This window comes from Streptomyces sp. NPDC006610 (assembly GCF_040611575.1).
GTDB lineage: Bacteria > Actinomycetota > Actinomycetes > Streptomycetales > Streptomycetaceae > Streptomyces.
This window is the reverse complement of sequence record NZ_JBEXOP010000052.1, coordinates 1-42,609: the sequence shown is the minus strand read 5'-3', so window position 1 is coordinate 42,609 and position 42,609 is coordinate 1. Positions and strand designations below refer to the sequence as shown.

Below are 42,609 nucleotides of genomic sequence, written 5' to 3'. Positions count from 1 at the left end.
CTCGCCAAGCGGCTCGAGAAGCGCGCGGTGATCCGGATGGCCCCGCCGCGGGACCCCGCCTACGCCGTCGGCACCGAGGCGACGGTCTACGGGCCGGGCCGCGCACCCGCGTGAGGAACCCACGGGACAACCGCCGCCGTCCGCTGCCGTCCGCCGATCGAGCCGCCGGACGCCCGCCCGGTGCACCGAGGGGGCCAGTGGGTCGAGTCCGTGGGCGAGGCCCCGCCGGACGGGCGGAACCCGGCTGCGGAGGAACCGGCGGGCGGCCCGGCTCCCCGGGTCGCCCGCCACCGTGCCTACCCCTCGGCCGTCCCGCCGCACGCGTACCGCGCGCGGGCGATCAGCAGGGCCACGTCGTCGTGGTTGTCCGGGTGGTGGAGCGTGCGCACCAGCAGGTCGCAGGTCTCGTCCAGGGGGCGGGCCGGGTCGTCGAGGAGAGCCAGCAGGGCCGCCAGGCGTTCGTCCAGGGAGTGGCGCCGGGTCTCCACCAGCCCGTCGGTGTACAGGACCAGCTCGTCGCCCGGCGCCAGGTCGAACACGGCGGTCGAGAAGGCCACGCCGCCCACGCCCAGCGGCGCCCCGCTCGGCAGGTCCAGCAGCTCGGAGCCCCGCCCCGGGCGCACGAGGACGGGCGGCAGATGGCCCGCGTTGGCGATCCGGATCTGCCGCAGCGCGGGGTCGTGGACGGCGTACAGACAGGTCGCGATGAAGTGGTCCAGGCCCTCGGTGATCCGGTCCAGATGGGTGAGGAGCAACGCCGGATCGAGGTCGAGCGAGGCGAGGGTGTTGGTCGCGGTGCGCAGCCGGCCCATCGTCGCCGCGGCGGTGATGCCGCTGCCCATGACGTCGCCGACGACCAGCGCGGTCTTGCCGCCGCCCAGCGGGATCACGTCGAACCAGTCGCCGCCGACCTCGGTGGCGGCGCCGGCGGGCTGGTAGCGGGAGGCGACCTCGAGGCCGCCGGTGACGGGCGGGTGGCTGGGCAGCAGGCTGCGCTGCAGGGTGAGGGCGGTGTCGCGGGCGTGCCGGTACCAGCGGGCGTTGTCGATCTGCACGGCCGCGCGGGACGCCAGTTCCCGGGCGAGCAGGACGTCGTCCTCGTCGAAGGGCAGCGGGTTGCCGGTGCGGGCCAGGTCCAGCGCGCCCAGCACCTCGCCGCGGGCGATGAGCGGGACGGCGAGATAGGAGTGGACGCCCGCGCGGGCGAGTTGCTCGGCGGCCTCGGGGGAGCGGGCGATGCGGGCCAGGTCCGCCGGCTCCACCCGCGCCACCAGGACCGGCCGGCCGGTGCGCACGCACTCGGTGACGAGCCGGTCGGGACCGTAGCGGGCCACCTGCCCCGGCGGGTCGGCCGCCTGCGCGGCGTTCGGCGCCCCGGGCGCCCGGACCGCCAGGGCGCGGATCACCGCGGGCTCCGTGGGGCCCAGGCTGCTGCGCCGGCCCGCCAGCACGGCGTCCAGCACGTCCACGGCGGCCATGTCGGCCAGTTCGGGCACGGCGACGTCGGCGAGTTCGCTCGCGGTGCGCTCCAGGTCCAGGGTGGTGCCGATGCGGGCCGAGGCGTCCGCGATCAGCGACAGCCGTCTGCGCGCGGTCTCCGCCTCGATGGCGGCCCGGTAGGGCCCGGTGACGTCCAGGATCGAGGCGGCCACCCCGAGCACCCTCCCGTGGGCGTCCTCCAGCCGGTACAGGGAGACCGACCAGGCGTGGTCGGCGCGCGGGTCGGCGGCGGTGCGTCCGACGACGGACAGGTCGAGCACCGGCTCCCCGGTCTCCAGCACCTCGCGGGCCCGCGCCTCCAGCGCCCCGGCCTCCACCATCGGCACCACCTCGCGCACCGAGCGCCCGATGTGCTCCTCGGCCGGGCGGCCGTTGATCCGCTCCAGCGCCGGGTTGACCGACACGTACCGCAGTTGCGTGTCCAGCACGGCCAGCCCCATCGGCGACTGCGCGATCATCCGGGTCGACAGCGCGACGTCCTGCTCCAGCCGGCGCACGGTCGACAGGTCGGCGGCGAGGCCCAGCGCGTAGACGTTGCCGCGGTCGTCCAGCAGCCGCATGTTGCGGAACTCCACCAGCCGCGTACTGCCGTCCTTGCGACGCACCGGGAACGCCCCGGCCCACTGCCGACCGGTGGCCATGACGTCGGCGAACAGCTCCCTGACGAGGCCGAGGTGCTCCTCGTGCACCATCACCCGGGCGGCGTAACGGCCCAGCGCCTCGTCCGCCGGGTAGCCGAACAGGTCCTCCGCCTGGGGGCTCCACAGCACGATGCGGCCCTTGGCGTCGAGCATCACCGAGGCCACGCCGAGCACGTCGAGCAGGCTGCTCGGCCGCACCGGCGCACGGCCCGGCCGGTCCTCGCCGGCCGGGGAAGGCCCCGCCTCGCCCATCGCACGCACCGCCTTCGCGCCCTCGCCGGTCCTCACGGCACGCCCGTCCCGTGCCCGCTCCCCGGCCGTACGGCGCTCCGCCTGCCGGCCGGCGCGCCGCAGCCGTCCACCTCCACCATCCCTCACCACGGCCGGACCCGTCGGCCGGAGCGGTCCCGGAAGCCCTCCGCGGGACGACGAGGGCGACGGAAGGGCGGCGGCAGAGCGAGTGCGAGGGTCCGTGCCTGCCGCGGCGACCGTGACGGCGCGGCGGCGACGCCGGGTCACCAGGCCGACAGCCCCCGTTCCTCTATTGGTCTGTACATGACTACGCGCTCGGGCCAGACTGTTCCGCCGAGCGCGTCACCTCACCCCCCACCGAGGAGCAGACACCCATGCCTCTGCGCACCCGGCCGCGTCCCCACACCCTGCTGACCGGCCTCGCCGCCTTCGCCCTCGCCGTCGCCGGCGTCCTGTCCGCCGCGCCCTCCGCCGCCGCGGCCGACGTCTGGACCGAGGTCGGCTCCGACCGCGCCGACCCGCTGACCGAGAGCCAGGGCCTGACGTCCGTGGAGGTCCCGGCCGGCAGCCCCAACCGCTACACCGGCATCGGCACCATCCCCTTCGGGGTGAGCACCCGCGGCTGGAACCACGTCGGCGACCCGGACGCCGCCCATTCGGGCCACTACATCGAGCCGTACCAGCGCGACTCGGGCACCACCAAGATGTTCCGGGTGCAGGCGCCGGGCGGCGCCTGGTCGGAGTACGTCCACTCGCTCGGCCCCGGCGAGGCGCTGAACAACTCCTGGGTCGCCATCACGCCCGGCGGCCAGTGGATGCTCGCCGGCGAGTACGGCACCATGAACCGGCTCCTGGTCTTCCCGACCCCCGGCGTCAACCCGGCGACCTCGCCCTCGGCGAACCTGCCGCAGGTCTCCACGGTCCGCCTCGACCACGACGTCCGCGACGTGCAGGGCTGCGACTTCACCTCGCCCACCCGGCTGCTGTGCTCCTCCGACGACCCGGCGGGCACGCTGTTCGGGATGACCAAGCCGCTGCTCCAGATCGACCTGTCCGCCGAGCCGAGCGGCGCCGGCGACGTCACCGGCCACGTCACCGCCCTGCGCCGGCTCCCGCTGCGCAGTGGCTGCTCCGGCGCCTTCGAGTCGGAGGGCGTCGACTACGACCGCCGTACCGGCACCCTGCGCGTGATCGTCCTGTCGCCGGGCTTCTGTCTCCTCACGGACAGCAAGACCTACCGGTTCACCCGCGGCTGACCCGCTGGGCGGCGTACCGCTCCTCTCGGGTCCGCTCGGTGCTGTACATCCCGGAATGTGGTGGTTTTCTGGGAGGTGCGGCGCGGTGTCCCGGGGGAACCCGCCGGGGTACCGCAAGCGCGGCATGAGAGGAGCGGCCAACGATGGACAGCGAGCGCACGCACGAGGGATCCGTCTCCGTGGAGCTGAGCGGATGCAGCAAGGAGGACGCCCGGATCGTCTTCGACGCCCTGTGCCGGCACTTCGACTCCGACCGGTGCTCCGACGACGTACCGCAGGAGTGGCACGACACCCGGCCGACGGTCTGGCTCGGCACCTTCGACGTCTCCGACGTCTCCGACGCCGGCGGGAGCGGCGGCTCACCCGCCCGGCTGAACGCCTCGGTCGAGGCCGAGGTGCAGGGCGGCTACTGGGCGATCGACCGGTTCCGCACCACGCTGGACTCCCTGTTCAGGGTGGAGGACCTCAGCACGGCCTCCGGCGACCAGGAGCGTGAACTGCACGTACGGCTGGAGAGCCGCTGACGCCGGCGCCGGGCGGCCCCTTGTGCAACTAGTTGCATAAACCGTGCGCGGTCCTCTACAACTACGGGACGACACCGCGCACGGAGGGGCCATGAGCCGTTACCCGCATTTGCTGAGCCCGCTCGACCTGGGCTTCACCACCCTGCCCAACCGCGTCCTGATGGGCTCCATGCACGTCGGCCTGGAGGAGGCCGACGGCGGCTTCGCGCGCATGGCCGCGTTCTACTCCGCCCGCGCGCGCGGGGGAGTGGGCCTGATCGTCACCGGCGGCATCGCCCCCAACGACGAGGGACGCCCCTACGAGGGCGGCGCCAGGCTCACCACCGAGGCGGAGGCCGAGCGGCACCGCGGCGTCACCGAGGCCGTGCACCGCGAGGGCGGCCGGATCGCGATGCAGATCCTGCACTTCGGGCGCTACGCCTACCACCGCGACCTGGTCGCCCCCAGCCCCCTCCAGGCGCCGATCAGCCCCCATGTGCCGCGCGAGCTGACCGACGCCGAGGTCGAGCGGACCGTCGACGACTACGTCCGCGCCGCCCGCCTGGCCCGCTCCGCTGGCTATGACGGCGTCGAGATCATGGGCTCCGAGGGCTACCTGATCAACGAGTTCGTCGCCGCGCGGACCAACCACCGCACCGACCGTTGGGGCGGCTCCTACGAGAACCGCACGCGCTTCCCGGTCGAGATCGTCCGGCGGGTGCGCGAGGCGGTCGGCGAGGACTTCATCCTCATCTACCGGCTGTCCATGCTGGACCTCGTCCCGGGCGGCTCGACCCTGCCCGAGGTGATCGCCCTCGCCAAGGCCGTCGAGGCCGCCGGGGCGACCATCATCAACACCGGCATCGGCTGGCACGAGGCCCGTATCCCGACCATCGCCACCTCCGTCCCGCGCGGCGCCTACACCTGGGTCACCAAGCGGCTGATGGGCGAGGTCTCGGTGCCGCTGGTGGCCACCAACCGCATCAACACCCCCGACCTCGCGGAGGAACTGCTCGCCGCCGGGCACGCGGACATGGTCTCCATGGCCCGCCCGATGCTCGCCGATCCCGACTTCGTCGCCAAGGCCGCGGCCGGGCGCCCCGAGGCCATCAACACCTGCATCGGCTGCAACCAGGCCTGCCTCGACCACACCTTCAGCGGGCAGATCACCTCCTGCCTGGTCAACCCGCGCGCCTGCCACGAGACCGAGCTGGTGCTGTCCCCGACCCGGCGGCGCAGGCACGTCGCGGTCGTCGGCGCGGGCCCCGCCGGCCTCGCGTGCGCCGTCTCCGCCGCCGAGCGCGGCCACGCGGTGACCCTGTTCGACGCGGCCGACGAGATCGGCGGCCAGCTCAACGTCGCCCGCAAGGTTCCCGGCAAGCAGGAGTTCGACGAGACCCTGCGCTACTTCCGCCACCGGCTCGACGCGCACGGCGTCGACGTACGCCTCGGCACGCGCGTCACCGCGGCGGACGTGACCGGCTTCGACGAGGTCGTCGTCGCCACCGGCGTCACCCCCCGCACTCCCGACATCCCCGGCGTCGACCATCCGAGCGTGCTGGGCTACCTCGACGTCCTGCGCGACGGCGCGCCCGTCGGCGACCGCGTCGCGATCCTCGGCGCCGGCGGCATCGGATTCGACGTCGCCGAGTACCTCACCGACGGCGGCGACCGGGCGCACCTCGACCCGGCGACGTACTTCCGCCAGTGGGGCGTCGACATGGACTACCGTGCGCCCGGCGGCCTCACCGCCCCCGAGCGGCCCGCGCCGCCGCGCACCGTCCACCTGCTCCAGCGCAAGGCCACCAAGGTCGGCGCGGGCCTCGGCAGGACCACCGGCTGGATCCACCGCGCCGAGCTGAAGCACCGCGGCGTCGCCATGGTCCCGGGCGTGCGCTACGACCGCATCGACGACGCCGGGCTCCATGTCACCGTCGACGGCGAGAGCACGGTCCTGGAGGTCGACACCGTCGTGCTGTGCACCGGCCAGGAGCCGCGCCGGGACCTGTACGACGAGCTGCTCGCCGCCGGGCGCAGCGTGCACCTGATCGGCGGCGCCGACGTGGCCGCCGAGCTGGACGCCAAGCGGGCGATCAAGCAGGGCACGGAACTGGCGGCGGCCCTGTAGGGGGCCGCGGCGCGTCCCTAGGATGGCCGCATGTCACTCCCGCACGCGATCCTCACCGCCCTGCTCGAGAAGCCGTCGTCGGGGCTGGAGCTGACCCGCCGCTTCGACAAGTCGATCGGCTACTTCTGGTCGGCGACGCATCAGCAGATCTATCGCGAGCTGGGAAGACTGGAGGCCGACGGCCTGATCCGCGCCCTGCCCGCGGCGCAGCCGGCCCGCGGGCAGAAGAAGAGCTACGAGGTCCTGCCCGCGGGCCGCGCCGAACTGGCCCGCTGGACCGCCGAGTCCCAGGACCCCAGGCCTCAGCGCGACCCCCTGCTGCTGCGGCTGCGGGCCGCGGCGGTCGTCGGCACCGACGGCCTGGAGGCCGACCTGCGCCGCCATCTCGACCTGCACCGGCGTCAGCTGACGACCTACCAGGAGATCGAGCGGCGCGACTTCCCGCCCGGCAAGGACGGCCCCGAGGACCGGCTGCGTCACCTCGTCCTGCGGGCGGGCATCGACCTGGAGACCTTCTGGACGCGGTGGCTCACCCACGCGGTGCAGGAATTCGCCGACCTGCCCGGGCCGAAACCGGCCGACGGGGCCGGACCGAAGCCGGGCGACCACGCCGGCGAAGCCGCGGGGCCCGCCGCACGGTCGTAGGGCTCACAGGCGGTACGGCTTCGCGCGGCGGCGCAGGAACCAGGCCGCCGCGAGGATGCCGGAGCCGGCCAGCACGCCGCCCGCCACCAGCGTGACGGTGCCGTAGTCCTCGGTGGCGCCGCCGACGCCGCCCATCACCCCGCGGGAGGGCGAGGCCGTGGCGGTCGGGGTCCGGGTGGCGGGCGCGGAGGAGACGATGACGGACTGGGTGCCCGCCGTGGTGTTGTCGGAGCACTGGACGATGACCGTGTAGGTGCCGGGGCCGACGCTCGACCAGGCGGCCGACTGGAGGCCGCTCGTGCCCGACAGCGCCACCTGACGGCCCTGTGCGAAGCTCGACTGGCCGCTGCTCAGCAGCGAGGCGGTGCCCCAGCTGCCCCCGATCTGCGTGCAGGCGCTGGTCGTCACCGACACCGTGGAGCCGCTGGTGCTCACCGAGATCCCGGAGACCGCGGAGGCCGGCGGGGAGGCCAGGACGAACGGCAGCGCGGCGGCGGCTGCGACGGGCAGCCCGGCGCGGCGGAATGACTGAAAATCAGGCATGGGACTGTCCTCCGGCGGCACGGTTGGCGGTACATCCCTTGCGCCGCCGAGGGTCGGGGAACGCCCGTGCTGCCTTCAGGGGCAGCCAATGTCCCCCCGTCCCGTCCCGCACCCGGACCGCAGCCGTGCGGGTGACGGATTGCCCCCTTCGGGGGAAGCGCCCGCCCGGCTACGGTCGTTCGCCGGCACCCGTCGTCACGGTGCGCTCCGGAGTGAAGCCGCCCCAGGTCCCGTCCGGCAGCTTGGCCCGGACACGCACCCGGTGGCGCACCCCGTCCTCGCGTCCCACGTAGAAGCTGTGCTCCGCCCGCCCGCGCGGCGGCGTCCCGCCCCATACCAGCGAGGTGGCCGCAGCCCCGTCGAGCTGGATCTGGTACTCGGTGATCACCCCGTCCGTGCGGGGCGGCGTCCAGGACAGTTCGAGGTAGTACGCCCCGTCGGCGCGGCGGACCCCCGCGCGGAACCCCGTCGGAGCGGTGTCCCGCCCGTCCCCCGCGCCCGGCGGGGTGGTCAGCCGGACGGCCGTGCTGGCCGGTGACACGTTGTCCGCGGCGTCCCGCGCGCGGACGGTGAACGCGTAGCGCGTGCCCGGCCGCAGCCCTGTGACGACCGCCGCGGTCTGCCCGCCGCCCACGCTGTGCACCTTCGTCGCGCCCTGGTAGACGTCGTACGACGCCACGCCCCGGTCGTCCGTCGAGGCGGTCCAGGACAGCTGTGCGGCACGGCTGCCGGCCGCCCGCCCCCGCGCTCCGCCCGGCCGGGAGGGCGGCGAGACGTCCGCCGCGACCGCCGCCGGCGTCGTGGCGCGCACCGCGCGGCTGCTCGGCCCGAGCCGGCCGTCGGCGTCGCGGGCGCGGACCGTGAAGACGTACGCGGTGGCGGGCTTCAGCCGGGTCACGTCGACCATGTGCTCGTCGCCGGGCACCTCCTTCACCTTCTCGCGGCCCCGGTACACCTCGTAGCGGTCGACCTCCGGGCCGAGCGCGTTCCACATGACGTGGACCGTGGTGGCGCTGCCCGCCTGGGCGGTGACCCCCGTGGGCGCACCCGGCGGCGCGGGCTCGGCGCCGTCGGCCCGCCCGCCCCAGCCGCAGGACGTGAGCAGCACGAGCGCACCGCAGACGAGGGCGGCGGTGGCGGGCGGCGGGAGAGGGACGGGGGCGCGTCGCACGGCTCGGCCTCCACGGGGACGGGCGGACACGGACGGGGGGCGGAAGGAGCGGAAGGGGCGGCCTCCGCATTGGTCCGGACCAATATGGCCACACTGTCACGCTCACATCAAGAGGGCGGATGTGCGGAACCTGCCGCACCGTTACGTATGCTGAAGACCTCACGGCCGAACTCACCGTCGGATACGGGGAGTTCGTGCCGATGGCGCGGACCGCTGTCGTCGCTGATCCCGCGCCGGCCCGGGTGGCCGGGAGGACGGAGCCGCCGCAGGCCCGTCTCCCGGTCACTGGCGGACGCCCGCGAACATGCACCATCCGGCCCTGCCCCGCCGCCGCGATGATCGGCACATCATCGGTTTGACTGGGTTCCCGTCCGTGACGCCCAGGAGAGAGTGCCTCATCGTGCGTGTCCCCTCCCTCACGCTGGCCGCGGCGAGCGCCGCCTTGCTCGCCCCGGCGACGCCGCCTCCCGCCCCCGTCCCGGCCGCCCCGCCCGAGGCGGCCGCCCGTGCCGCCGGGCACGAACGGCCGCATCTCCCCCGTGAACACCTCGTCCGCGCCGCCGACGTCGGGCGCGGTGATCGCTCGGGGCGGGACGGCGAACCTCCGAAGAAACGTTCCGTCACCGCTGCGGACCTCCTCGCCCGGGTCCGTGACTGCGACCCCGTCTCGAACGGCCTCTATCGCACCGACGCCGGCCGGCCCGCCACCGTTCCCGTCTGCGGGACCCCGGAGGCCGTCCACTGGAAGGCCGACATGGACATCGACTGCGACGGCAGGCCCGGTCCCCGCTGCAACAGCCGCACGGACCCGTACTTCTCCGCCGGCACGTCCTCCGCGCAGTCCGACGGCCGCCCGCTCGACGCCGAGACCCTGCCCTTCGTCGTCGTGCCCGCGCCGAGCGGCGTCTGGAACCACCGCGACGACGCCGTGCGCGGCGGCTCGGTCGCCGCGCTCGTCTACCGCGACCGGGTGCGCTACGCCGTCGTCGGCGACACCGGCCCGGCCGACGTCATCGGCGAGGCCTCCTACGCCGCCGCCGAGGCACTCGGCATCCCCGCCGACCCGCACGCCGGCGGCACGGATTCCGGCGTCACCTACATCGTCTTCAAGGACTCCGAGGCCGAGCCGATCGAGAGCCGGGAGGCCGCGGAGACGCAGGGGGAGCGGCTGGCGCGCGCGTTCGTCGACGGCGGCCGTCCCGCTCCCCCCGAGACTCAGACCTTCCGGTAGGCGTACGCCTCCCCGGCCGCCGCCGCCACCGCGTCCAGGTCGGCGCCCGCCGCGGCCGTGACCACCGCGGCGACGGCGCCCTCCACGAAGGGGGCGTCCACCAGCCGGGTCCCCGCCGGGAGTTCGTCGCCCTCCGCGAGCAGCGCCTTCACCGTCAGGACGGCGCTGCCGAGGTCGGTGAGGACGGCGACGCCCGCGCCGCGGTCGACGGACGCGGCCGCCGCGGAGATCAGCTCCGCGCTCGTGCCGAGCCCTCCGTCCCCGGTGCCGCCCGCCGCGGCCACGGGCACCGCCGCGCCGCCGCCCGCGAGCGCCTTCGCCAGGTCGGCGACCGACGCGGCGACCTGCGCGCTGTGCGACACCAGCACGATCCCGACCATCGTCCCGTCACTCATCGTCCGCCTCCTCGTCACCGGCGCTCCCGCCCGCAGCCTCGGCGCCCGTGCTCCCAGCCGCAGCCTCGGCGCCCGTGCTCCCGCCCGCAGCCTCGGCGAGCCCCGCGATCAGCAGGGCCGCCGACGTCGCGCCGGGGTCCTGGTGGCCCATGCTGCGTTCCCCGAGATAGCTCGCCCGTCCCTTGCGGGCCTGCAACGGCGTCGTCGCCAGCGCGCCCCGCTCGGCCGCCGTCCGCGCCGCGTCGAACGACTCACCGAGCGCGTCCACCGCCGGCGCCAGCGCGTCGATCATCGTCTTGTCGCCCGGCGCCGCCCCGCCGAGCTGCATCACCGCGTCCACGCCCGCCCGCAGCGCCTCGGCGAACTGCTCCGCCCCGACCTCGGGGGCGTCCCCGAGGGCCTTGCCGGTCCGGCGCAGCAGCGTCCCGTACAGCGGGCCCGACGCGCCGCCCACGGTCGAGATCAGCAGCCGCCCGGCCAGCGTCAGCACCGCACCGGGCGTGCCGGGCGGCTCCTTCTCCAGGGCGGCGCGCACCGCGGCGAACCCGCGCCGCAGATTGCTGCCGTGGTCGGCGTCGCCGATGGGCGAGTCGAGGGCGGTGAGCCGCTCCGCCTCACGCTCCACGGACGCGGCGGTCGCCGTCATCCAGCGGCGGAAGAAGTCGGCGTCGAGCACAGGAACTCCTCGCGTGGTAGGTACTCGTGAACCCATGACCGGGGCGACCTCACATGCCCCGGCGCAGGGCCGGCGTGCGCACCGGCGCGTCCCACAGCCGCAGCAGCTCCTCGTCGACCTGGCACAGGGTGACCGAGGCGCCCGACATGTCGAGGGAGGTGACGTAGTTGCCGACGAGGGTGCGGGCGACGGCGACCCGGCGCTCGGCCAGCACCCGCTGCACCTCGGCGTTGAAGCCGTACAGCTCCAGCAGGGGCGTCGCACCCATGCCGTTGACCAGGACCAGGACGGGGCTGCGGGGATTGAGGTCCTCCAGGACCGCGTCCACCGCGAAGTCGGCGATCTCCCGCGAGGTCATCATCGCCCGCCGCTCCCGGCCCGGCTCGCCGTGGATGCCGACGCCCAACTCCAGCTCGCCCGGCGGCAGATCGAAGGTCGGGCTGCCCTTGGCGGGCGTGGAGCAGGCGTCCAGCGCCACGCCGAAGCTGCGCGCATTGGCGTTCACCTGGCGGGCGACGGCCTCCACCCTTTCCAGCGGCTGCCCCTCCTCGGCCGCCGCCCCCGCGATCTTCTCCACGAACAGGGTCGCCCCCGTGCCGCGCCGGCCCGCCGTGTAGAGACTGTCGTCCACCGCGACGTCGTCGTCCACCAGGACCTTGGCGACCCGGATGCCCTCGTCCTCGGCGAGTTCGGCCGCCATGTCGAAGTTGAGGACGTCGCCGGTGTAGTTCTTCACCACGAAGAGCACCCCGGCCCCGCTGTCCACGGCCGCCGCGGCACGCACCATCTGGTCGGGCACGGGCGAGGTGAACACCTCACCCGGACAGGCCGCCGACAGCATCCCGGGGCCCACGAACCCGCCGTGCAACGGCTCGTGTCCCGAGCCCCCACCGGAAACCAGCGCCACCTTCCCGGCGACGGGCGCGTCCCGCCGTACGATCACCCGGTTCTCCACGTCCACGGTCAGCTCGGGATGGGCGGCCGCCATCCCCCGCAGCGCGTCGGCGACCACGGTCTCCGGGACGTTGATCAGCATCTTCACTGGTTTCTCCTAGAGGACTCGGCAGGCAAGCGGTCCACCTGCGCGTCATAACGGCTCAGAGTGACTGTGGGCAGTTTTTCATCTCGGGAGCCCGCAACTGCGGCTGACGACGATGCGCAGCCGAACGCGGACTCGAGGTCGCCGTGATCTTCGCGTCCATGCTCGCCCACTGCGGGGAACCGCGCGCCGTGCCCGTCGTCGACGCCGAGGTGCCCGCGCCGCCGGCGCCGATCCCCGCGCCGGCCCGAGAACCCGGCGCCGCGGGGGGTGCCGACCCACTGCGGGCGGCCCTTCGGTCAAGTGCGGTCCGACGGCGGGGCGGTGCCGACGAGCGCCGTGGCCGCCGGGCAGCCGTACCCCGCGGTCTGATGTCCGGGCTTGACCTCAACCGCGGTCGAGGTCCGACGGTGGTGTCTGAACCGAACGATCACGATCGACGGAGGACGCATGACCCGACGTACCGACACCCATCCCGACCTCGGCCGGCCGGACGTCCGGGCGCCCTTCTTCAGTACCTGGCGTGTCGCCGGTCCCTCGCGGCAGCGGCAGGCCGTCGAGGCCATCGCCCGGGCCTGGGAGCGCCGCCCCTGGCCCGCCCGCGACCTGCGGGGCTACCACATCTACACCGGCCACGACGGCAGCACCCTGCTGCACCACTCGCAGTGGGCGAGCGAGGAGGCGTACGAGGCGTTCGCGAAGACCCAACGGCAGGAGCGCGTCGACGAGATCGACACGGCCGTGCCCGGCATCGAACGGCTGCGCCTGGGGCGGTACCGCCACTACCGCAGCACCCCCCGGCGGGACACCGCCCCGCCGGTCCCGGGGTGCGTCGTCGTCGTGGACGTCGAGTTCGACGGACCCGACCCCGAGCGGCAGCGGGCCTGGGTGGACGCGGTCTTCGAAGCCCTGGCGAGCGAGCCCGAGCCCGCCCCCGGGGGCATCTCCGCCCACTTCCACCTCGGCACCGACGGCACGCGCGTCCTCAACTACGCCGAGTGGGAGAGCGCCCAGACCCACATCGACGCCCTCGCCGCACCGGGGGACGGCATCGGCTCGGCCACGGCGCAGTGGGCGCGGGTGCGAAACTGGCCCGGTCTGATGAGCAGTTCGGTGGCCCGCTACGACCACGCGCTCGGCCTCGTGCCCGACTGATCCCCGGGCCGGCGCGGACGCGTGCGCGGCGCGGACACGCCCGCCCGCCTCAACGCGGCCCCGCCGACCGGCGTACGCGCGGCGGGGCCGCCGCCAAGTCGCCGAACCGTCCCGGTCGCATCCTCATGGCGATATCCGGACACGCGGCGGAGCACGAGGATGTGCCCGGCGGGACAGGGGCGGTTGCCGCCGGGGCCGGATGCCGGCCGGGCCGGGGTGCGTACGCCGCCGCCTACCGCGCGGCGCCGGCCGGCCCGGCGGACGTCACTTCTGAGCCATCAGCAGGTACTCGTGCGACCGGTTGGTGCGCATCGGGTCGTCGTCGTCCTTGACGGGCCAGTCGTAGAGGTGGACCCGCTCGTCGCCCAGGGTCAGATGACGGCCCAGCACCCGTGCCGCGTCCCAGGCCAGCGGCACGAACCGGTCCGCGATCCGCCGGTTCTGCACGGCGACGACCGCGTAGGCTCCCGGCCGCATCACCCCGGCGATGGCCGCGAAGCACTCGTCGAGCGCCTCCAGATAGACGTCGTAGTCGCGCAGCGCGTACATCTGGCCCGGGTCGGGCGACGCGAGGTCCAGGTTCGTGCCGAAGTACGGCAGATCGCACAGGACCAGGTCCACCGTGCCCGGGTCGAGCGGCGGCCTGCGGGCGTCGCCGCAGAGCATGCGCTGCTCCGGATACCGGGCGACGCGCTGCCGCGCCTCCTCCGCCCGGGCGGGGTTGATCTCGATGCCGACGCCGCGCCGGCCCTCGGCCGCGCAGGCCACCAGCGTGGTGCCCCAGCCCGCGAACGGGTCGAAGACCAGGTCGCCGGGCTTCGTCAGCTCCGTGATCAGCGGCCGCAACTGGCTGACGAGACCGCTCTGTCCCGCGGCCCCCTCCTGGGCGAACTCCGGGTCCTCGTCGCCGAGCACCCGCCAACTGGACATCCCCATCAGGGTCACGCAACCTTTCTGGTGGAACTGGTGGTGGAGCCGGCCGGCCCGGCGTCGGGCAGCACGGTGTGCACGGCGGCCGGCGGCAGGCTCTTCTCCAGCCGCAGCACACCCAGCGCGGAGCCCGCCGTGGCCGCCGCGAGCAGCAGCCACATCCCGGTCGCCGACAACGACAGCAGGGCTGTGAGCACGGTGGGCGCGAGCGCGATCGGCACCGCCCACGACAGCTGGTAGACCGCCAGGTGACGGCCGCGGGTCTCCTCCGGCGCGGCCTGCGCGACCAGCGCGGAGGCCGTCGCGCCGTGCAGCAGCTCGCCCGCGGTGAAGGCGGCGGTCGCCGCGAACACGCCCGCGATCAGCGCCGCCCCGGTCGACAGCCCGCTCAGCACGGCGAAGACGACGAACGACAGCGCGAAGACGACCGCCCCGAGCGCCACCGCGCGCGTCCTGCGGTACCCGACCAGCATCCGGGTCACCGGGATCTGCAGCAGCGCGATGCCGACCGTGTTCACCGCGTACAGGACGCCCACCAGCGAGACGGGCGCGTCCAGTTCGCGGGTCAGGTACACCGGCAGGGCCACGGACAGCACCATGTAGGCGAACGCCGTCGGGATGTTCAGCAGCGTCAGGCCGAGGAACGGGCGGTTGCGCGCCACCATCCGGTAGCCGCCCCTGCGGGAGACCCGGGGGCCGGCCGTCCCCGCCGACGCCCCGGCGGGAATGGTGCCCAGCAGCGCGGCCGACAGCAGATAGCCGGCGGCGGCCCCGAGCACCACGAAGTAGAAGCCGGACTCGTCCAGCGCCAGCGCGGCGCCCGCGAGGAGACCGCCCACGCCCATGCCGGCGTTGCGCAGACTGCGCTGCAGGGCGAGCAGCTTGTCCCGGTCGGTCCCCTGGACGATGTCCGCCACGAACGACTGGATCGCCGGCGGATACGAGGTGTCGCCGAGGGCGACCGGCAGCATCACCGCGAACATGACCGCGCCGTTGTCGACCAGGGGATAGGCGCAGAACGCCGCGGCGCGCAGCAGATAGCCGCCGACCAGCACCGCGCGGGCGCCGAAGCGGTCGATGAGCACGCCGGCGACCGGGTTGCTCACCAGACCGATCACCGAGGCGGCCGTCACTATGGCGCCGACCTGGGTCAGCGGCAGCCCGGTGACGTGGTGGAAGTACAGCAGCGACAGCGGCAGGTACATGCCGCTGCCGGTCGCGTCGACGACCATGCCGAGCATGTACTTGGCGCGGACGGACGACAGCTTGCCCTTCACGGCGTCTCCCTGGTGCTCTCGGCCCCGGCACGGTCCTGCGGCAGCGGCACGATCTTCGTCTCGGCGATGATCCGGTCGCCGAGGTCGCGCAGTCGGCGCTCGCACTCGACACGGGTCGGGGCCGAGCCCACCGCCGCGGTGAGGAAGTCGGCGGAGCCCGCGGCCGGGGCGATCACCTGCCCCTCCTCGGCGAACAGCCAGAAGCCCTTCACCCACTCCTCGTCCGGGACGGCGGGCAGCGAGCGCACCAGTCCGGGCCGCTTCATCGTGAGCACCTGACCGGACATGCAGCGAGGCCGCAGCGGCGCCCCGTCGCCCGGCACGCCCTCGATCGCGGGCAGCGGGAGACCGGCCTCGGCCCGGGTCACGTGCACGGCGAGCCGGATGCCGAAGAGGGTCTCGAACACCTCCCGGATCTTCGCGCCGCCCGACCGGCCCGCGATCTCGCACAGCACGAGCCGGTCGTCGGGCGTGTGGAAGACCTCGGCGTGGAAGGCGTGGGTGCGCAGCCGGGAGCCCTCGGGTTTGAGTGCGGCCAGGGTCCGCTCGATCAGCGCCAGCAGCCGCGGGGTGAGCGGGTCGTCCACGTCCAGGGTCAGATCGACCCGCGGACCGGGGTCGGCCCCGAACGAGGCCAGGTCGTACTGGTACTGCGACGGCCAGGCGGCGACCGTACGGCCGTCCACCACCAGGCCGTCGACATGGCACATCCGCCCGGGCACGTACGCCTCGACCAGCAGGTCGTCGCGCGAGCCGTCGCCGTAGGCCTCGGCGAGGCACGCCTGAAGCTCGTCGCGGTCGGCGAGGATGCGCAGTCCGACGGAGTTGTAGCCCGACCGGTGCTTGAGCACGACCGGGAACCCGTGCCGTTCGGCGAAGTCGCGGGCCTGCGCGGCGGTGCCCGCCACGGTGTGCGGGGCGACCTCGATGCCTGCCTGCCCGGCCAGCCGCTTCATCAGCGCCTTGTCGCGGAACGGGGCGACGTCGGCGCTCCACGCCCCGTCGAGGCCGAGCCGCTCGCGCAGTTCGGCCGCCAGGGCGACGTCCGCCTCGTGGTGGGCGACGACATGGGTGACGCCGTGCTCCTCGGCGAGGGCGAGCGCGCGCTCCGGCACCGCCTCGTCGTCGAGGGTGTCGAAGAGTTCGAGGCGGGTGAAGCCGTGCCCGGCGCCGTCCGGCGGTTCCTCGCCGGCCAGCCGGATCTTGTCGCGGGCGGCGAGGACGACGACGTCGCCGCGGTAGGGCTCGCCCCCGTCGAGGCCGGGCACGTCGCCGTCCAGCCACGCCCGGTACGGGAACGGGCCGAAGGGGTTGCGGTGCAGGATCAGAACGCTCATGCCTCGATCACCGTCCGGTCGCTCACCGGGGCGGCCTCGGCCAGGCCCGGCCGGCCGTCCGCGTCCTTCACCCGCACCTTCACCACGCCGCCGATGAGTTCGGCGCCGCGCCGGACGGCCGCGGCGGTGTCCTCGCCGGTCACGGCGACCAGGCCCAGCCGGTCCCAGTTGTCCCGCAGCGGACGCACCGTCTCGCCGGGCCTGGCGCCGACGCGCACCGCGAGCACGTCGGGCAGCGCCTCCGCCTCGGCCACGCCCTCCACCGACTCCACGACGTCGCCGGGCCGGCCCACCAGCGACCGCACGGCCGCCGCGCCGCGCGGCTCGGGCCGCTCCGGCAGTTCCTCGGCCAGCCCGAACGGCGCGGCGAGGGCGAGCGTGACGGTGTCGATGCCGTAGACGCTGTGCACCAGGTCGGTGATGCCGTCGCCGGCGATCCGGTTGTGGCTCTCGATGACGCGGGGGCCGCGCGAGCCGATCCGTATCTCGGTGTGGCAGACGCCGTCGCGGATGCCGAGCCGCTCCAGGAACCCCACGACGGCCTCGCGGACCTGGGCGTCGACCGCCGGGGAGATCCGGGCGGGCACCGCGTGCCCCAGTTCGGCGAAGTGCGCGGGGTCGGTGAACTTCTCGGTGATCGCGACGACGACGTGGCGCCCCGCCGAGCTGAACGACTCCACGCTGTACTCGGGGCCGTCGAGGTACTCCTCCATCAGGAAGTCCTGCAGCAGCATCAGCGTGGAGACCCGGTCCGTCCTGGTCCCCGACAGCCGCTGGACCGCCTCCCACACCCGGTCGGCGTCGCCGGGCCCCTCCAGGCGGTGCACGCCGATGCTGGCGGTGGCGTCGGTCGGCTTCACGATGAAGGGGTAGCCGCACTCCTGCCCGAAGGCGTCCAGGTCCCGGCGCTCGCGCAGCGGCCGGGCGCGTACCGCGTCGGGGTCCAGGGCGGCCAGGTGCTCGCGCATCACCACCTTGTCGCGGAAGCGCCGGGTCACCTCGTAACCGGTGCCGCCGAGTCGGAACAGGTCGTTGACGCGGGCCGCGTTCTCCAGGCCCGGCTCGGTGATCGAGGTCGCGGCGGCGAACCCGGGGGAGTCCCACAGGCGCCGGACGATCGGCTCCACGAGGTCCCAGCGCGTGTAGTCCACGACCTCCACGAGGTCGGCGAGGCGCTCCTGCTCGGCGCTGACCTTGGTGGGATGCTGCAGCAGCAGGACGTGCAGCCCCAACCGCTTCGCCTTGGCGACGGTTTCGTCGGTGGCGCCGACGAGCAGCAGCGAACGCTCAGGATTCATGGGTCCGTTCCGATCCGTTTCCGGCCTCCGGGGACTCCGGGGCCTCGGGAGTTTCCCGGACCTCCGGCCACCAGCTGAGGTAGCGCTCGCCGGAGTCGGGGAAGACGGTGACCACCGTGGCGCCGGCCAGGTCGTGCCGGCGGGCCAGCTCCACACAGCCGTACGCGGCGGCGCCCGCGGAGATGCCGACCAGCAGCCCGGTGGAGGCGGCGATGGCGCGGGTGGTGGCCGCGGCGTCCTCGTCGTCCACGACGATCACCTCGTCGACGGCCGCCACGTCGGTGACCGGGCTGGTGAACCCGCCGTTGAGGCCGGGGATGCGGTGCGGTCCCGGCTCACCGCCCGACAGCAGGGGCGAGCCCGCGGGCTCTACCGCCACGACCCGCAACCGCGGGTTCCGCTCCCGGAGACAGTGCGCGATGCCGGTCAGGGTGCCGCCGGTGCCGACGCCGCACACCAGGTAATCGACGCGGCCCCCGGTGTCCCGCCAGATCTCGGGGCCCGTCGTCTCGTAGTGGGCGCGCGGGTTGGCCGCGTTCAGGTGCTGGCCCGCGTACCAGGAACCGGGGGTGTCGGCGTGCAGCTTCTCGGCGCGCTCCACGCAGCCGGCGAAACCGAGGGTGTGGTCGGTGAACTCGACCTCGGCGCCCAGCATCCGCAGCGTCAGCACACGCTCCATGGAGGCGTTGTCCGGCAGCACGATCCGGCACGCGTAGCCCCGCGCGGCGGCCAGGCCGGCCAGTGCGATGCCGGTGTTGCCTGAGGTGGACTCGATCACCGTGCCGCCGGGCCGCAGCTCGCCCGACTCCTCGGCGGCGCGCAGCATGTAGAGGGCGGCCCGGTCCTTGATGCTGGACAGCGGGTTGGCCGCCTCCAGCTTGGCCAGCACCCGCGCGTCGGCGGGCAGCCCGGCCAGGCTCAGCCGCAGCATCGGGGTGTTGCCCACGAGTTCGTCGAGCGAGCCGACGACACGGCCGGCGGATGATGGGGTCACGGGGCCCTCCGGATCGGGTTCTGCACAGCCGTGAATCTGGCACCCTCCGGAGGCGAAGGCCACGCCGCCCATGGTTCGGGTCACCGCACTGCATCGATTGCGGGGGTCTGCAACACCGCCGGAAACCGACCGCGTCCGTACCGTCGGACGGACGCCCCGGAAGGCGGACCCGACCGGGTGCGGGCCGGTCACGCGAGGGGCCCGGCGCACCCGCGGTCCCCGCCCGATCATAAGGAAGCTCTCATGCCGCACGTCACCATTCAGCACTTCCCGAAGAACCTCACCCCCGAGCAGCGGTCCCGCCTGGTGGAGCGGGTGACCGCCGCCGTCGAGGAGGCGTTCGAGGTCGAGGAGCGGGTGATCTCCATCGCTCTGGCGCCCGTTGCGCCCGAGGACTGGGACGAGCAGGTGTACCAGCCGGAAATCGCCGCCCGCCGCGAGGAGTTGGCGAAGGCGCCGGGCTACTGACCGAGCGTCCCCGGGCACGGCCGGGATATCCGGCCCCGCCCCCACGGGCGAGCGCCGCGGGCACGGCCGGGGTGCGTCACGGTGAACGCCGGGCGGCGCGGCCGGCCGCGAGCGCGGCGGCGGTCCCGCCGGCACGGCGGGCGCCGGGCCGGCTCCCCGGGGTCCGGCCCGCCCGGCCCGGTGGTCAGCGCCGCGTGAGGTGGGTGCGGATCAGGGAGACGACCGTGGCGGCGTGGGCGTTGAGATAGAAGTGGCCGCCGGGGAACTCGTGCAGGGAGAACCGGTCCGTGGTGTGATCCGACCAGGCCGCGGCCTCGTCCCGGGTGACCTCCGGGTCGTGGTCGCCGGTGAGGACGGTGATCGGGCAGGACAGCGGAGGCCCGGGGCGGTGCCGGTACGTCTCCGCCGCCTTGTAGTCGCTGCGGATCGCGGGCAGCACCATGCGCAGCAGCTCCTCGTCCTCCAGCGCCCTCGGGTCCGTGCCGCTGAGCTGCCTGATGGTGTCGATCAGGCTGTCGTCGTCGCCGAGGTGCACCCGCCCGTCACGGTGCCGTGACGGGGCCCGGCGCCCGGAGGCGAACAGCTCCACCGGGCCCGTGCCGGCCGCCTCCAGCCGCAGCGCCACCTCGTACGCCAGCGTGGCGCCCAGGCTGTGGCCGAACAGCGCCAGCGGGCGGTCGGTCCAGGGGCCGAGCGCGGTGGTCGCCCGCTCGGCGAGCTCCCCGACGTCGTCGAGGCACGGCTCGGTGCGCCGGTCCTGGCGGCCCGGGTACTGGATCGCCAGCACGTCGACCGCGGGCGACAGCGCCTGGGACACCGGGAAGTAGTAACTGGCCGAACCGCCGGCGTGCGGAAAACAGACCAGGCGCGTCCCGGCCGTGTCGGCGGGATGGAACCGCCGTACCCAACTGTCCGTCCCCGTCGACACGTTCGTCATGGCACTCATGAAAGCCGCTACGGGCGCGCGGCGACCCCGGGAGCGGCCCCAGAAGCGCGTCCCCGCACCCCTACAGGGCCCGTCCGGGGGCGTGCGGGCCGCAGCGCACACAGGGCCCGGGGGCCGTGCGAGCCCGTCCGTCCCAGGGCGTCCGGGACGTCGGGGGACGATTCCCCACCCCTATGGACGCCGTGATCCCAGGGGTGGGCCCCGGACGGGAGAACAGCCGGGTCCGTAGGGGTGCCGCCGGGTTTTTCGCCGCCCGTAGCGTGCGATTCCAGCCGTGGGCGGCTTCCCCGCAGCAGCGACGCCGAACTTGGAGTGTGCAGATGGCCCGGTCCGGAGGCTTCGACCCCGACGTCCCTGACACGCAGCGGGCACACGGAGCGGGCGCGGAGCCGGGGCCGGCGCCCTTCGTCCCGCGGCTCGCGGGACTGCCGGCCCCCGAACAGGAGCGGCTGCTGCTGGAGTTGGTGTGCGAGCACACCGTCCAGGTGGTCCGCAAGGTCCGGCCGTCGGAGCCGGCCGCGCTCACCGACCCCCGGCGCCCCTTCCGCGAGTGCGGCCTGGACTCCCTCGGCCTCGTCGAACTCCACGCCCGCCTCGGCGCCGTCACCGGGCTGGCCCTGCCCGTCACCGTCGCCTTCGACCACCCCAGCCCCGAACGGCTGGCCGCGTTCCTGCGCGCCGAACTCCTCGGGTCGGGCGCGGAGCACACGGCGGACGACGACGCGCGGCCGGACCGGGCGGCGGACGACGACGATCCCGTGGCCGTCGTCGGATTCGGCGGGCGCTACCCGGGAGGGGTCTCCTCCGCCCGGGAGCTGTGGGACGTCGTGTCCCAAGGGCGCAGCACCGTAGGCCCGTTCCCCACCGACCGCGACTGGGACCTCGACGCCCTCCTCGGGGCGGACCCGGACGCGGCCGGCGCCGTCACCACCCGCATCGGCGGCTTCCTCGACGACGTCGGCGGGTTCGACGCGGACTTTTTCGGCATCGGCCCGCGCGAGGCCCTGGCGATGGACCCCCAGCAGCGGCTCCTGCTGGAGACCGCCTGGGAGGCGCTGGAGGACTCCGGCATCGACCCCCGCTCGCTGCGCGGCAGCCGCACCGGCGTGTTCGTGGCCGCCGGCGCCACCGAGTACGGCGTACGGATGCACGAGGCGCCGCAGAACCTGGCCGGCTACCTCGTCACCGGCGGCGCGCTGAGCGTCGCCTCCGGCCGCGTCGCCTACACCCTGGGCCTGGAGGGCCCCGCGCTCACCATCGACACCGCCTGCTCCGGCTCGCTCGTGTCCCTGCACCTCGCCGCCCAGTCGCTGCGCCGCGGCGAGTGCGCGCTGGCCCTCGCCGGCGGCGTCACCGTGCTGGGCAGCCCCGGCCTGTTCATGGAGTTCGGCCGGCAGCAGGGACTGGCCCCCGACGGCGTCGTCAAGGCGTTCGCCGCGGCGGCCGACGGCACCGGCTTCGCGGAGGGCGCCGGCCTGCTGGTCCTGGAGCGGCTCTCCGACGCCCGGCGCAACGGCCACCCGGTGCTGGCGCTGCTGCGCGGCTCCGCGATCAACCAGGACGGCGCCAGCAACGGCCTCACCGCTCCCAGCGGCACCGCACAGCAGCGGGTCATCCGCCAGGCGCTGGCCGCCGCCGGGCTGACCCCCGACCAGGTCGACGCCGTCGAGGCGCACGGCACCGGCACCACCCTCGGCGACCCCGTCGAGGCCCAGGCCCTCATCGCCGCCTACGGACGCGGCCGCTCGCCCGAACGGCCGCTGTGGCTGGGCTCGGTCAAGACCAACATCGGCCACACCCAGGCCGCGGCCGGCGTGGCCGGCGTCATCAAGATGATCGGCGCCATGCGGCACGGCGTCCTGCCCAGGACGCTGCACGTGGACGCGCCCTCGCCCAACGTCGACTGGTCGTCCGGCGCCGTCCGGCTGCTGACCGAGGAAGTCCCCTGGGAGACGGACGGCCGTCCCCGCCGCGCGGGCGTCTCCGGCTTCGGCATCAGCGGCACCAACGCCCACCTCATCCTGGAGGAGCCCCCGAGCGAGGACGTCACCGCGCAGGCCGCGGCGCCCGCGGGAGCGGCGCAGTCCCCGGCCCTGCTGATGGTCTCCGGCCGCGGCGAGGCCGGTTTGCGCGCCCAGGCCGAACGGCTCGCGTCCCACCTGGAGTCCGCCGCCGGCACACCCGACCTCGCCGACCTCGCCCACGCCCTCGGCACCACCCGCGCCGCCCTCGAACACCGCGCCCTCGTCCTCGCCGACGACCACGCCGGCCTCCTCACCGCCCTGCGCGCCGTCGCCGAGGGCCGCACCGCCCCCGGCGTCCACACCGGGGAGGCCACCGCGGGCCGGCTCGCGTTCCTGTTCACCGGCCAGGGCAGCCAGCGACCGGCCATGGGACGCGAACTCCACGACCGCTTCCCGGTGTTCGCCGCCGCACTGGAGGAGGCCATCGGCCATCTCGACCTCCAGCTGGACGTGTCCCTGTGGGACGTCCTGTTCGCCGAGGAGGGCTCCGCCGACGCCGGCCTGCTCGACACGACGATGTACGCGCAGGCCGCGCTGTTCGCCGTGGAGACGGCCCTGTTCCGGCTGCTGGAGTCCTGGGGCGTGCGCCCCGACTTCCTCGCCGGCCACTCCGTCGGCGAACTGGCCGCCGCGCACGCCGCCGGGGTGCTGGGCCTCGCCGACGCGGCGACGCTGGTGGGCGCCCGCGGCCGGCTGATGCAGGAGCTGCCGGCCGACGGCGCCATGGTCGCCGTCCGGGCCACCGAGGCGGAGGTACGGCCACTGCTCGGCGACCTGGTCGACATCGCCGCCGTCAACGGCCCCGAGTCCCTGGTCGTCTCCGGCGCGACGGAGCCCGCCCTCGCACTCGCCGCGCACTTCGCCGACCGGGGCCGCAGGACCCGCAGGCTGCGCGTGAGCCACGCCTTCCACTCGCCGCTCATGGAGCCGATGCTCGCCGCCTTCCACCGCGTCGCCCGCATCCTCGACTACTCCCCGCCCCGGATCCCCCTCGTCTCGAACGTGACCGGACGCCTCGCCACCACCGAGGAACTGTGCTCCCCGGAGTACTGGGTGCGGCACGTCCGCCACGCGGTGCGGTTCGCCGACGGCGTCGACCGGCTGGCCGGGCACGGCGTGCGCACCTTCCTCGAACTGGGCCCCGACCCGGTCCTCAGCGCCATGGGCCGCGACTGCCTCGAAGACCGCGCCCCCGACGCGGTGTTCGCGCCGCTGCTGCGGACTGGCCGCCCGGAGGCGCACGAGGCGCTGTCCGCGCTCGCCACCGCCGCCGCACGCGGCGCCACCCCCGACTGGGCGGCGCTCCACCCCGGCCGCGCGGGACGCCGCGTCCCGCTGCCCACGTACGCCTTCCGGCGCCGCCGCTACTGGATCAACGCGCCGCGCCCCTCCGGCGACCCGTCCGGCCTCGGCCAGCTCGCCGCCGGCCACCCCCTGCTCGGCGCGGTGGTGGGCCTCGCCGGCTCCGACACGACCCTGCTCACCGGCAGGGTGTCCCTGGCCACGCATCCCTGGCTGGCCGACCACGTGATCTTGGGCGCCGCCCTGCTGCCCGGCACCGCGTTCGTCGAGCTGGCGGTCCGCGCGGGCGACCAGACCGGCTGCCCCCGGCTGGAGGAACTGACCCTGGAGACGCCGCTGGCGCTGCCGCCGACGGGCGGCGTCGCCCTCCAGGTGGCGGTCGGCCCCGCGGACGGCTCGGGCCGCCGCACCGTCGAGTTCCACGCCCGCCCCGAGGACGACGCCCCGGCCGAGGACGCCTGGGTACGGCACGCCGCGGGCGTCCTCGCCCCCGGCGACACGCCGTCACCGGACGCGCGGGAGGCCCTCGCCGCGCTGGCCGCGCAATGGCCGCCCGCCGGCGCCGAACCCGTCGACACGAGCGGCCTGTACGACGACCTGGCGGACGAGGGCTACGGCTACGGGCCCGCCTTCCGCGGCGTGCGGGCGGTGTGGCGGCGCGGCGGGGAGGTCTTCGCCGAGGTCGCGCTCCCCGAAGGGGCGGCCGGTGCCGACGCGCCCGGCTTCGGCCTGCACCCGGCGCTGCTGGACGCGGCCCTGCACGCCTCCGACCTCGCCGGGCAGCGGTCCGGGGAGCGCGAGCCCAGGGTGCCGTTCTCCTGGAACGGGTTCACGCTGCACTCCGCGGGCGCCGCCTCCGTCCGGGTGCGCCTGGTCACCCCGGACCGCGACGTGATCTCGCTCGCCGTCGCCGACGCCACCGGCGCGCCGGTGGCGTCGGTGGACTCGCTCACGGTACGGCCCGTGCCGCGGGCGGGGACGGGGAGCGGTGCGTTGTTCCGGGTGCGGTGGCAGCCGCTTGCCGCCGCCGGGGCGGAGGGGCCGGTGGCCGCAGCGGCCGAGCCGCCCGGCCCGGGGCCGGCGGTGGCCTCGGCAGGGCCGGCGGGCCCGGCGGAATCGGAGGCCCCGGGGAGCGGGGGCCCGGACCTGGACTTCCACCGCGTCACGGAGGGGGCGGGCGCCGACGTGCCCGCCGCCGTCCGCGCGGTCGCCGGCGAGGCGCTCGCCGTGGTGCAGGCCCGGCTCGCCGACGAGCAGCAGGCCGCCTCGCGCCTCGTCGTGGTCACCCGGGGCGCGGTGGCCGTCCGGGAGGGCGAGCGGGCCGATCCGGTCCAGGCGCCGGTGTGGGGCCTCGTACGGTCGGCGCAGGCCGAGCACCCGGGCCGCCTCCTGCTGCTGGACCTCGACGGGACCGCAGCGTCGGACGCCGCGCTCGCCTCCGCGACCGCCACGGCCCTCGCCGCGGGCGAGACCGAACTCGCCCTGCGCGACGGGGAGATCCACGTGCCCCGGCTGGCGCCGGCCCCGCGTGCCCGGCAGGAGCCGGCCTCGCCGTGGAACCCCGACGGAACCGTGCTGATCACCGGCGGCACCGGAGGCCTCGGCGCCGGCCTGGCCCGCCACCTGGTCGCCGAACACGGCGTACGGCACCTCCTGCTGGCCGGCCGACGGGGCGCCAACGCCCCCGGCGCACCCGAACTCGTCGCGGAACTCGCCGACCTGGGCGCGCGGGCGACGGTGACGGCCTGCGACGTCGCCGACCGCGCCCAGCTCGCGGCCCTGCTCGCCGCGGTCCCCGCCGCGCACCCGCTCACCGCCGTGGTGCACGCCGCCGGGGTGATCGACGACGGCCTGGTGGGCTCGCTGACCCCGGACCGCCTGGACCGGGTCATGCGGCCCAAGGTGGACGCGGCATGGGCCCTGCACGAACTCACCCTGGACCAGGACCTGTCCGCGTTCGTCCTGTACTCCTCGGCCGCGACCCTCCTCGACGGCGCGGGCCAGGCCAACTACGCGGCGGCCAACGCGTTCCTGGACGCGCTCGCCACCCAGCGCGCCGCCGACGGCCGGCCGGTGACCTCGCTGGCCTGGGGCCTGTGGGCCGGGGGCGGCGGCATGGGGGAGCGGCTGGACGACACCGCCCTGCAGCGCATCCGACGCCTGGGCCTGGTGCCGCTGACCTTCGAGGAGAACCTGCGGCTGCTCGACGAGGCGCTGGCCGGCGACGAGCCGGCGGTGCTGCCCCTGCGGGTCGACCGCCGGGCTCTGCTCGGCCGTCCCGACGGAGTGCCCGCCCTCCTGCGGGACCTGGCGGGCGGGCCCGCGCGGCGCACGGCGGCGACCGGCCGCGCGCGGGCCGGCGCGGGACCGGACGCGGCGCCGATGGCGCGGCGGCTGGCCGCGCTCGACGAGGCACAGCGGTCCGAGGTCCTGCTGAACCTGGTCCGCGCCGAGGCCGCCGCGGTCCTCGGCCACGACGGCGCCGAACGGGTCGGCCCCGCCCGGGCGTTCAGCGACATCGGCTTCGACTCACTGGCCGCCGTCGAACTGCGCAACCGGCTCTCCGCCGCCACCGGGCTGCGCCTGAGCGCCACCCTCACCTTCGACTACCCGACCTCGACCGCGCTCGCGGGCCACCTGGCGGACAAGCTGTTCGCCGGAGCCGCCCCCGCCCCGGCCGACGAGACCGCCGCTTCCGCGACGGCCCTGCGGCCGGCCGACGACGACCCCATCGCCATCGTCGGCATGGCCTGCCGCTACCCCGGGGACGTCGCCTCACCGGAGGACCTGTGGCGGCTGGTGACCGAGGGCGCCGACGTCATCTCCGGGTTCCCCACCGACCGCGGCTGGGCCGACGACCTGTACGACCCGGAACCCGGCAAACCCGGACGCACCTACTCCACCGACGGCGGATTCCTCCACGACGCCGCACAGTTCGACCCCGGCTTCTTCGGCATCAGCCCCCGCGAGGCCCACGCCATGGACCCGCAGCAGCGCCTGCTGCTGGAGGTCGCCTGGGAGACGCTGGAGCGGGCCGGGATCGACCCGGCCTCGCTGCGGGGCAGCCGTACCGGAGTCTTCGCCGGGGTCATGTACCACGACTGGGGGCTGCGGCTGGGCCCCCTGCCCGAGGACCTCGCCGCCTACCACGGCAGCGGCAGCCTGGCCGGCATGGCCTCCGGCCGCATTGCCTACACGCTCGGCCTGGAGGGCCCCGCGATCACCGTCGACACCGCCTGCTCGTCGTCCCTGGTGGCGATGCACTGGGCGAGCCAGGCCCTGCGCCGCGGCGAGTGCACGCTCGCACTGGCGGGCGGCGCGACGGTGATGTCCACGCCGGACACCTTCCTCGACATGAGCAGGCAGCGGGGCCTGGCCGCCGACGGCCGCTGCAAGTCCTTCGGGGCGGGCGCGGACGGCACCGGCTGGAGCGAGGGCGTCGGCCTCGTGCTGCTGGAGCGGCTGTCCGACGCCCGGCGCAACGGGCACCGGGTACTGGCGGTACTGCGCGGCTCCGCCGTCAACTCCGACGGCGCGTCCAACGGGCTGACCGCCCCCAACGGCCCCGCACAGCAGCGCGTCATCCGCCGGGCGCTGGCCGACGCGGGGCTCACCCCGGCGGACGTCGACGCGGTCGAGGGCCACGGCACCGGCACCCGGCTCGGCGACCCCATCGAGGCGCAGGCCCTGCTGGAGACCTACGGCCAGGAACGCCCCGCCGACGGCGAGCCGCTGCTGCTGGGCTCGGTCAAGTCCAACATGGGCCACACCCAGGCGGCCTCGGGCACGGCCGGCGTGATCAAGATGGTGCAGGCCATGCGGCACGGCCTGCTGCCCGCCACCCTGCACGCCGAGCAGCCCTCCGACCAGGTGGACTGGTCCGCCGGCGCGGTACGGCTGCTCACCGGGGCGACGCCCTGGCCGGACCGCGGGCGTCCGCGCCGCGCCGGCGTCTCCTCCTTCGGCATCAGCGGCACCAACGCCCACGTGATCATCGAACAGGCGCCGGCCGAGACCCCGCACCGTCCTCGCCCGCAGGAGCCCGCCGACAGGGCCCTGCCCTGGGTGCTGTCCGCCCGGACCCCGCAGGCGCTGCGGGCCCAGGCCGCCCGGCTCGCCGCCTTCGCCCGCACCCTGCGCGACGACCAGGTCGCCGACGCCGCCCGCGCGCTGGCCACCACCCGGACCGCCATGGAGCACCGCGCGGTCGTCGTCGCCGCCGACCGAGACGAGTTCGCCCGCGCCCTCGACGGCCCGCTCCCCGCGGGGCAGGTCCGCGACGGCAGGACCGCCTTCCTGTTCACCGGGCAGGGCGCCCAGCGCCTCGGCATGGGCCGCGCCCTGCACGCCGCCTTCCCGCACTTCGCGGACGCCTTCGACGCCGTGGCCGCGGAAGTGGACGCGCACCTGGACCGGCCGCTGCGCGAGGTGATGTGGGGCACGGACCCGGCCGCCCTCGACCGCACCGAGTACGCCCAGCCCGCCCTGTTCGCGCTGGAGGTCGCCCTGTTCCGGCTGGCGGAGTCCTGGGGCCTGCGCCCCGACGTGCTCGTCGGCCACTCCGTCGGGGAGATCGCCGCCGCCCACGTCGCCGGGGTGCTGTCCCTGCCCGACGCCGCCCGGCTGGTCGCCGCGCGCGGCCTGCTGATGCGGGAACTGCCCGCCGGCGGCGCCATGGTCGCCGTACGCGCGAGCGAGGACGAGGTGCTGCCGCTGCTGTCCGGCCGGGTCGGCCTCGCCGCCGTCAACGGGCCCCGGTCCGTCGTCCTGTCCGGCGCCGAGGACGCCGTCGCCGAGGCGGCGGACCGGCTGGCGGCGCGGGGACGCACGACCACCCGGCTCACCGTCTCGCACGCCTTCCACTCCCCGCTGATGGAACCGATGCTCGCCGCGTTCCGCGCCGTCGCCGAGCAACTGACCTACGCACCCCCGCGCCTGCCGATCGTCTCCACGGTGACCGGCGCCCCGGCCGAGGACGGCGACCTCGTCACCCCGGAGTACTGGGTGCGGCACGTCCGCGCGACGGTCCGCTTCGCCGACGCGCTGCGGGCCGCCGAGCGCGCCGGGGCCGTCGCCTTCGCCGAGATCGGCCCCGACGCCGTGCTCACCGCGCTCGCCCGGGAGTGCCTCGACACCGGCCGGGCCGGCGTGTGCGTGCCGCTGCTGCGCCGCGACCGCGACGAGGAGCGCGAGGTCCTCGCCGGCGCCGGCGCCCTGTGGGCCAAAGGCGCGTCCGTGGCCTGGGACGCGGTCCTCGGCGACCGCGGGCACGGCCACGTCGACCTGCCGACGTACGCCTTCCAGCGGCAGCGCTACTGGCTGCGCGCGGCGGCCGGAGCGGGCGACGTCGGCTCCGCGGGACTGGACCCCGTCGACCACCCGATCCTCGGCGCCGCCGCCCTTTCCCCGGAGAACGGCAGCGTCGTGCTGACCGGCCGCCTCTCCCCGACCGGCCAGCCCTGGACCGCCGACCACGCCGTCCTCGGCTCCGTCCTGCTGCCCGGCACCGCCTTCGTCGAGCTGGCCGTGCGCGCCGGCGACGAGACCGGCTGCGACCGGCTCGAGGAACTCACCCTGGAAGCGCCGCTGGTCCTGCCCGAACGGGGCGGCGTCGCGCTGCGCGTCGTGGCCGGCCCCCCGGACGGGACCGGCCGCCGCACTCTGCACATCCACTCCCGCCGCGACGGCGCCCCGGCCGACGCCTGGACCCGCCACGCAGCCGGCTTCCTCACCCCCCGAACCGCCGCCGCACCCGACACCCCCGCCCCGACCGCGGACCTCACCCGGTGGCCCCCCGCCGGGGCCACCCCCGTCGACCTGACCGACGCCTACGACCGGCTGCGCGAACGCGGCTACCACTACGGTCCCGCCTTCCAGGGCATGCGGGCCGCCTGGCGACGCGGCGACGAACTCTTCGCCGAGGTCGCCCTCCCCGACGACCCGGCGGCCGGCGCCGTACGCGGCGAGGCCGCCCGCTACGGCCTGCACCCGGCGCTGCTCGACACCGCCATGCACGCCGACGTCCTGGTCGACCGGGACGAGGGCGGCTCGGGGGCGCTGCTGCCGTTCGCCTGGAGCGGCGTCACACTGCACTCCACCGGTGCCGCCGCCCTGCGGGTGTGGGTGCGCAGGATCCGGGGCGCCGAGGAGTCGGCGATGATCGTCGCCGACGAGACCGGACAGCCGGTCATGACCGTGGAGTCGCTGATCTCCCGACCGGTCTCCGCACGCCGGCTCGACGCGGCCCGCGGCACGGTCGCCGACGCGCTGCTCCACGTCGAGTGGACCCCGCTCGCCCCCGCACCCGCCGCACGCGGACGCCACGCCTTCCTGGACGCCGACCACGCCGGTACGGCGGCCCCGGCGGACGCCCTCGCGGCGCTCGCCGACGGCACGGACCCGCTGCCCGACGTCGTCCTCGCACTGTGCCCCCGGCCCGCCGCGCCCGACACTCCCGGCGCGGTGCGGCAGACGACCGCCCACGTCCTGGCGCTCGTGCAGGCGTGGCTCGCGGACGAGCGGCTCGCCACCACCGGGCTGGCCGTCGTCACCCAGGGCGCGGTCGCGGCCGTCGGCGACGCCGACCTCACCGACCTCGCCCAGGCGCCCGTATGGGGACTGGTCCGCGCGGCCCAGGCCGAGAACCCCGGTCGGCTCCTCCTGATCGACACCGACGGCACGGAGGAGTCCCGGCGCCGGCTGCCCGCCGCCGCACTGCTCGGCGAACCCGAACTCGCCGTCCGTGCGGGCCGGTTCCTGGTCCCCGGGCTCGCCCGGACCGCCGTACCCGACGCCGGCGCCCCCTGGGACGCCGACGGCACCGTCCTGATCACCGGCGGCACCAGCGGTCTCGGCGCGCTCACCGCCCGCCACCTCGTCACCGAGCACGGCGTGCGCAGCCTGCTGCTGACCAGCAGACGCGGCATGGACGCCCCCGCCGCCCGGGAGCTGACCGCCGAACTGCGCGACCTCGGCGCCCACGTCACGGTGGCCGCCTGCGACGCCGCCGACCGCGACGCACTGGCCGCCGCCCTGGGCGCCGTCCCCGCCGACCGGCCGCTGACCGGTGTCGTGCACGCCGCCGGCGTCGTGGACCCCGGCCTGATCGGCGACCTGACGCCCGAGCGGCTGGACACCGTCCTGCGCCCCAAACTCGATGCCGCCTGGCACCTGCACGAGCTGACGAAGGAACAGAGCCTGACCGCGTTCGTCCTGTTCTCCTCCGCCGGCGGCCTCGTCATGCCGGCCGGACAGGCCAACTACGCCGCCGCCAACGTCTTCCTCGACGCCCTCGCCCACCATCGCAGGGCCGCCGGACTGCCCGCCACCGCCCTCGCCTTCGGCCTGTGGGCCGTCGCCACCGGCCTCGGCGGCGACCTCACCGACGCCGACCTCGACCGCACCGCCCGCCTCGGCCTGCCCGCCCTGCCCGCCACCGAGGGCCTCGCCCTCCTCGACGCCGCCCTGCGCACCCCCCACGCCCTGCTCGCCCCGCTCAAGACCGACCCCGCCGCCCTCCGCGCACGCGGCGACGACACCCCGCCCCTGCTGCGGGCCCTCGCCGCCCGCACCACCGCCCGCCGCACCGCGCGTACCACTGCCGCCCCCGCGACCGGCGACCTCGCCCGCGGCCTCGCCGCACTGACCCCGGCCGCGCGGGAACGCGCCCTCCTCGACCTGGTCGCGACCCACGTCGCCACCGTCCTCGGCCACACCGGCGCCGCGGCCGTCGGCCCCGACCGCGCCTTCAAGGAACTCGGCTTCGACTCCCTCGCCGCCGTCGAACTGCGCAACGCCCTCACCACCGCCACCGGCCTGCGGCTCCCGGCGACCCTGGTCTTCGACCACCCCACCACCCGCTCCGTCGCCGCCCTCCTCGCCGACCGGCTCCGCACGGACCCGGAACCGGAAGCCGCGCCGGGGCCGGAACCGGCCGCCGTCGCCGTCCCGGACGACGAACCCGTGGCGATCATCGGCATCGCCTGCCGCTTCCCCGGCGGCGTCCGCGGCCCCGAGGACCTGTGGGACCTCGTCGCCGACGGCCGCGACGCCGTGGCCGGCTTCCCCGCCGACCGCGGCTGGGACACCGAGGGCGTCTACGACCCCGAGCCCGGGCTGCCCGGCCGCACCTACACCCGCGCGGGCGGATTCCTCTACGACGCCGCCGACTTCGACCCCGACTTCTTCGGCATCTCACCGCGCGAGGCGGTGGCCATGGACCCGCAGCAGCGCCTGCTGCTGGAGGCGTCCTGGGAGGCCTTCGAACGCGCCGGCATCGACCCGGCGAGCATGCGCGGCACCCAGACCGGCGTCTACGCCGGCGTCATGTACCACGACTACGGCACCCGTCTGCAGGAGATCCCCGACGACGTCGCCGGCTACCTCGGCAACGGCACCGCGGCCAGCGTCCTCACCGGCCGCGTCGCCTACACCCTCGGCCTCGAAGGCCCCGCCGTGAGCGTCGACACCGCCTGCTCCTCCTCCCTGGTCGCCCTCCACATGGCCTGCCAGGCCATCCGGCGCGGCGAGGTCGGCATGGCCCTGGCCGGCGGCGTGACCGTGATGTCCACTCCGGAGATCTTCATCGAGTTCAGCCAGCAGCGCGGCCTGTCCGCCGACGGCCGCTGCAAGGCCTTCTCCGCCGCGGCCGACGGCACCGGATGGTCCGAGGGCCTCGGCGTCCTCCTCCTCGAACGGCTGTCCGACGCCCGGCGCAACGGGCACGAGGTGCTCGCCGTCGTCCGCGGCTCCGCCGTCAACCAGGACGGCGCCAGCAACGGGCTCACCGCGCCCAACGGCCCCTCGCAGCAGCGGGTCATCCAACGCGCCCTCGCCGCCGCCGGGCTCGCCGCCGCCGACGTCGACCTGATCGAGGGCCACGGCACCGGCACCCGGCTCGGCGACCCCATCGAGGCACAGGCCCTGCTCGCCACCTACGGCCAGGACCGCCCGCAGGACGACCCGGTGTGGCTGGGCTCCATCAAGTCGAACATCGGCCACGCCCAGGCCGCCGCCGGCGTCAGCGGCGTCATCAAGACGGTCATGGCCATCCGCAACGGGATCATGCCGCGCACCCTGCACGTCGACGCCCCCTCGCCCGAGGTCGACTGGACGGCCGGCGACGTACGACTGCTCACCGAGGCCCGCCCCTGGCCCGCCCGCACCCGCCCCCGCCGCGCCGCCGTCTCCTCCTTCGGCCTCAGCGGCACCAACGCCCACGTCATCGTGGAACAGGCCCCCAACACGCCTGACGCACCCAACACGCCTGACGCACCCAACACGCCTGACGCACCCAACACGCCTGACGCACCCAACACAACTGACGGAGCTGACGGAGCCGTCGCACCTGTCGCGCCCGACACGCCCCTCGCGACCGTCGTGAGGGGAACGCCGGCCGCCGGCCCCGCACCGTCCGTGTCCGTACGGACGCCGCCGCCGCGTGCCGTACCCCTGCTGCTGTCCGCCGCGGCCGAGGCCGCCCTGCCCGCCCAGGCGGAGCGCCTGCGCGCCCACCTCGCCGACCGCCCCGACCTGGACCTGCCCGACGTCGCCCGCTCCCTGGCGACCACTCGCACGGCACTGGACCACCGGGCCGCCGTCCTCGCCGCCGACCGCGACACCGCCCTGCACGCCCTCACCGCGCTGGCCGCCGGCGCACCGCACCCGGCCGTCCTGCGCGGCGCCCTCCACCCGGGCGGACGGACCGCGTACCTCTTCTCCGGCCAGGGCACCCAGCGACCCGGCATGGCCCGCCGGCTCCACGAGACGTACCCCGTGTTCGCCGACGCCCTCGACGAGGTCTGCGCCCACCTCGACCCCGGGCTGGACCGCCCGCTGCGCGAGCTGATGTCCGCCCGGCCGGACTCGCCAGAGGCAGCCCTGCTGAACGAGACGCAGTACACCCAAAGCGCCCTGTTCGCCTTCGAAGTGGCCCTGTTCCGGCTCCTCGAGTCCTTCGGCGCGCGACCGGACGCCGTCATGGGCCACTCCGTCGGCGAACTGGCCGCCGCTCACGTCGCCGGCGTCCTGTCCCTGCCCGACGCCGCCGAACTCGTCGCCGCACGCGGCCGGTTGATGCAGGCCCTTCCCGCCGGCGGCGCCATGACCGCCGTCGAGGCCACCGAGGACGAGGTGCAGCCGCTGCTCACCGCGCGGACGGGCATCGCCGCCGTCAACGGACCGCGCGCGGTCGTCGTCTCCGGTCCTGCCGAGGAGGTGCGGGACATCGCCGGCACCCTGCGCGACCGGGGCCGCAGGACCAGCGAACTGCGCGTGTCGCACGCCTTCCACTCTCCCCTGATGGAGCCGATGCTCGCCGACTTCCGCAAGGTCGCCGAGAGCCTCGCCTACGCCGAACCGCGGCTCACGGTGGTCACCAACCTCACCGGCACGGTCGCCGCCCCGGGCCAACTGACGTCCCCGGACCACTGGGTCCGCCACGTCCGCGAGGCGGTGCGCTTCGCCGACGGCGTGCGCCGGCTGCGCGACGAGGGCGTCACGCGGTTCGTGGAGGTCGGCCCCGACAGCGTCCTCGCCGCGCTGACCGAGGCGACCCTGGACGCGTACGGCGGCGCGGACGGCGGTCGTCGCAACGCGGGGGACGGGGGCGGGGACGGCCCTGTCGTGGTCGCCGTCCAGCGCCGGGACCGGGACGAGACCGAGACGCTCGCGACCGCGCTGGCCCGGCTGCACCTGTCGGGCGCGCGCCCGGACTGGGACGGGTACTTCGCCCCGCACGGCGCACGCCGCGTCCCCCTCCCCACGTACGCCTTCCAGCGCCGCAGGTACTGGCTCGACGCGCCCGCCGCCGCCCGCGACGCCGCCGGCCTCGGCCAGGTCGCCGCCGGGCACCCGCTGCTGAGCGCGGTGGTGGAGTCGCCCGAGACCGGCGCGCCCGTCCTGACCGGCCGTCTCGCCCTGGACACCCACCCCTGGCTGGCCGACCACGCCGTCCTCGGCGCCACCCTGCTGCCCGGCACGGCCTTCGTCGAGATGGCGCTGCGCGCCGGCCGCGAGACGGGCTGCACGCTGCTCGAGGAGCTGACCCAGGAAGCCCCGCTGGTGCTGCCCGACCGCGGCGGAGTCGCCGTACAGGTCGTCGTCGGCCCCGAGGGCGGAATCCCGGACGGCGGCGGCGACGGCGCGCGCACGCCCGGCAGGCGCGGCGTCGCCGTCTACTCCCGCCCCGACCACGCGCCCGGCGACCGGCCGTGGACCCGCCACGTCCGCGGCGTCCTCGCCCCCGCCGCCCCGGGCGGCGACGCGGACGCCTCGGCATGGCCCCCGGCCAACGCCCGCCCCGTGGACGTCGCCGACCTGTACGCCGACCTCGCCCGCCTGGGCTACGGCTACGGCCCCGTCTTCCAGGGACTCAGGGCCGCATGGCGGCGCGACGGCGAACTGTTCGCCGAGATCGTCCTGCCCGAGAGCAACCGCGCCGAGGCAGCCTCCTTCGGCCTCCACCCCGCCCTCCTGGACGCGGCCCTGCACGTGGAGCGCGTCCTCGACGAGGGCCGGGCCGAGGCCGACCGCACCGCACTGCCGTTCGCCTGGACCGGAGTGCGCCTGCACACCACCGGCGCGGCGACCCTGCGCGTACGGCTCACCAAGCCGGGCCCGGACGCGGTGGCGCTGCGCATCACCGACCCGACCGGCGCCCCCGTCGCCACGGTCGACGCGCTGGTCGTGCGGGAGGTCACGGCCGACCAGCTGGCGGCGGCCGGTGCGCCGTCGCACGAGGCGCTGTTCCGCGTCCACTGGGAGGAGCGGGCCGAGGGGGGCGAGCGGGCCGAGGGGGGCGCGACCTCGGAGCCGACACCGCCGCGGGAGGGCCTCGCCGTCGTCGGTCCGGTGCCGGCCGGCCTGGCCGAGAGCGGTTCCTGCCCGTCGTACGCCTCGCTCGCCGCCCTGCGAACGGCCCTGAACGCGGGCGCGTCGCTGCCGCACATCGTGCTGTTCAACGGCGTCGAGGACGCCCTGGGTGCGGAAGGCGGCGCCTCCGTACCGGACCGGGTGCGTGCGGCGACGCAGGAACTGCTCGCCGTGCTCGGCGACTGGCTGGCCGACGCACGCCTCACGGCGGTCCGGCTGGTGGTCCTCACCCGGAACGCGGTGGTCGTGGAGCGCCCGGGCGACTCCGTCGACCTCGCGCAGGCGCCCTTGTGGGGGGTGGTGCGGGCCGCGCAGGCGGAGCATCCGGGGCGGTTCGCGGTGATCGACCTCGACGCCGCCCCCGCGTCGGCCCGGGCACTGCGGGGCGCGCTTGCCTCGTCGGAACCCGAACTCGCCGTCCGGCGTGGAGTCGTACGGGTGCCACGGCTGCGGCCGGTGCCCGCCACGGGCGCGCAGGCAGAGGCCGGGGCGCGGCCGGCGGTCGGGGCGCGCTCCGCGGCCGGCGCACGGTCTGTGGCCGGGACACAGCCGGCGGCCGGGCCGCAGCCCGCCGCCGGAACCGACGCCCGGTTCGGTGACGGCACGGTGCTGATCACGGGAGGAACCGGGCTGCTCGGCGCGCTCACCGCCCGGCACCTGGTCACCGACCACGGAGTACGGCACCTGGTGCTCGCCGGCCGTCGGGGCGCGGACGCCCCCGGAGCGAAGGAACTGGCCGCCGAACTGACCGAGTTGGGAGCACGGGTTCGTCTCGCGGCGGTCGACGCCGCCGACCGCGAGGCGCTGGCCGGCCTGCTGGCGTCGGTCCGCGCCGCCCACCCGCTCACCGGCGTCGTGCACGCCGCCGGGGTGATGGACAACGGCCTCGTCGGCTCGCTGACCCCCGAGCAAGTGGCCCGCGTCCTGCGGCCGAAGGCGGACGCCGCCTGGCATCTGCACGAGTTGACCAAAGACCTCGACCTGAGCGCGTTCGTCCTGTACTCGTCGGCCGGCGGCATGATCCTCGCTGCGGGGCAGGCCAACTACGCCGCCGCCAACGTCTTCCTCGACGCCCTGGCCGAACACCGGGCCGCCCAGGGCCTCCCGACCCACTCCCTGGCCTGGGGCCTGTGGGAAGGCACCGTCGACGCGGGCGAGGAACTCGGCACGACCGACCTCGAACGCGTCAACCGCTCCGGCGTCGCCGAACTGTCCGCGGCAGAGGGCGTCGCCCTGCTCGACGACGCCCTGCGCACGCACCACCCCGTCCTGGCCCCGATCCCCCTGGACCGCGCAGCCCTCGCCCGCCGCGCCGACGAACTCCCGTCTCTGCTACGGGGATTGGTACGCACGGCAGCCGCAGCGGGATCGGCACGGGAGGGTGCGCGCGCAGGCGACGGGAAAGCCGGTACGCCCACCCTGGAACGCACCCTCGCCGACCTCGGCGAGAGCGACCGCGACCGCTACCTCCTCCAGTTCGTCCAGGGCCACGCCGCCGCCGTCCTCGGCCACGGCGACCCCGCAGCGATCCCCCCGACGCGGGGCTTCACCGAACTGGGCCTCGACTCGCTGGGCGCGATCGAGCTGCGCAACCGGCTCCAGTCCGCGACCGGCCTGCGGCTCCCGGCGACGCTGATGTTCGACCACCCCAACTCCGAGGCGCTGGCCCGGCACCTGCGCACGGAACTCCTGCCGGCACAGGACGGGGACGCGGACGCGGATGCGGTCCGAACGGAGGACGGGGGAAAGGCCGCGGGGCAGGACGAGGGATCGATCCGCCGCACGCTGGCATCCATCCCCATCGCCCGGCTCCGCGAGGCCGGACTGCTCGACACCCTCCTCGGCCTCGCCACCGCCCAGGCGAACGGCGATCCGGGCGGCGCGCCCGTGACCGCCGCCGGGAGCGGCGCGGACACCGACGCGGGGAGCACCGCCGGCGACGGCGCCGGCGACAGCTCCGAGGACCGCAGCGAAGCCATCAAGAACATGGACATCGACGACCTGGTACGCGCGGCCATGGCGGCCGGCGACTCCGACTGACGGGAGGGCGACGTGAGCACATCGGTGGAGCAGGTCGTCGAAGCACTGCGCAAGTCCCTGCTGGAGAACGAACGGCTGCGCAAGGAGAACGGCAGCCTCACCGCCGCCGCCAACGAACCCATCGCCATCGTCGCCATGGGCTGCCGGTTCCCCGGCGGCGCAGCCACGCCCGAGGACCTGTGGCGGCTCGTCACCGACGGCGCCGACCTGGTGACCCCCTTCCCCGACGACCGCGGCTGGGACCCCGGCGTCTACGACCCGGAACCCGGCAAACCCGGCAAGAGCTACGCCCGCGAAGGCGGCTTCCTGCACGACGCCGCCGACTTCGACGCCGCGTTCTTCGGCATCTCCCCACGCGACGCCCTGGTCATGGACCCCCAGCAGCGCCTGCTCCTCGAGGTCTGCTGGGAGACCCTGGAACGCGCGGGGATCGACCCCACCACCCTGCGCGGCAGCCGCACCGGCGTCTACGCCGGAGTGATGTACCACGACTACGACGGCGGCAGCGCGGGAAGCTTCGTCTCCGGCCGCGTCGCCTACACCCTGGGCCTGGAGGGCCCCGCGGTCAGCGTCGACACCGCCTGCTCGTCCTCCCTGGTGTCCCTGCACCTCGCCGCGCAGGCCCTGCGATCCGGCGAGTGCTCCCTCGCCCTGGCCGGCGGGGTCACCGTGATGGCGACCCCCGAGATGCTCCTGTACTTCAGCGAACAGCGGGGCCTCGCCCTCGACGGCCGCTGCAAGTCCTTCGCCGGCGCGGCGGACGGCACCGGCTGGGCCGAGGGCGCCGGCATCCTGCTGCTGGAACGCCTGTCCGACGCCCGTCGCAACGGCCACCCAGTCCTCGCCGTGATCCGCGGCTCCGCCGTCAACCAGGACGGCGCCTCCAGCGGCATGACCGCCCCCAACGGACCGGCCCAGCAACGGGTCATCCAGCAGGCGCTCTCCGCGGCGGGCCTGACCGCCGCCGACGTCGACGTGGTCGAGGCCCACGGCACTGGCACGGTCCTCGGCGACCCGATCGAGGCCCAGGCCCTCCTCGCCACCTACGGCAAGGGCCGCCCGGCGGACCGGCCCCTGTGGCTCGGCTCCGTCAAGTCCAACATGGGCCACGCCCAGGCCGCCGCGGGAGTCGCCGGCGTCATCAAGATGGTGCTGGCCATGCGGCACGGACTGCTGCCGCGCACCCTGCACGTCGACCAACCCTCCCCGCGCGTCGACTGGACGACCGGCAACGTCCGCCTCCTCACCGAGAACCGCACCTGGGAACGCCCCTCCGCGGGAGCCCCCCGGCGGGCCGCCGTGTCCTCGTTCGGGCTGAGCGGGACGAATGCGCATGTGATCGTGGAGCAGGTCCCGTCGTCGGTGGACGAGGTGGAGAGGCCGGTGGCTGGGGTGGGGTTGCCGGTGGTGCCGTGGGTGGTGTCGGGGCGGACGGCGGCTGCGTTGGCGGGGCAGGCGGAGAAGCTGCTGCCGGTGGCTGGTGGGTGCGATGTGCTGGATGTGGCGTATTCGCTGGCCACGTCCCGGGCTGGGTTCGAGCATCGTGCGGTGGTGGTGGGGGACGGCTCCGATGTCGGGGTTCTGTGTGGTGGGCTGGCTGCGGTGGCGGCTGGTGTGCCGGGGCCGGGTGTGGTGTCGGGGGTGGTGCGTCGGGGTGGGCGGACGGCGTTCCTGTTCACGGGGCAGGGGGCGCAGCGGCTTGGTATGGGGCGGGAGTTGTATGTGGCTTATCCGGTGTTCGCGGCGGCGTTCGATGCGGTTGTCGGTGAGTTGGATGTGCTTCTCGACCGGCCGTTGCGGGATGTGGTGTGGGGCGAGGACGGAGGGCTGCTGGAGCGGACCGGCTTCGCTCAGCCTGCTCTGTTTGCGTTTGAGGTGGCGTTGTTCCGGTTGGTGGAGTCGTGGGGGGTGCGGCCGGACTTCGTTGCGGGGCATTCGGTCGGTGAGGTGGCTGTGGCGCATGTGGCGGGTGTGTTGTCGCTGGCGGATGCGGTGCGGTTGGTGGCTGCTCGGGGCCGGTTGATGGAGGCGTTGCCGGCGGGTGGGGCGATGGTGGCGGTGCAGGCGTCCGAGGACGAGGTACGGCTGCTGCTCACCGGCTGTGTCGGCATTGCAGCGGTCAATGGCCCGCAGGCGGTGGTGGTCTCGGGTGCGGAGAGCGCGGTGTCGGAGGTCGCGGCTCGTTTTGAGGCCGAGGGGCGGAAGACGACCCGCCTGGCGGTGTCCCACGCGTTCCACTCGGTGTTGATGGAGCCGATGCTCGCGGAGTTCCGTGAGGTCGCGAGTCGGCTGACGTATGGGCAGCCGCGGATAGCGGTGCTCTCGACGGTGAGCGGTGCTCTCGCGGAGGAGATGGCGACTCCCGGTTACTGGGTGCGGCAGGTCCGGGAGGCGGTCCGTTTCGCCGACACCGTCCGCGTGCTGGAGGCCGAAGGCGTCACCCGTTTCCTGGAGCTGGGCCCGGACGGTGTGCTGGCAGGGATGGCTCGCCAGAGCGTGGACTCCGAGGACGCGGTCGTGGTGGCGTCGTCGCGTCGGAATCGTCCCGAGCCCGAGACGCTGGTCACTGCGCTGGCCCGGCTGCATGTCTCCGGGGCGGCGGTGGATTGGGACGCGTTCTTCGCCGGGACCGGCGCGCGGCGGGTCGAGCTGCCGACGTACGCCTTCCAGCGCGAGCGCTACTGGCTCGACGTACCGCGTAACTCCGGAGACGTCGCGTCGGCAGGGCTGGTGCCGACGGGGCATCCGCTGCTCGCCGCCACGGTCACGCTGGCCGACTCGGACGGCATCGTGCTCACCGGACGCCTCTCGACACAGGTCCACTCCTGGCTGGCCGATCACCAGGTGGGCGAGGCGCTGCTGTTCCCCGGCAGCGGCTTCGTGGAGCTGGCCATGCGGGCGGGCGACCACGTGGGATGCGACGCGCTGGAAGAGCTGGCGCTCCACGCTCCGCTGGTGCTGCCCGAGTCCGGCGGCGTGCAGGTGCAGGCCGCGGTGGGTGCGGCGGACGGTGCCGGACGTCGCACGCTCTCGGTGCATTCGCGTGCCGAGGACCGGGCGGACGGAGCGTGGACGCTGCATGCGGAGGGTGTGCTGGCCCCGGCTGGTCCGGAGCCGGAGTTCGAGTTGTCCGCGTGGCCCCCGTTGGACGCGGTCGCGATCGATCTGGCGGGTGCTTACGAGGAATTGGCCCGGCTCGGATATGAGTACGGCCCGATGTTCCGAGGGCTGGGGGCGGCCTGGCGGCGCGGCGACGAGTTGTTCGCCGAGGTGGCGCTTCCGGACGCGTCCGCCGTCGAGGGGTTCGGCATTCATCCGGCGTTGCTGGATGCGGCGATGCATGTGGCTCTGGTCGGTGGTACCGAGGGTGGTGAGCCGGTGCTGCCGTTCGTGTGGAACGACGTGCGGTTGCATGCGGTGGGTGCGTCCGTGGTGCGGGTGCGGGTGACGCGGCCGACGTCGGAGAGCCTGTCGGTGCAGGTGGCTGACGCTTCCGGGCGACCGGTGGTGTCGGTCGGATCCGTTGTCGGGCGTGCGGTGTCGGCCGAGCAGCTTGGCACCGCGCATGACGAGTCGCTGTTCCGTGTGCGGTGGAGTCCGCTGTCGGGTGCTGCGATTGCCGGGACGGAGTGGACGACCTGGGAAGAGCTGCCCGCAGAGGGTCCTGTCACGGGGACCGTGGTGCTCATGTGCGCCGCGGTCGAGGGTGACGTGCCGGCGGCGGTGCGGGCGGGGACGTATCGGGTCCTGGACGTCGTACGGAAGTGGCAGGCCGACGAGCGGTTCGCCGGGGCGACGCTGGCGGTCGTGACGCATCGGGCCGTGGCCACCGAGGCCGGTGCGCCGGTGGACATCACGCAGGCTCCGGTGTGGGGCCTCGTGCGCGCGGCACAGGCCGAGAACCCGGGGCGCTTCGTTCTGGTGGACACCGATGAATCGTCCGGCGGGGTGGGCGCTGCTCTCGCGGCGGGCGAGCCGGAAGTGGCGGTGCGGGAGGGCCGGGTGTTCGTGCCGCGGCTCGTGCGGCTGGAGGTGCCGGTTCGGGGGGACCGGGTGGTGTGGGATGCCGCGGGCACGGTGCTGGTCACGGGTGGTACCGGTGGTCTGGGTGCGCTGGTGGCGCGGCACTTGGTGGTGGAGCACGGTGTACGGCACCTGGTGCTGACCAGCCGCCGTGGACCGGAGGCTCCCGGGGCTCAGGAGTTGCGGGCGGAGCTGGGTCGGCTGGGCGCCGAGGTCGCGGTCATCGCGTGCGATGTGGCGGACCGTGCGGCGCTCGAGGACGTTCTGGCCCGGATACCCGACGAGCGTCCGCTGCGGGGTGTCGTGCATGCGGCCGGTGTGCTCGATGACGGGTTGGTGGGGTCGTTGACGCGGGAGCGCGTGGACGCCGTGCTCGCGGCGAAGGCGGACGCGGCCTGGTATCTGCACGAGTTGACGCGGGACCTCGACCTCACGGCGTTCGTGCTGTTCTCGTCGGTCGCGGGGACGCTCGGTTCGACCGGACAGGCCAACTACGCGGCCGCCAACGCCTTCCTGGACGCGCTCGCCCTGCAGCGCCGGGCGGAGGGGCTGCTGCCCGCGGCATCGATGGCGTTCGGGTTGTGGGACGTCGGCCTGGGTGGCGAGCTGGCGGCTGTCGATGTGGAGCGGATGCGACGGGCGGGGATGCCCGCGTTGTCCGTGGAGGAAGGGCTGGCGCTGTTCGACGCGAGTGTGGCGTCGGGCGAGGCTGCCGTGGTGGCGGTGCGGTGGGACCTGGGGGTGCTGGGCGGGTCGGATGCCGTGCCGCCGCTGCTGCGTGGGCTGGTGCGGGTGCCGGGTCGGCGGGTGGCGCGGGTGGCGGGGGGTGTGGACGGCTCGGCGTTGCGGGGCCGGCTGGCGGGTCTGGCGGGTGTGGATCGTCGGCGGGTGGTTGTGGAGTTGGTGCGGGGGCATGTGGCGGGTGTTCTCGGGCATGCGTCGGTGGATGCGGTGGCGCCGGACC

The 42,609-nt window shown here is 75.2% G+C and carries 21 protein-coding genes; 9 read left to right on the top strand and 12 right to left on the bottom strand.

Annotated elements, in window-relative coordinates; translation table 11 throughout:
* Positions 1–296: 296 nt before the first annotated feature.
* The gene (locus tag ABZY13_RS30240; protein WP_356636370.1) at positions 297–2,393 is read right to left on the bottom strand and encodes a SpoIIE family protein phosphatase; all 2,097 of its coding nucleotides are present in this window, start codon (positions 2,391–2,393) and stop codon (positions 297–299) included.
* A 374-nt stretch (positions 2,394–2,767) separates the two neighbouring features.
* Here ABZY13_RS30240 and ABZY13_RS30235 point away from each other — a divergent pair, with 374 nt between their 5' ends.
* From ABZY13_RS30235 to ABZY13_RS30220, 4 genes are all read left to right on the top strand, one after another.
* A complete protein-coding gene (locus ABZY13_RS30235; protein WP_356636368.1) occupies positions 2,768–3,649 on the top strand; it encodes a hypothetical protein in 882 nt (293 codons plus the stop codon).
* 143 nt (positions 3,650–3,792) lie between these two features.
* A complete protein-coding gene (locus tag ABZY13_RS30230; RefSeq protein ID WP_356636366.1) occupies positions 3,793–4,173 on the top strand; it encodes a hypothetical protein in 381 nt (126 codons plus the stop codon).
* A 91-nt stretch (positions 4,174–4,264) separates the two neighbouring features.
* Positions 4,265–6,280 (top strand): NADPH-dependent 2,4-dienoyl-CoA reductase, encoded by a 2,016-nt coding sequence (locus tag ABZY13_RS30225; protein WP_356636364.1) that lies wholly within the window; start codon positions 4,265–4,267, stop codon positions 6,278–6,280.
* A 30-nt stretch (positions 6,281–6,310) separates the two neighbouring features.
* Positions 6,311–6,925 carry a PadR family transcriptional regulator gene (locus tag ABZY13_RS30220; protein WP_356636362.1) on the top strand — a complete coding sequence of 205 codons (615 nt, stop codon included), beginning with the start codon at positions 6,311–6,313 and terminating at the stop codon, positions 6,923–6,925.
* A 3-nt stretch (positions 6,926–6,928) separates the two neighbouring features.
* Here the strand turns inward: ABZY13_RS30220 and ABZY13_RS30215 are convergent, their stop codons facing one another.
* Positions 6,929–7,468 carry a hypothetical protein gene (locus ABZY13_RS30215; RefSeq protein WP_356636360.1) on the bottom strand — a complete coding sequence of 180 codons (540 nt, stop codon included), beginning with the start codon at positions 7,466–7,468 and terminating at the stop codon, positions 6,929–6,931.
* Between the two features lie 169 nt (positions 7,469–7,637).
* A complete protein-coding gene (locus tag ABZY13_RS30210; RefSeq protein ID WP_356636358.1) occupies positions 7,638–8,639 on the bottom strand; it encodes a fibronectin type III domain-containing protein in 1,002 nt (333 codons plus the stop codon).
* Between the two features lie 400 nt (positions 8,640–9,039).
* Between ABZY13_RS30210 and ABZY13_RS30205 the strand changes: the two genes are divergently transcribed.
* On the top strand, positions 9,040–9,870 hold the full coding sequence (locus tag ABZY13_RS30205) for a glycoside hydrolase family 75 protein (RefSeq protein ID WP_356636356.1): 831 nt from the start codon (positions 9,040–9,042) through the stop codon (positions 9,868–9,870).
* On the opposite strand, the gene ABZY13_RS30200 is transcribed toward ABZY13_RS30205, so the two are convergent.
* Genes ABZY13_RS30200 through dhaK form a run of 3 tightly spaced genes read right to left on the bottom strand, consistent with a single transcriptional unit; the run spans position 9,855 to position 11,983 of the window.
* A complete protein-coding gene (locus ABZY13_RS30200; RefSeq protein ID WP_356636354.1) occupies positions 9,855–10,265 on the bottom strand; it encodes a PTS fructose transporter subunit IIA in 411 nt (136 codons plus the stop codon). The two genes, ABZY13_RS30205 and ABZY13_RS30200, sit on opposite strands and share 16 nt — an antisense overlap.
* On the bottom strand, positions 10,258–10,941 hold the full coding sequence (gene dhaL / locus ABZY13_RS30195) for a dihydroxyacetone kinase subunit DhaL (protein WP_356636352.1): 684 nt from the start codon (positions 10,939–10,941) through the stop codon (positions 10,258–10,260). Before dhaL ends, ABZY13_RS30200 begins: the two co-directional genes overlap by 8 nt.
* A gap of 49 nt (positions 10,942–10,990) precedes the next feature.
* Complete coding sequence (gene dhaK / locus ABZY13_RS30190) at positions 10,991–11,983, bottom strand: dihydroxyacetone kinase subunit DhaK (protein ID WP_356636350.1); 993 nt, start codon at positions 11,981–11,983, stop codon at positions 10,991–10,993.
* 447 nt (positions 11,984–12,430) lie between these two features.
* On the opposite strand from dhaK, the gene ABZY13_RS30185 reads away from it, so the two are divergent.
* Positions 12,431–13,135, top strand: a complete 705-nt coding sequence (locus ABZY13_RS30185; RefSeq protein ID WP_356636348.1) for an antibiotic biosynthesis monooxygenase — start codon at positions 12,431–12,433, stop codon at positions 13,133–13,135.
* A gap of 264 nt (positions 13,136–13,399) precedes the next feature.
* On the opposite strand, the gene ABZY13_RS30180 is transcribed toward ABZY13_RS30185, so the two are convergent.
* The 5 genes from ABZY13_RS30180 to ABZY13_RS30160 are packed head-to-tail and all read right to left on the bottom strand — an operon-like array spanning position 13,400 to position 18,971.
* Positions 13,400–14,071, bottom strand: a complete 672-nt coding sequence (locus ABZY13_RS30180; protein WP_356636346.1) for a DNA methyltransferase — start codon at positions 14,069–14,071, stop codon at positions 13,400–13,402.
* Between the two features lie 5 nt (positions 14,072–14,076).
* Positions 14,077–15,342: an MFS transporter gene (locus tag ABZY13_RS30175; protein ID WP_356636344.1), complete on the bottom strand. Its 1,266-nt coding sequence runs from the start codon at positions 15,340–15,342 to the stop codon at positions 14,077–14,079.
* Positions 15,339–16,679, bottom strand: a complete 1,341-nt coding sequence (locus ABZY13_RS30170) for a hypothetical protein (protein ID WP_356636342.1) — start codon at positions 16,677–16,679, stop codon at positions 15,339–15,341. The genes ABZY13_RS30175 and ABZY13_RS30170 overlap by 4 nt, the downstream gene beginning before the upstream one ends.
* Positions 16,676–17,977, bottom strand: coding sequence for an ATP-grasp domain-containing protein (locus ABZY13_RS30165; protein ID WP_356636340.1), 1,302 nt, complete (start codon positions 17,975–17,977; stop codon positions 16,676–16,678). The genes ABZY13_RS30170 and ABZY13_RS30165 overlap by 4 nt, the downstream gene beginning before the upstream one ends.
* The gene (locus ABZY13_RS30160) at positions 17,967–18,971 is read right to left on the bottom strand and encodes a cysteine synthase family protein (RefSeq protein WP_356636338.1); all 1,005 of its coding nucleotides are present in this window, start codon (positions 18,969–18,971) and stop codon (positions 17,967–17,969) included. Before ABZY13_RS30160 ends, ABZY13_RS30165 begins: the two co-directional genes overlap by 11 nt.
* Before the next feature lie 243 nt (positions 18,972–19,214).
* Here ABZY13_RS30160 and ABZY13_RS30155 point away from each other — a divergent pair, with 243 nt between their 5' ends.
* Entirely contained in the window at positions 19,215–19,439 is a 225-nt protein-coding gene (locus ABZY13_RS30155) for a tautomerase family protein (protein ID WP_356636336.1), read from the top strand.
* A gap of 184 nt (positions 19,440–19,623) precedes the next feature.
* On the opposite strand, the gene ABZY13_RS30150 is transcribed toward ABZY13_RS30155, so the two are convergent.
* Positions 19,624–20,376 carry an alpha/beta fold hydrolase gene (locus tag ABZY13_RS30150; protein WP_356636334.1) on the bottom strand — a complete coding sequence of 251 codons (753 nt, stop codon included), beginning with the start codon at positions 20,374–20,376 and terminating at the stop codon, positions 19,624–19,626.
* Positions 20,377–20,705: 329 nt separating this feature from the next.
* On the opposite strand from ABZY13_RS30150, the gene ABZY13_RS30145 reads away from it, so the two are divergent.
* The gene (locus ABZY13_RS30145; RefSeq protein WP_356636332.1) at positions 20,706–37,622 is read left to right on the top strand and encodes a type I polyketide synthase; all 16,917 of its coding nucleotides are present in this window, start codon (positions 20,706–20,708) and stop codon (positions 37,620–37,622) included.
* Between the two features lie 12 nt (positions 37,623–37,634).
* The coding region (locus ABZY13_RS30140) for a type I polyketide synthase (RefSeq protein ID WP_356636330.1) at positions 37,635–42,609 on the top strand (4,975 nt) is incomplete at its 3' end.

What these genes read in the sequence shown, in the direction of transcription:
- ABZY13_RS30200 (WP_356636354.1), bottom strand. Translation starts at nt 10,265, where the DNA reads ATGAGTGACGGGACGATGGTCGGGATCGTGCTGGTGTCGCACAGCGCG.
- ABZY13_RS30240 (WP_356636370.1), bottom strand. Translation starts at nt 2,393, where the DNA reads ATGGGCGAGGCGGGGCCTTCCCCGGCCGGCGAGGACCGGCCGGGCCGT.
- ABZY13_RS30225 (WP_356636364.1), top strand. Translation starts at nt 4,265, where the DNA reads ATGAGCCGTTACCCGCATTTGCTGAGCCCGCTCGACCTGGGCTTCACC.
- ABZY13_RS30170 (WP_356636342.1), bottom strand. Translation starts at nt 16,679, where the DNA reads ATGAGCGTTCTGATCCTGCACCGCAACCCCTTCGGCCCGTTCCCGTAC.
- ABZY13_RS30235 (WP_356636368.1), top strand. Translation starts at nt 2,768, where the DNA reads ATGCCTCTGCGCACCCGGCCGCGTCCCCACACCCTGCTGACCGGCCTC.
- ABZY13_RS30145 (WP_356636332.1), top strand. Translation starts at nt 20,706, where the DNA reads ATGGCCCGGTCCGGAGGCTTCGACCCCGACGTCCCTGACACGCAGCGG.
- ABZY13_RS30150 (WP_356636334.1), bottom strand. Translation starts at nt 20,376, where the DNA reads ATGACGAACGTGTCGACGGGGACGGACAGTTGGGTACGGCGGTTCCAT.
- ABZY13_RS30185 (WP_356636348.1), top strand. Translation starts at nt 12,431, where the DNA reads ATGACCCGACGTACCGACACCCATCCCGACCTCGGCCGGCCGGACGTC.
- ABZY13_RS30230 (WP_356636366.1), top strand. Translation starts at nt 3,793, where the DNA reads ATGGACAGCGAGCGCACGCACGAGGGATCCGTCTCCGTGGAGCTGAGC.
- ABZY13_RS30215 (WP_356636360.1), bottom strand. Translation starts at nt 7,468, where the DNA reads ATGCCTGATTTTCAGTCATTCCGCCGCGCCGGGCTGCCCGTCGCAGCC.
- ABZY13_RS30180 (WP_356636346.1), bottom strand. Translation starts at nt 14,071, where the DNA reads ATGGGGATGTCCAGTTGGCGGGTGCTCGGCGACGAGGACCCGGAGTTC.
- ABZY13_RS30155 (WP_356636336.1), top strand. Translation starts at nt 19,215, where the DNA reads ATGCCGCACGTCACCATTCAGCACTTCCCGAAGAACCTCACCCCCGAG.
- ABZY13_RS30220 (WP_356636362.1), top strand. Translation starts at nt 6,311, where the DNA reads ATGTCACTCCCGCACGCGATCCTCACCGCCCTGCTCGAGAAGCCGTCG.
- ABZY13_RS30165 (WP_356636340.1), bottom strand. Translation starts at nt 17,977, where the DNA reads ATGAATCCTGAGCGTTCGCTGCTGCTCGTCGGCGCCACCGACGAAACC.